A 43,250-nucleotide genomic window follows, 5' to 3' on the forward strand; every position below is an offset into this window, starting at 1 on the left:
ACCTGTGACTACTTTTGCCAAAAATTACATGAGGGGCCTCTCGAAAATAATCGGCCAGCATAGACCGGAACTAGAGTCCAATATCTAGGGCAACTGGATCTGCGCATGTGTTATGGCCAGAATGCTAAAATTATTCGACCAAAGGTCTCGGCGCTTGGTACCAATCGGAGATGTTCAAGGGAAAAGACAGCCTGTGAGCATCATGCTCTGCGGTCCCACCGTCTACGACAATCTTCACGTCGGGCACGCAAGAATGTTGCTGACGTACGATCTTGTTGCAAGAATATTGCGATATGCGGGTCATTCCGTTGAGGTGCTGCTCAATACAACAGATATTGACGCCAAAATCTTTCAAAAGTCTCTGCAGAGGAAGGTGCCACCCGCAGAAATCTCAGATTGGTATTTCAGGGAAATGCTGCGCGATCTGGCCAGATTGAACATTTCCGAATTTACCCTTGCCAAGGTTTCCAATTACATGGGTTACGCAGGCAAGCTGGTGCAGGAATTGCTTTCGGAAGGGCTTGCCTATTACTCGGCAGGCAGATATTATCTGAGGACAGGCCACGACCCGGGATGGGGCGGGATCTCGCACATGTCGCATGAAGAAATACAAGACTGTAGGCTGGACATCGCCGAGTCCAAGCATTCGGCTCATGACATTCTGATTTGGAGCGCCGCAGAAGACGCATTTGATATCTGCCTGAGAGGCCAGGAGAAGCCGCCGGGCATTCCTTGGTGGCACATGCAAGACACCTCAGTTGCAATGGCAAACTATGCAGGCGCGTACGACCTTCAGGGCGGAGCAGGGGAGCTTGCATATCCGCACCACGAATCGCAACGTGCCCAGTTAGCCGCAATAACAGGCCGCGACTCGCCCGTCAGGGCTTTTACGTATGTAGGGCTTGTGACAGGAACGGCAGGCACAAAGATGTCAAAGTCGCTGGGAAACACAGTCAGGCTGACTGATGCCGTTGCGGCAAGCAGCGCAAATGCATTGAGGCTATTCTGCTTTTCTTCGAGCTACTCAAAGCCTCTGAAATTCTCCTGGGAGGCCCTGCAGAAATTTGAAAAAAAGGACAGACGCGTTATGGGAAGCATTCTGAGCGTCGCGGAAGATACCTCAGGAGGCAGTCCAAACTCCAAGCTGATGGGCAGGTTCATAGAGAGTCTTTGTGAGGATCTTGACACTGTTTCGGCTCTGGAGATTCTTGACTTGGCGCTATCCGACGAAGATCCAAGCGCACTAGAAATGGCGAGGTTGCTTGGACTTCGATACTGAGCTGATGGAGGAGGGGGAGTGGGGCTTTTGCTCCATGTGGACAGAAGCGTTTGAACCTTTCTGCGGCCGGCTGCTTTTAAACAAGAGCCTGGCGCAGGACTATTTTTTCAATCGATGCTCCTTGAACGGATGTCGAGATCTGGACAGGGAAATTCAAAAACTCCGGTCGATTCGCAATGACCAGGGAATTGAATTCGCTGTCTATGAGCGCTCGGATTCACTTGCAAAAAAAGACCTTGCCCTGATCGATGTCATGTATACGCTAGTTAAGCCAGTCACCGAAGCAGCCGGCCCGCGTTTGAAAGGCATCGAGGATTTACACTATGAAGTCATTGAGGCAGGAGACGATGCGTTGCGCAGTGAATGGGGGAAAGTCTTTTGCAGGTCATTCGAGGTGCCCCATTGGTCAAGCGAAGTTTTGCGCATCACGAATCAGGACAGGTTTAGAGAAACTGTAAGCCTAAAGCTCGCAAGATCAGGTGAAAAATTTGTGGGCTGTTTAGCGGCTCATTCACACCGAGGCTTGGCCGGGCTCTATTGCCTCGGGACACTGCCTGAGTGGAGGCGCATGGGGGCCGCTACAGCCCTCCTGAGAAGCACCACCTGTGAAGGAGCTGGGCAAATCTACCTGCAGGCGCTCAGGAGTGAACAAAACGTAGCTTTCTACGAAAGAGAGGGATTTGTCGTGAAGTACTCAAAGTCGATATACTCTCTGAATTCGCATCCGACCCTGTAATATGATAAATAACGATTCACACACTCGTCGCGTAACCTATCATCTGGAAAAATTTTCGAATTTTTCGCCCAAATCATGCTTCGATACTAGATGAACGAACCTGTAAATATCATACTCGGGATTTGAGATCGAATCCTCCAGATGTCGCCATTTTTCGTACCAGAGACTGGCAGCAGGCGCCCCTCATGCCAAGTCTTGGGGTGCTTTGAGCCTGCGGCGGTCTACGTCGTCGTCGAGGAAACAGAGGCCGACGCGTGCAAACTCAGCGTCATCCCCGTTCTTGAAACCGATGCTCGAGATGACAGAGAGCTTAATGCCTTCAAACTGATACTGCATCTCTGCTCGCGACACGATTATGACTTCAAGTATCTGCTGAGAAGCAATGAACTCGAGATCGCTAGGCGCCGCCATCTTACGCTGCGCGAGATCCAATAGTTAGACCATGGAGTACAACAGTACTCGCCGTTCTTCCCCCCTGGTCGCCGGTTCCTGCATAGTAGGGTCTATGTAGGTCGGCGGGGGCGAACTTATAGTATATTAATGTCAATTGGATGGTCAGTTTCGTATGGGTAGAAAGGTCAAGGTAGCGGTTGCAGGCGTCGGAAACTGTGCATCTGCCCTGATTCAAGGCACAAAATTCTATGATCCGGCCGCAAAAGCCAAGCGACCCGAAGGCGACAGGATTGGCCTTACCGCCTTTAACTTGGGTGGCATAGAACCCCAAGACATCGAGTTCGTTGCTGCGTTTGACGTTGCGGATACCAAAGTTGGCAAGGACCTCTCTGAAGCAATGTTTGCGTCTCCAAATAACACCGTCAGGATAGTAAAGGACGTTGGTCGTTTCGATCTCAAGGTCCAGAAAGGAGAAGTGCTTGACGGCATCGGCAGGCATCTGTCGCAAAAGGTAAAGGTGTCAAGTGCTGCTCCGGTCAACGTCGCCAAAGTACTCAAAGAGTCGGGTGCAGAGGTCCTCTTGAACTACCTGCCGGTCGGGAGCAGGCGTGCGACCCAATACTACGCGGAGAGCTGTCTCGACGCGGGCTGTGCCTTTGTAAACGCAATCCCGGTTTTTATAGCGTCGACCCCCAAATGGCAGCAAGCGTTTGCCGGCAAAGGGCTGGTCTGCGCCGGAGATGACGTCATGAGCCAGCTTGGCGCGACGGTTGTTCACAAGACCTTGGTCAAATTATTCGTGGACAGAGGGGTCAAGATCGACCAGACATACCAGCTTAACATCGGAGGCGACATGGACTTTTACAATATGCTCGACGAAGACAGGCTTGAGGACAAGAGGATTAGCAAGACCAGCGCGGTGGCTGCAATGGCACCTTATGAGATTCCAATGCGGATCGGTCCTTCAGACTATGTCTCATTCTTGGAAAACGACAAAGTCTGCTACATTTCCCTAAAAGGCCAGTATTTTGGCGGCATACCAGTCGAACTTGACTTGAAACTAAAAGTTGTCGACGCCTACAACAGTGCGGGAGTTATGATAGACGCAGTGAGAGCTGTCAAAATAGCCCTTGACAGGGGCATATCCGGCCCCCTTGAGAGCATCTCGGCGTATTGTTTCAAGCATCCGCCAATTCAAATGCCCTATTCTGTGGCCAAGGCGAATTTTCTAGAGTTTGTTGAGGGAAAGAGAGAGCGTTAAAAATTCGACGCAAAAAGTATTCACCAAAAGGAGACTGACAGTCTGCTAGAAGGCATAATTAGGCGGGCCGGCTGAGAAGTATAAAAAGCAAGAATTGGTCCACATAAAGAAGCTCGAGGTCTACGGGTTCAAGTCGTTTGGGTTCAAGAATACAAGCGTCAGCTTTGAGAAGGGACTCGTAGCCGTGACGGGGCCCAATGGATCGGGGAAGAGCAACATCCTTGATGCAATCATGTTCGCGATTGGTGAAAACAGCCCCAAGGCCATGCGTGTGGACAGGTTTCAATCCCTCTTTCATGACAGCCAGAACAGCAACCATAAACTGGTCAGAGTCAACCTTACATTCGACAACTCTGACAGAGGCATCCCAATAGACGCTGATTCAGTCACACTTGCCCGGCAGATGGAGGGGCAGAACGGAGAGAGCCAATACATCCTAAATGGCAAGACTGTTTCAAAGGGCGCCATCATGGATCTGCTAGAGATTGTCCTTGCAGACCCCAATAAACTCAATATTGTCCAGCAAGGCATGATTACGCGAATATCTGAGCTTAACTCTGAAGACAGAAGGAAGATTATAGAAGACATTGTCGGACTGTCGTATTTTGACGAAAAAAAGGCGGAGGCAATGAAGCAGCTTGACGAGGCCGACAGGAGACTCGAGGTTGCCTTCGCCCGGATGGGAGAAATCCGAAAGAGAATTGACGAACTTGAAGTTGAGCGGAACAACCAACTGCGCTACGAATACCTCAACTCGGAGATAAGCAGGCTCAAAGCCGTTGACATCTCGAACCGCATAAGGCAGATAAAACAAAAGCTCGCGACTGGAAGAGCTGCTCTTCAGTCCAATATGCAAAAGTCTGACGAGCTTTCAAAACAGCTAGAACAGCTCAGGATTCAGATTGAGTCACTCACGAAGGAAAAGACTGAATTTATGCGCCAAGTCGACGCATCAAGCAGGGCAAAGGCCGCGGTCGCATCTAAAATCAGCCAGTTGGTGCACGAGGAGGAAAGGACGCGCGCCACAATCGCTGAAAACGAGAGAAGGATCTCCGACAGCGAGAGGAGGATTTCAATCATTTCACAACGGAAAGCATCACTGGAACAGAACACGTTGGCAGGTCAAGGAGAACTTGACAAACTGGAAATCGCTGTTGAGAACCAGCGTCGGACTCTTGAATCGCTCAACGGCAGCTTGGCAGGGATTAACCAGGCTATGGAGGAAATCTCTGCAAAAACATCGGCGCAGCTCCGAGAAAGGCAGAAAGTTGAAAAAAGGCTCTCTCGCCTCACTTCGCTTCGAAGTGCCCTGGAGCTTGACGCCGCCCGTATTGAAGAGAAGTTGAAAACTATTGGCTTCAAGCGTCTCTCAAGCGACAACGCTCTCAAGACCCTTGTAGCCGAGGCGGAGGCAGCCAAGGACAGGATATCTAGGCTGAGTACATCGACAGAAACTGACGCGCAAAAGCTGGAGCAGATTCTTGCAAAGATTGAAGAGCTTGCCGCTGCAAAAGCCAGCCTGCAAGCCGAGCTTGATGCCGCCGCCCCACTGATGGCAAGAGCCAGCAGTCTAGCAACAAAAATCGAAGAGCGAGTGAGCGTCGCAAAAAAAACGGTGAACGAGGACGTTGCAATTGCGGAGCTGACCAGGAACAAGGACGAGCATGGCATAATTGGAATCATGCACGACTTGCTGAGGTGGGACAGGCATTACGAGAGGTGTGTCCTTGCCGCCGGAACTGACTGGATGAAGGCGCTGGTCGTTCAGGATTTGAAAGCAATGATTAACCTCGCCGCGTATGCGAAGCAGAAGCGGCTTGCACGGGTAAGGATTGTACCCCTTGAAATCGTCCCCGACATTAACTCGGAGCAGCAGGCTTGTCCCCCCGAATACGAATCCATGATCGTGGGAAGGCTCTCGGAAATAGTAAGATCTGACTATGACCGACTTCCCGCTTTCCTGTTCTCCGATACCCTTGTTGTAAGGGATTCGCCTTCGGCTTTTTCCCTTGCCCAGCGCGGGTACAGAACAGTGACCATCGCCGGCGAGCTTTTTGAGCCGGCGGCCGGTGCAATGGCTCTTGACTACGGCAGCAAACTGTCCAAGCTTACCAAAGCAATCCTATTTGAGGGCTCGGTCGACGGCCTCCGGGTCCTTCTTGAAAGACTCGGCAAGGTGGTTGAGAAGAATTCCCACGTTTTGCGGGAAACGGAAAGCGCACTTTCCGCGGCTGAGACTGAAAAATACAGGCTAAACATGGCACTGGGCAATTCCAAAGCAAGGCTTGAAGAGGAGCTTGTAGGAGTCACTAGTAAGGAAAGGGCGGCGCTTCAGATCCAGTCTGAGATTCACAATATTGCACAAGAAGCATCGACCCTGGTAGTCGCTTTGGACAAGGCCAAGCGGCGGCTTTCACTTATCTCTCCTGCCGTAGCGAAAATTACTGGCAAACTGCAAGCAATACCATCCAAGGTGGAGCTCGAAATGCAGTCTGCATCCAAGAGTAGCGAGCGTAACAAGTTGGTCGCCTCGGCTGATGCTGCCAACCGCGAGCTCAATCGCCTGATGGTTATCAAGAACAGCATTCTGGGAAAAATTGCACAGGAACGCGTTCAGGCACAGGAGGCTGGTGAAGAATCATCGAGGCTTTTGCAGGACATCGGGCATGCAAGGAGCCGACTGGAGCAGTTGCAGGCAGAATTGCAATCTCAGAGTCCCCGTCTGCGCGAACTAAGAGACGAGGAGCAAAAGATCATAGACGCCTCGGGAAACGCGTACGCGGTGTTGCAGGAATACGAGTCAAAGCTGAAAGTCCTATCAGATTCTGATCGCCGGCTGTCGCGAGAGAATAACGCGCTTGAGAAGGATTCGGTGCTATTGAAAAAAGAGGTTTCAGACCTTGCAAGCGAGGAAACCAAACTTACGAACGACCTGCTTTTCATGGGTTACAAGGACTCACTGCAGGAGATGGAGGTAACAGGTGCAATCCGCGAGCTTGATGCCGAGCTGGAAGAGGTAAAAACCAAAATTAACGCTCGGGCAGACGAGACTTATGTTGAAGTCATCGACGGCTATCGCGGCATGTCTGACCGCCGAAACCAGCTCGAGACTGAACGCAACTCCATAGTATCATTCATCGAGAAAGTCGGCACTGAGAAAAAGGAAGTTTTCATGGGAGCTTTCGGCAGCGTTGATTCGGACATCCGATCAACCTTTGCCAAAATGACCGGGGGTTCGGCCTGGCTTCAGATTGAAAACCCGGAAGACGTTTTTTCCAGCGGCGTCATGCTTCTCGTTCAGTTCCCAAACAAGAATGTTCCTCGCGAGTCGACATCCCTTTCTGGCGGCGAAAAAACAATAGCCGCAATAGTCTTCCTCCTGGCCCTCCAGTCCCTGAAGCCATCGCCCTTCTATCTGATGGACGAGGTCGATGCACACCTTGACGCCCAGAACACCGAGAGGCTGTCAAAGATCCTTCTGGAAAGATCGAAGAACAACCAGATTATCATGGTAACGCTCAAGGATTCGACCGTGGCAAAGGCTTCGCTCATTTACGGAGTTTACGCCAGGGAAGGAGAATCTTACGTCGTAAAATACAGAAACCCGGAACAGGTCCCACTCGCCCAGATTGCCGCGTCCGAGTCAAAGCAGTAAAAAACTAAATAGTTTCGCGAGGTAGCAGAGTCTAATGCCAGCAGATGTGCAAGAGACAAAGAAGCGCCTGAAGGTCTCGCTTGCCCTTGCCATTGGAATAGGAGTCCTAGAGATCGCGGGTGGATTCTATTCCAACAGCATATCGCTGGTAAGCGACGCAGCTCATGTCTTTACCGATGCAATGTCGATAGGTCTGAGCCTTTTTGCCATCACCTTGGCCACACGAATGCATGTCGGCGTAATGACGTATGGTTACCACCGCGCCGAGGTGCTGGCCGCCCTGGCAAACGGACTGGTGCTTGCAGGCATATCTGTTTGGGTTATTCTTGAAGCAGTACACAGGGTAATCAATCCAGCCCCCATAAACGGCCCGGTTGTAATACTGACTGCCGCCGCCGGGCTTGCGGCCAACCTTGCGATAGTGTCTCTGCTCAAAAATGATGCTCATAAAAGCATCAACGTAAAGAGCGCGTTTACACACGTCCTTTACGACGCTGTTTCTTCCGTTGCTGTCCTGCTAGTCGGCCTCATCGTTATTGTAAGCGGAAACACGTACGCGGATGCGATAGTCGCTGTGTTTATTGCGGCCCTCATTGCAAGAAGCGCCTACTCCATAGTGAAGGAGAGCACACACATACTACTGGAGGGCGCCCCGAAGGACATGGACATGAACGATATCGTAAATTCCATCAAAGAGTTCCAGCCTGTAGTGGATGTGCATGACCTCCACGTCTGGACAATTTCAAGCGGCATGCATGCATTGAGCGGCCACGTAGTTGTCAAGGACCAGATGCTGAGCCAATACAGCAGCCTCGTGGACGATATAAGTCGGATGCTTTCGGCCAAATTTGACATCCAGCATACAACGATTCAGCTGGAGCACGACAGGGAAATATCCTTCAAAAGGACAAAGTTTCCCGTCACAAAGTGACGCCTCTGGTGAGCGCTAGAGTTCGTCGATGTGAAACTTGGACATGCACCCGGTGCATTCGTATATTTCGTCGCCGACTTGACCTGATACGTTAAACTTTACAATTGTCGTGCACTTGGGACAACGTCCGTCGACTCGCCGCGCGCGCCCCGATGGGCGTACAATAGTCTTACGTCTTCTGCTACCCATTCTGGTTGCTCGTTGTTGCTCTTCCTTACCGATTTATAAATCAAGTTTTGCTGGTTTTAATTGGTCTAAGAATGGGCACGCCTAAGAGCAAGTTTCCGGCGGCGCGGTTGAATGAGCAGGAGCTTAAAGTTGGGAGGCCCCGCATGGCGGTCATTTCATCACGTCGAACTGGTCCGTATTTCCGTATGACTATCGCCGTGCAGGCAATCAAGCCATAAGGCAGTTACCGGGGGGCCAGCGACCTGGCTGATGATTATTAGCGGCGTCGCCAAGCATGAGCATTTGCCGACATCTCGATATAGAGTTGACTCTCTGACGCGCAGCCGCGAACAAATGAGCTTCTCATAAGGAGAGATAAAGAAATTGTCCGTGCACGGTTTTGTGACTAATAAGAAAGGTAGGCTGTGAGATTTGAAAGCCGATAACCTGCTGTTTACTGGTGCAATAGCATCCTCAATCATGTTCTTAAGCCGAGTCCATAATTGAAAACTGCGTCCAAAAGTGTTTTATTCAATAGCTGCGTGCTTGGTCAAGATTTGTCAATGCCTGAGGAAAGAAACAGCAATAAGATAATCAGGGACATTCTAAGTGCAGCTGTTAAGGAGGTTGGCAGGCTCGAGCTTATGCACATAGCAGCTCTTTCACATGCTCAAGCCGCAGACTACATACAGTCGCTTGTACTAGACGGCCTTTTGGAATGCAGGCGAGGGGGAGTAATCTACAAGACTACTGCCAAAGGATTGCTGTGGCTTGATTCTGTTGCTTGAAGTGAGCGGCTGCGACGATGAAACTTGGCCTTCTTTCTGTCCATAACTGATTCAGCCTTGAGCAGCCGCTATTGATTAGCTGCAGGCACGTTAAACCTGTTGGTGTGGTGTTATGGTTTGGCTCGGCTTTGTGCTGCCATTTCCTAACCAAAACTTCTCCTTGTTAGCAGCGAGTATGAGCATTCAAGGTTGCAGCACTCACAATCAATTTCAACGCATGCTATTCGTGCCTCATGGTCACATTTGTTGCACGGGCATTTGGCGGCAAGGCCAAGGTCAGCAATGGCAAGGTTTGAGCGCAGTAAGCTCGATAACAGCCATTGATTGGAGAATGAGACCGTCAAATAACCTTCAGCCTGCGAGCTATTTTTCTAATAGCTGTTGCTTTTCAACTTCTCGATATTTTGTCCCATCTGGTCGAGAAGCACTTGATTTTGTTGGAGTAATGACTGATTCTGCTGCAAGACAGCCTTGATGTCGCCTAGTAATTGGTTGTTAACGGTAGAAAGTTTTATCATTTCTCTTTTGAACAACCTTGTAAGGGCATCTAGACCTGCTTCTTCTGACATGGTACACAATACGCGCCCGTCGCTTATAGGTCATTGGTTGCCAGGCCGAACTTGGAGTGCAGATCAACAAAGCCGGCACGTGGTCCTGAATTACAGAAGTCAAGCCGCCTCATGGCAAGTACCCTGCGATGGGACCTTTACCCACGCTAGCTATTCTCATGGCGAGATTAGCGTGTTGCAACAGTCAAGCATTCGATATAGCATTACTAACCGCGAAGTATGTCCTCAAGGGCGTAAATACCATGAGCCACAGAAGCTAACTACTGTTCGAAAGAACAGGGTTATGCAATGAAACCTGCTGCAGTCCGTGGTAGGCCAGTTAAAGCCATATGGCCGCGCGGCTGCAGTATTTTGCAAAAAGACCGGCTAATCCTTTTGCGCTACAAGCGGGCCAACAGTCAGGTCGTTGAGTTTTCCATACGCTTCTAGGAACTGCAGTCCCTTTGCAGTGGTTCGGTATTTGTTTTCAGGTTTTGAATGCTCTATCAGTCCATTTTCAGTGAGCATACTGAGATATTCTTTTAGCTGAGCGTATGACAAGTAAGCACTATACATAATGCGAGTTTTTGTCGTCCCACCATTTCCTGTCTGGAGTATTTGCGAAACGATATCTGTCCGACTACGATATTTCATATTCGCAGTAGGTGCCAGATTGTTCTATATATGATCAGTGAATTGATCCAATAGAACAAAACAGCGGAGGGACTCTCCAGTTCTAATCAGGTGGAAAGGGTTCGTTGGCCGACTGGGGCGCTGAATCCTAAAGTGAAAGTTAGACGCACCCAAGCTGCACCGCACAGCCTTGGCAGGATGTACAAGCCAATACCCACTATCGGCCCATCGCCCTACTATACTAGTCCTCCGTCCTCGTATTTCTCGCCGCACTTACTGTAGGCTTTGACAAAAGTTGGCCCTGAAGTCTGCCCCAAAGCCACCGAAATTAGCCCTTTTTGCGGAGTATCCGCGTAAAGAATCAAGTTTTATATTGCAAGCGGGAAAACGAGGATCGTGTCCCTGCCATATCGCTGCACCGCGTCGAACGGTTCTCAGAGGTGTCCACAAACGCCCTCATTTGCAGTCTCGATATCTGCAGATTCAGGGGAGTTCTTGGTAGGCGTGGTTTGCGCTGATCACCAGGCAGCCATCGCGGAGAGACTGGCTGAGTTGCAAAAAGCAGGCCAGATCCCGTCAGGCGAACTTAGATTTCAGAGTCTCACAATGGTCTCGACCGACTGCGTTACGGGCAACAACGAAGACTATGTGGACATCGAGCTAAAGAGGGGCTTGGATTCGGACAGAAGGGCGACAGACTGAAGCGACATACGCCGGGAAATTAATATGCCCGGGCAAAGAGAGCTGTCTTGCGGGCCTCGCCGTTGCACAAAATGCATTTACTCAGAGTGGCCGATTCTTGCACAAATGGTAGTACTCTGATATCCGCTCCCGTGTCTTCCTTGATTCGAACCTCGCAGTCCTGTCTGCCGCACCAGAAGACCCGCACAAATCCGCCCTGCTCTATGCTGCTCTTGAATCTGTCATACGATTCGGGGGAAAAGGTGTGTGCATCGCGAAAGCTCCTTGCCCGCTCTAGCATGCCAGCCTGAATGACCTCAAGGATTCGCTGCGCGTGGCCCGGGACTTGGCTGCGCTCGACCACGGTCTTTTCCCTGCTATCCCGTCTTACAAACTCGGCCTGATTCTTCTCAATGTCCCTGGGACCAATGTTGATTCTCAGGGGCACGCCCTTGAGCTCCCACTCGTTGAATTTCCATCCTGAAGTATACTCGTCGCGCTCGTCCACATGCGCGCGAAGTCCGTGAGCAGTGAGCTCTGCTGCTACTTGCCTTGCGTATTCTTTGACCTTTGCTGCATCTTTGTCGCGGTGGATTGGTACAATGACCACCTGGATAGGCGCTACACGAGGCGGAAGAATAAGACCTTTGTCGTCACCGTGGACCATCACGATTGCCCCGATTAGCCTCCAAGAAACGCCCCATGATGTCTGCCATGCAAAGTGTTCCTTTGTATCCTTGCCAAGATACTTTATCTCAAAAGGTCTAGAAAAGTTCTGGCCCAGAAGGTGCGAGGTACCCATCTGCAGGGCTTTTCCGTCAGGCATGAGGCCCTCTATCGTGGTGGTGTAGTCCGCCCCCACAAACTTTTCCCTGTCAGACTTGAATCCTGCGATCCCCGGCACGGCGAGAATGCCTTCGATCAGTTGCATATAGATTTCAAGTATGTCGCGAACCTCCTTTTCAGCCTGCTCCTTTGTTTCATGAACCGTATGGCCTTCCTGCCACAGAAATTCAGAGGTCCTTACGAAGGGTTTGGTAGCCTTTATTTCTGCACGAAGTGCCGTGTTCCAGAAGTTTATCTTTAGAGGAAGATCCCTGTAGCTTGTGATCCATTTGGCAAAAACGGAATAGGCCAGCGTCTCTGAGGTCGGCCTAAGGGCCAGCCTTTCGCTCAGTTGGTTATTTCCTGCCTGAGTGACCCAGAATACTTCCGGCGTAAAGCCGCTAAAATGATCCTCCTCCTTGGCCAAGAGACTTTCCGGGATTAAGACCGGAAGAAAGCCGTTCTGGTGTCCAGTCTCTTTGAATTTTCTGTCAAGCATGTCCCGAATTGTCTCCCAAATCGAATAACCATAAGGCCGGAGGATCACAAAGCCCTTGACAGGGGCGTAGTCAACAAGACCGGCCTTTAGAACGACCTGAGTATACCATTCGCTAAAATCTTCATCCTTTTTGACAGTGATGCCCACGTCGTGGGATTGAGATGTCAACAGAAACCCCCCTGGCAGTGCATATTATGAAGCTTGTTCTTTGACAGCCTAGAGAGGCTCGCCTTTGCAGAATACCTTTCCGACGGGTCTGCTGAAAAAATTGCGGCAAACATAGCACTGAAGAAACCCAATTTCTTTGCCCAGAACAGGGCAGTCGACTGCTTCTTCCTTCATCCTCTTCAGCATCTTTGGGCTCACGCCCTTGATCTTCAGTTTACCCTTGTCGTCCATCAGCCCCGATGCCTGAAGCTCTTTCTTTGCTTCATCGGTAACTTTGATTGGCTTGTCTACGTGTTTTATTATAACAAGGTGTTTCACACCGTCGGGCAACGTCTCGCTCATAATGCAAAAATTCGCTTGGCAGGTATATCACCCTTTTGTCGCTAAAAAATGCAGAGGCCGCTGCCTAGAGCTAGCCAAAGAAGCTGCTGATACGCGTCTGAGTTTTCAACTCTGAAAATAACTTGCTCAACATAGCAATTTCCTTGGCCGACATTGAATGACGGGATGTTGCGCTGGATATGGCTTCTTCAATAGACCCAAAGGTTTCCGGCGAAAATTTCAATGCCTGGCGAACTCCCTCCCTGACCTGCCAGACTCCCATCGGCATTACGTAGCCGGCATGAATTTCCCGCAAGACCAGTGCGGCTGACTTGCGACCTGTTCTGCCTAGATGCTCGGCCACGGCAAGTCTCGCAGCAAAGTATGCTCCCGCGGTGCTGGGGTAATGCTTGAGCCCGTTTGCAGACTCGAAGTCCGAGGCGGATACGGCTTTGCCGTCTGGGCCAAACCAAGATTCGACCAACTCGAATGACCAGACCTCGCTTGGAATTAGGATAACGGAATAAGTATTTTCGAGATGATTAAACGATGTAACTTCGTAGCAGTCTATCGACGGACTGTCGTGGATAGCCGCGATGAGTTCTTTAGAAATCATGTCATCGGTCGCTGTGATTGCCCACCTCGTCGGCACGAGCTTTCTTTTTTTTCGTGCCCCCAGCATGCCCATGCTAATTATGCGGGATATGCTGCTCACCTGTAATCCGCGACGGTAGAGGCGGACAACAGCGTCGGTCGCGTTCATGTCGCCGTCGTAATAGACTGACTCGATTCGGGAATCCGCAGGGGTCGGGGAGACTGTCAACTGCTTTAGTGGCGCGGAGGGCCCAAACGGAGCTGCCGCGGTATTGAGGACCGCGTCGCTCTCTTCGAGAGCCAGGAAAGTAGCGGGCTTTTTGTCAAGGACGACGTCACTATCTGCAGGCCTTTGACTCATAGCCAAGTCCTGCAATGTCTCAATGTACCGCCCTTCTGTCTCGTTGACCTTCACTTCCCGGGTCCCTCTGATGAGACTAAGCCTGTACGTTGCGATTTCGTCAATGGATTTGCCAGTCCACATTTCTGGAGTGTCAAGGAGCGATGTATCGCCGGACTCCGTAGGAAGCATGGGGCCGACTCGAACCTTCGGATAGCCAAACCGACCAACAAAAACAGAAGGAGGGCTTGAGCCCTGGACCGGCTCCGACGGAATTTTCAGGGCCTGCTCCGCCAATAGGCGGATCCAGTTCTGTTCCAAGCGCTTTCTTATTTCTGCAGGAGTCACGCTCACCAGGCCGAACCCACCATTATTGCTTATGGAGGCATTATCAAGTCTTCCGGACGGAGAAATCGAATGCTTTGCACATGCTAGGACAGGAGTGGATTTCCCGACAGTCTCAGCAACTCTTTTCTTGTACCTCACTGCATTAGCACAATAGATGCACAATCCATATGCGCAGACAACCAGGGAGGGTTTCATACGGTTTCTGGAGCACGATGCAAAGATCAGGATCGACAGCTTGATCAATGGTGCCATCGAGCTTGCCGAAGAAGTCCACGCCGGGCTGTTGCGCGAAGACGGCAGCTCCCCATTCTTGGAGTCGCATACTTGGCCAGTCGCAATTGATGTCGTTACACACTACCGGACAAACAACCGAACAATTACGAGTGTCGAGATAGTTGCAGCCATACTCCACGACATTATGGAGGACGATGAAAGAATTCTCGATTTATTCCATTCAAAGTCCTACGGCTTTGATGCATACATTTCATACAGGTTCGGTGGTAAAATCCAGGAAATTGCAAGCCGGCTAAAGATTCCATCGTTGGACAACTTTCAGGGCCAGACGACTTCCGAACAAGAAACCGCAAGGTTCCAGTCGTACGCCGAAATGCTATACGAGGCAGATTATGATATCAAGGTCATAAAGCTCGCGGACAGACTGAACAATATGGCATTTATCAGCAAGATTCCGGGGCATGCAAAAATCAGGCGCTATCTGCGCGAGGCAGAGGATTTTTACATCGCGTACACGATGCTTCCGCCCAAGATGACAGGATTCTACAATAGGATGCGGTCAGAATACGAAAAACTCAGGTCCCTTCAGCCGGTTGTTACAAAAGCCATTTAAAGGCATCACATGGCAGTAAAAGGTGAATTTCTTGGATCCCCTAAAGTTTGGAGTACTGGTGAAACTCGAGCCTGATTTTTCTGAGGGCAATGTCAGCTACAATGCAGACGGCACACTTAACCGTGCGGAAACCAAGAGCATTCTTGGACCTCATAGCGCAGTGGCATGTTCAGCCGCCTTTTACGGTAAGGTGAAATTCGGAGCCAAGGTAATGGTAGGTACTATGGGTCCTCCGATTGCAGACTCGGCGCTCCAGCAGGCCCAGATGATTTGCGATGCCGATGAATTGCACCTGTACAGCGATAGGCTTTTTGCGGGCGCAGACACCCTCGCCACAGCCGAGGTGTTAAAGACCGGGGTCGAGAAGGCCACTATAGGAAAGGCAGACATCGTTTTTTCCGGCCACAGGGCGTCAGACGGGGAAACAGGGCAGACCGGTCCCCAGACAGCATGGAAGCTGGGCTATTCATTTCTCGGCAACGTGATTGACTATGACCTTGATCCCGAAAAACGGCTTATCCGGGCCAAACGGCTTATTTCACTACAGGGCTTCCACGACGTAATCGAGGAGGTCGAATCACCCCTTCCTGCTTTCCTAGCGCTTGATCCCTCATACAAGCCATTTTTCCACAAGGTAAGCGAACGCCTTGCAGAGCAGAAGTACCTGAAAGAGGCGCGGGAGCGAGCGCGGGATTACAAGAAATACTTGACCGTTTTTAATGTGCAGCAGCTAGGCGTCGACCCAAAGAAGGTCGGCCTTCCCGGTTCCCCGACAATTGTATACAAAGTGGAAAAGATACCAAAGGCAATGGCCAGTCGCAAGGCGCAGGTCATTGACGGTTCTGACGCTGCGTCAATTCGCGGAGTCGCCGAAAAAATCTATCAAGTTCTCGGAGGCGATGTGAAATGACACAAGAAGGCGCGAAATACGAACACCTGTATGTGGTTATTGAGCATGAGGACGGCCAACCCGTACCCGTGAGCTTGGAGATGTTAGGCGAGGCAAGGCGCCTGATGGACGGCTTTAACTCCAAGTATTCTTCAGACGAAAAAGTGGTGGCAGTAGTCCTCGGGAACCAGATTCGTCCCCTTTGTGATGAATTGATCTTCTATGGAGCGGACGTGGTAATTTATGCTGACTCGCCGGAACTAACTCACGCGCAAAGCCTGATAGACACTAAAGTACTGAACCAGATTGCAACGGATGCGGCGCTCGTCAAGCAGTACTCCCCGGGCTCGGCCGATTTCCTGAAACCTCGGTACATGTTTTTTGCGGCTGACAGCATCGGAAGGCATCTTTCATCGACCGTTCTGGCTAGCCTCGACTCCGGCCTCGCTTCCGACATAAACAAACTCGTAATCGAGGATCTAGACATAAAGCACGAGCACAAGACCAAAGGCCTTAACCTAAAGTATGAAAAAACGCTTGAAATGTACAGGCCGGACTTTTCTGGTTTTCTTTGGACCACGATACTCTGCCTAGACAACCGGAACCCGGCAAATCCCCGAGAGTTTCACCCCCAGGCCTGCAGCATTATCCCCGGAGTGTTCGAGCCGCTTGAACGCAATGAAGGCAGAAAGGGGATGGTTATTGACTTTCAACCAAAGCTGGAGCCCGGCGACCTCAAGGTAAAGACCTTAAGCAGGCAGCTAATCCAAAGTGCAGTCCAGTTTGATGGCAAGAAATCAATTGTGAGCTTTGGCCGCGGGATAAAGGATGCACCCGAGGAAAACATCCAATTGATTGAGTCTCTTGCTCAAGTTATCGGCGCTGAAATCGGCGTCTCTCTCCCGATATCGAAAAAGCCGTTTCCGGTAAATGAAAGAGAATCGTCGACGTACATGATTGCTGACAGAGTTATCGGCACAAGCGGCAGAAAAGTTGCGCCTGCATTGTATATTGCGATTGGTATTAGTGGTGCAATGCAGCATATAGTCGGCATGAAAGAAGCGGGATTTGTGATAGCGATTAATCCTGACGAGGATTGTCCGATGAAGGACGAATGTGACATTTTCATAAAAGGCAGGATGGAAGACGTGCTTCCAGCTCTAATAGAGCAATTGCGTATCGTAAAGCCAGCTGCAGTCGAGGTGAAGAAGCGCTAATGGAGGATTTTGATGCGGCAATTATCGGAGGCGGAACTGCAGGTCTTGCTGCGCTAAAGCAGCTAGCCAATCTTGGCCGCCAGGCAGTTCTTATCGAAGCGGGGAAGGACACAGGGACAAAAAACGTATCGGGAGGCATCCTGTATTCAAAAAAGCCACGCCATGGCAAGGTCTTCAATGCAGAAGATGTATTTGGCAGTTCTTTTCTTGCGGAGGCTCCCTATGAGCGCAAGATCACCAAGTACATACTCCACGCCACCTCGGGCAACAAGGATTATTCAATCGATCTTACTCGAGCTCATGAGTATCAATCCAACTATGGTTGCTCGGTCCTGCTTAACAAATTGATTTCGTGGCTCTCAGTCGTTGCCGAAGAAAGCGCCCAAAAGTTTGGCGGGGGCATAGTCTCGGGAGTCCACGTAAGGTCAGTAAAACCAGAAGCTGCGGCAGAAGGCTCAAGAATGATTATAGAAACCGACGAGCTCGAACCCTTCAGGTGCAAGGCAGTGATTGCTGCCGACGGCGTTAATTCCGAGACGGCTGTAATGACTGGCGCCAGAGAAAAGTTTTCGCAGACAGAGCTGTATCAAGGGGTCAAGGTTATCGTCAAAATGCCAGAGCAGATAATCGAGGAGCGCTTCGGGATTGGACCTGAAGAAGGAGCCGCCCACCTGTTTGCAGGTGACGTTACGTTAAATCACATCGGCGGCGGTTTTGTATACACCAACCGAAGCACCCTATCTGTCGGTGCTGTTTACCATATGGATTCACTTATGGAAAATCCCGCCCAGCCGTCCGCGCTTGTTGACGCCCTAATAAGAAATCCCGTAGTGTCCGAGCTGCTTCGAGACGAGGTGCCTGTCAAGTCAGAAGTGGATAAGGACCTGCCAAAGGAGGAACAGCTGCGCACCCGGTTTGCAGTAAGCAAAATGGTCAAGAACTGGACCGAGCTGCGGGACGCTTACTACTCTCCGACAGGCTCGCAAAAGATGATAGAATCAGGAAAATACAAAACGAGAGAGGAGCTAAAGGCTAGGCTTGATTCGATAAGATCCGACCTCGAATCCAAGTATTCGACCAAATTTGTTAGCGATTACGTCGAGCTTGAATACTCGGCAAAACTGGTTCCTGATGGCAAGCGCTGTATGATGAAAAAGCCCTATCATGACAATGTTCTCTTTATCGGCGATGCCGCGGGAAGGGGCGTGTTTATCGGCCCACGCATTGAAGGTCTGAACGTCGGCATCGACGACGCAGTAAGAGCTGCTAATGCAATTTCTCGAGCTCTAGACAGGAACGATTTCGGCAAGTCAATGGGGGAGCACTATAGCCAGTCTATTGAGGAGAGCCCCTTTACACACGACATGAGAGAAATTGACAAGGACTATCTCAAGATCTTCCTTGAAGCCACGCGTGGGGTTCCCAAAGACATCGTAGGACAGAGGTACGGAATGATCTTCAGGCTAATGTCCTCAAGCACTCTGCGCGGGCTCGCGGTTGGTCTTGCCAACATTCTCGGCTACGACCGGCTGCTACCTCTTGTCGAGTCTGTGGACACATACGTCCAGGTGCCAATGGAAATCGCAGAGAAAATGGGCAGGAGTGTTGATGCGACGTATCAGCCTACTATACCCTCATTGGCGGACAGGATTGCGAGGCTATCGTACGACGATGACAGGAAATCTCATATTCTGGTAACCGACCCGCAGTCCGAATTTATCAAAAAGATGGTCGTCCTCTGCCCGACCGCTTGTTACAGCCAGGAGCCGGACGGCAAGGTTACCCTTCAACACGAAGCGTGTGTTGAATGCGGCACGTGTTCAAAGGGCACTGAATGGCATCATCCAAGAGGAGAGAAAGGCGTTATCTATCAGTACGGATAATTCCGCCTCTCGGTCCGTCCCTACTGCTCTTTCCACTTGATTGAACAGCCAATTGACGGGTCGAACTCCTTTTCGAGTCTTTCTCCCCGCAGTAGCTTCCTAACGTTATTTTCCATTACAGGGACCTTGGGCTTTGCCTCCGGCTCCAGGGCATCGTTAATCTTACCGTGAAACGCTAATTTGCCGTCGTAAAATAAGAATGGATCTGGCGTGCAAACCGCTCCGTAGGCCCGGGCAACAGACTGTGTATCATCAATAAGATACGGAAAGTTGAGGTTATACTGCTTTGAGAACTTTACCATGTTGTCAAACCCCTCATCCTTGTAGTTCGGATCGTTGCTGTTGATACCAATAACCTGCAACTCCGATGGTTTGAATTTCGACTGAAGAGTGACGAGATCGCCTATCCGAGCCTTGACATAGGGACAGTGATTGCAAATAAACACAACCAGACTAGTCTTGCTCTTAAATTCAGAAAGTGAATGCAAGGTGCCGTCAACGCCCTTTAGATTAAACGCCGGTGCTTTCATTCCAGGCGCAAGAACCTGAGGAGAGGACTCGGTTTTTACCATGTCTAGCAGGTGTTCGTTTGTAGATATATCAATTTTTGTCCTTCGCGCAGCTCCCATGGTTGTCCTCTGAAAAGCCGTTTTGTCTGACAATCAAATTTATAGTCAAAACAATGGGGAGGACGTGTTGGCAGTTGACTCAATTGAAACGATCCTGACGCTTTCACAGCGCAAGCTAGTTGTTGCGCGCCATGATGTGAACCTGTCCGGCAGGGGTTCGAATGACATCTTCGTCTTGATGGTGGAGGAATCAAGTGGATCGGCGGGGGGCAGGGCCGCCGGCTCAGGTAGCAGGAAGATAAACAGAGTCCTTGGTTTCAGGTGTATTGATGGAGTATGCTCAAAGTCCTTCGATTCAGAAGCGCCCGAGACTATTGAAAAATTCGACATCCCGTACAGCGCGGTCGCGATGGACATCCTGCTATCTGACAATAAGCCTTTTGTCGTCCAGGGAGTAGTCGATTCGGGTCTGGTTGATTCTTACGTTGCTGTCACTGGCTAGTTGGTCGGAGGGTCCGTAAACAGGTTCTTCCAGTACTCCCTCAAGGTTAGTATTTATTCGAAGTAAGAATCAGGTAACCAACCTTTGACCAATCCCAGCCTAAAACCTCTGCTCATTGAATCAATTCCAAGGCTGAGAGGTTCCAAACCGAAAATTTGGGTTGAAGGATATGGTTGTTCAGCCAGCACTGCAGATTTTGAAATGATAAAGGGCATTCTAAAGGAGGCCGGTTATGGAATGGCGGCTAATGTGTCCGAGTCAGCACTTAGCATTATCGTGACATGTTCAGTCAAGGACAGGACCGAACACCGTATGGTCCACAGGATAAAGCGGCTTGCAGGATTGCAGAAACCCCTGATAGTCGCGGGATGTTTGCCCAAGGCCGACGAGCGGCTCGTGGGGAGAATATCTCCTCAAGCCTCACTGATGGGTCCGGATTCGATTGAAAGAACAGCAGAAATAGTCGACCGGGCACTTGCGGGCTCAATAACTACTGCACTTGATGGCCCCGCGGGCGCCAAGCTCGGTCTGCCCAAAGTGAGGCTCAACGAGGCCGTCGCAATTGTCGAGATCGCAAGCGGATGCCTGAGTGAGTGCAGCTTTTGTCAGACGAAATTGGCAAAAGGGGAGCTGCGAAGCTACCGGCCCATTGATATATGCGACCAAATCGAGCGGGAGATTGCTGAGGGTTGCAGAGAGATATGGCTCACTTCCACGGATAACGGTTGCTATGGGCGAGACATTGGCACGGACCTTGCGGACCTTGTAGTCAGATGCTCTCGCATAAAGCCAGAGAGGCCAGCATCGGGCACTTCAGAGTTTATGGTGAGGGTGGGCATGCTAAATCCGATGTACCTTCCCCCCATCCAGAAAAGATTAATCGAGGCATTTAGAAATGACAGAATTTTCAAGTTTCTTCACGTTCCAGTCCAGAGCGGCAGCGATTCGGTTTTGAAGAAAATGAAGCGCGGGCATACTGCCGAGACCTTCCTAAAAACAGCAGCCGCGTTCCGATCAAGCATTCCGGAAACCACAATAGCAACAGACATTATTGTCGGGTTTCCCTCCGAAACCACCCGAGACTTTGAACTTACACTAGACTTGCTCCGACAAAGCGAACCGGACATAATCAACATCTCCCGCTTCAGTGCCAGGCCCGGCACTAGCGCCGCAAAGATGCGTCCCAGAGCAGATTCATCCGAGATAAAAAGGCGGACCGTAGAGGCCCATGCCCTCGCCAGAGAACTGATGACAAGAAGAAACTCAGGCTGGCTTGGGTGGGCAGGCAGGATAATAATTGACGAGATTGACGACCATCATGTCCAGGGCAGGAACTTGGCGTACAAGCCTGTAGTTCTAGAGAATCCACCATTGGGAATAAAGTTGGGAAAGTTTGTCGATGTGAGGATTAGCGACTACACGCCACTGGTTCTCCGGGGCAGAGTTACCTAGATCTGCTCAAAGTTATTACACCTGAGATGAGCGCCCCTTTAATCGCCAAAGCTTTTTAACTTGAAATTAATACAGGCTGACGGGGACGGGGCGTTGGCAGAGGAATTTGAAATTCGGGAACCGGCATTAATTCTTGGCATCGGACACGTGGGAGGTAAAATTGCGTCAGGCGTTGCTAGGTCTTGTGGCTGCGAGCACTTGGAGATGGTGTACGAAGCAGACCACCTGTCCGAGATAGAAAATTGCGTCCACATTGCACGCAGGGGATGGGCAAACCCGTCAGCCCCAAAACTTCGCTCCTTGGCATCGGCCCATCTCTCAGAGATTGCGACCAAGCTGAGAGAAGTCAAAACGGTCTTTATGGTCGCCAACCTCGCAGGCAGAGGAGGGGTCGGAATTGGGCCTCTTGTTTGCCGTGTGGCTAAGGAAAAAGGATGCAAGGTTGTTTCTATTGTTATCATGCCCTTTGGATTTGAGCATGACAAAATCTTTGCATCTGGCGTGGCCCTGCGTCGAATTCAGGACGCATCGGACTCGTTGATAATTGTTGACAACAATGCATATCTTCAGAACAACCCTCAACACTCGCTTGAGCAGTGTTATGCTGCTATAAACCAGGCCGTTCACGACAGTGCTGTACACGTTTTGCGAGGCGGTCGCTCAAGCGGCGGTATTGGCATAGTTACTACCGGTACAACACCCAACAACAACCTTGGATCATCCCTGGAAGCATCGTTAGCTGCCCTTTACCCCCAATTATCAGAACACGGTTCCGTTGGCAGGGCTGTTATTCATGTGACTCATGCCGGAAATTCAAAGTTGTCGCTTGACAATCTAAGTGTCCTGGTCGGCAGGGTCCGCGCTGCGCTTTCAGACTCTAGCAGTGCTTCAGTGTCGATGACTACCGCCGGCTCTTTGGGAGAGTCACAGGTTCACCTAGTTACCTCTGTACTAAACGGTACAGTTTTTGACTCGTACGACCCGCTAGCCCAGGTCATTCCGAAGGAAAAGTTCATCGATTGGGAAGAGCTCGACGCCTCTCCGGACTTGTCGCTTCCGGTCTTCGGAATAGAATAAACTCTTATTCTGTTGGCACGAAGCGGACGCCGTCAATGATAACCTGTGGCTGCAGGTGCATATCCTGCAAGTCTCAAGATTTGGATGCCAACAGCTTTACCGCGCCTGACGGATATCAAGACATCCACCACACGTGTCGCACTTGTGGTACGCACTTTGACCACCTGGACGGCCAGACGTTTAAGGTTTGCAATACGTGCAATTTTAATTCGGCCTCCTAAAATTAGACGAGTTCAGATGCCTAAGCGCTACCATGTTGGGCAGGGGCCATACGTGCCGCGACATTTACTCGACTATGCTGGCACCCATAGCAGTCACCGAATGATTTTTGCTGGCGTCCAACCATTCGAGCATGCGCTTGCATTCCAGCATTCGTCCCATGCGCTTGCCCCACTCGTAATCCGGCTTGCGGGAATGCAGGTTTGAAACGATGTCCCGGTCAAGTTCTGAAATCCTGGCCGCTAAATACAGTTCGATTCGCCTTCGGGTGTGATTATCAATAATCATGTGCGGGCTCTTGGAAGGGCGAGCCTGGTTAGAAGCACTCATCCTATTTTGCAGAGCGAAGTCTGTGTCGCTGTTTGCCATCCGCAAATGGGGGTAATTTTCTATCAACTTAAAGATCCGTCTGTCGTCAAGTTGACACACTAGGTCAGGATGTCGGTTATCGGCACGCCTTCGGAGTTCCGCGGGGCGTCAATTCCAAGCAAATGGCTTATCGTGGGCGCGATGTCTATCATTCTCAGTGGTCGTTCCCTCTGATAGCCTTTCTTTATGCAGGGACCATGTGCGATAAACATGGCATCAGTCGTACCTCGCTCGCCCAGGTTCACTGAAGGCAGCTGCGAGCCATGGATGCTGGCATCCCTGAACTTTACCTTCAGGTCCTCAAAAAGCTCATCCTTTGTGGTAACACGGTTGTCCAAGGCAAATGAGGGATAAGCTGCGACCACGACGTCGCCGCTCCTGCTTCCGTTAAGCCCAATGAATTCAGCATTCTTGTTGCTCAGGGCCAGCGCAATTGGTCTGATTCTCGAGACGGGGTCGCGGATATCATACAGCATGTCAATAAGCTGCTCTACCAGATCCTCGTATTCCTTTCCGGGAGATACGCATCCGTCTGGATCCCTGCCCTTCAGGTTGACGTAAACGTGGACCATTCCCTGCGCAAATGCCTTCGTCTTTGACCAGTCTATCGAGATCTTTCTCGTCGACTCGTCCCTCTTCAGGTGTATCAATCCCTTTTGGTAAAGATATCCGTTGATAAAGAACCTCCTTTTGCCCATTACATGCCCGTGGTCTGACATGACAATGGTGTAAACCTCATCCTTGCCATCCGTTTTTGAAGGTTTTTCGGCTGCCGAAGACTGGGCAGCCCTATGGATGTGCCCCACAAAATCATCCGCAAGCTGGTAAGTTCGCTTCATGACGGTATCGCAGGTCTCCGCTTCGCTCTGGGTGAGGACTGACTTGTCAAACCTCAGAAAGGCGTGCTGCGTGTTGTCTATTCCATGCCACTGCGTCATATACAGATGCCAGTCACGCTTTGACATGAGGTACGACGTGGCGGCTGCCATCCAGGTTGACTGGTACTTGGCGTCGGCAAGGTAAGTATCCTCGTCGATCCATCCGAATACGTACGGAAAGTGGCTGATCGACTCGAGAAACGGACCGAACCGCGGTACGAGTTCCTTTGCCAGCTCATGCGGGAACGTCCAGCCCTCGGTTGGAAATACCTGCGACACAAACAGACGCACGCTCGGCAGCTCGCCTGAACTCGCAATGTCAATTAGTGTGAACCTGAAGGCTCCCTGCACCTGTTTTCCTCCACTGATAAAATCAGCGACTATCCAGCCAGAGGTCTGACCCTTGGAGAGCACAAGGGCCGCGGGCGAGCTCATTCCTTGGGCGGATTCAAGCATCAAAAGTAACTTTTGGTCATTGCGGGAGTCTGCAGAACCGGCTATGCATTCGCACTTTATGCCCGGAGCGGGTCCTATCGTGAACTGGGTCTGAAAGCGCGCTTCGAAGCCGTCCGGAATTTGCATGCCGCGTGAACCAGAGTAGGGAGAAAAGGCGATGACGGTTCCATTTTCCAAAGGGGTAGTTGAGTAGCAGCTGCTGTTTGAGATTGCAAGCGGCGATGAGCCCCAAGGTCTCGAGCCAGGTCCGCCAGGAGCGCCAAACCCCTCAACCTGAAATCCGTCGGTGAGAGACGGAGGCCACGAGCCGATGTATTTCATGAGCAGAACCTTGAGGTGATGCCTTTCCGCGGTCTTCCATATCTGCTCTGCCTGGCATAGCGTCGAGTAAAATCCGCTAACTATTTCGGTGAGCGGCCGTCCAGGCATTTTGACGACCATGTCGGTAACGCCATGAGTTGACGGGTATGCCCCTGTGGAAACAGTATTCCAGTTAGCGGCAGTATGGGTGGGAAAAACGGGTGTAATTTCGGACCAAGCGCCCTCCTCTGCCAGCCGCCTCATATTAGGGAGAAGGCCTGCGGCCATGTAGTTTCGGACTATGCTAGGCACGGCGGCATCAAGGCCTATGAGAGCAACTCGATTCAAACTGCACGCTCTATGCTCGGAGGGTATTTTTGTTTATCCGTGCTATCGTTAACAGATAGCTTTTGTAGAACCCCTCGCTATTTGGAACATACTACTTATATAATCCGCGTCAGAATTATCGTCTGCAAAAATGATAGAGGTAAAGACTCAAGATTTTCAACAAGCCAAGGGTCAGAGCTTGTTTTCCATAAATGTTCCTGCAAATACCATCAGCTCTCTCGTAAGGGAATTCAGCCTGAAGGACAACGAAATTGAATCATTTATCACTTCTCTCTTGGAGAAATCCATAATGGAACACGCGTCAGCCGCCAACTCGGCAGTCTTTTCGGAATCTGAGACTAAAGAACTCGAAGAAGACCTGAGAGGGCTTGGCTACATCTGACCGAGCCAGTACGAGTCCTCTACGAACGTAAAAAGTGATGAACCGTTGGCTCGAAAAATTCTGCAAGACCTTGTTTCGCTGGCACTTGTGGGTTCCCTTTGCTTATCCGTTTTGTCAGCGTCTGCGGGCACGATTTTCAGGTGGTCAGCCAGCAACGAGTCCGGGGGAGCCGTTCCCAGGGCGTATGCTCAGGCCGCTTCGACCGGTGGCTCTTACATTTCAGATATCAGGATAGACCCCAATTTGACGCCCGGCAAGAACTTTACCATTGCCGCGGACGTGAGTGTCTTGCAGAGCAACGTTGGCGGCAACAACAGAATTCAGGTTGCGATCTCTGTGCCAGCCCAGCTAAGCATTTCCCCTTCCGTCATTTATGACCTAGGTACCACCTCTGGCGGATCGACCAAAACTGTCCAATGGATCGCAAGTGCGAGTACATCCGGATCCTTTCCGATAACATTTACAGTTTATTCGATTGACACTAGCACGGGCGTTCAAACTTCAAACTCGCTTACCATTACAGTAAGCGTTGGCTCTATCAAGAGCGTTTCCATCACTGAACTTAACATCCCCGGGAACCTGATACCAAACTCGAATTTCATCGTGAGCGCCAAAATTAGAAACTCCGGGCTCGGGCCTGCCGAAAACATTATCGCGCAAATCACCGTGCCTTTAGGACTGCAAGTAATCGGAAATGTTACGCAGAACCTTCCATCTGTGAAGCCTGGGGCGGACACCCTTGTGCAGTGGCACCTGACGGCGCTTACTGCCGGCTCAAATAGCATTTCTATCGTTTTTTCATCGACAAACGGTGGAAGCGATTCAATTACTGGTACGGTTACTGTTGGAAACAATCTCGTGGCAGACGTAAGTAGTGATTCGATTTACCTTGGAGATAACAAGACTTCACAGATTCAATTACGCCCAGGCGATACCGATGTACCGCTTCACGTCGTCCTGGCAAACACAGGCAATTTACCAGTCTACAATATTGATGCGGCCCTTAAGTTGATTGAACCATTTTACTCAAAATCAGGCCAAGTAACAGCGACTGCGGTCCTCCGATCATCGAAGATTGCAAGGCTGGATGTCGGCCAGACTACTGATGCGGTATTCTTTCTGAGCGTTCGACCTGACGCAACCGTTGGACCGTATAATCTAAACATGAATACCACTTTTACTGACAAGATTAACGTCTATTCAAAGGACATTTCTCTCCCGATAGTGATATCTCCCTCAAGCATAGTTTCAATCACGACTTCAGCATCGGCATTGAAGGCAGGTGTGGTGAGCCCGGTTGACATAGTAGTCACGAACACAGGCGATCTGGCCGTTCATGATTTGCTGATTACCCCCCAATCGTCGACTCAGTTCACACCTGTCTACAGCCCAATTTACGTGGGAACGCTTTCAGTTGACGAGACCAAGAAGGTCGAGATGCAGATATACACCTCGGCGCAAGCGACAGACGTCTCGCTTTTGAGCCTGGGCATAAGTTACACCGCCGGAGGGAACACCGTTCACCAGACGCAGCAGATAGGGCTAACCTTCAGTGGCAGCCCTGCGTTCACCCTGAAATCAGTTGCATTAGTGCCATCTGTGTCTTATGCAGGAGATACGACGGTCAAAATGGACGTTGACGTGACAAACTCGGGTTATGTTATTGCAAACGACGTTAGCTCTACCCTCGCGATCCCGGCAGGCTTTACTCCGTCCTGGGGCAACTCCACCAGCAGCTACCTTGGCAAGATTCTTCCGGGTTCAGACTCAGTGGCATCGTTCGTCTTTGACATTTCGGCCAACACCACCTCAAGAGCTTATCCCTTTACGGTCAACCTCAAGTATCCGGGAGGCACCGCCCAGCTGCCAGTCAATTTTGTGGTGTCGCCAAAAGCCGCTTTTGAAGTTCTGAGTCTTGATGATTCGGCGCTATACCCAGGCGCATCCAATGTTCCTATTAAAGTCTCCATAAAGAACGTAGGCGATGCAACGGCGGATTCGGTGACTGCCAAATTCCTCGGAGGCAACACGGTTTCAGGAGTCAAAAATAGCGATGTAGTTACAGTTGGGGACGTAGTCAATCCCGGCAACGTCGCGACCGGCCAGCAGATAGAAGCAGTCTTTATGGTTGATGTGGACCAATACGTGAACAAAGGCACTCAGCTGTCTACGCTAGAGTTCAGTTGGAACCAGAATAACAAGACCTTCGTCCAAGACATCAATCTTCCGTACAGCGTGGCACCCGGTCCAAACTATCTGTTGTATTATGGAGGCATCCCCTTCCTTTACGTCGCAATCGTCGCCGCGCTCGCGATTTTGGCTGCAATATTCTTTACGATTCGTCGCAAGAGAAACAGAGCAATACTTGCATCTATCGAAGAGTCAGAGCCGGCAGCTCTGCGCGAACAAAACAGACTCTCGCACAAAGCCGACCTGATAAAGAGAGAAGAAGACGAGTCTGGACGGTAGTGCTGTGCTATATGCAATGTGGCTTTTCCCAAATGCTTCTTAGAGATCCAACTCCTATCGCTCCAATTGGACATTCGTTGGATGCAATGGGACGGAGCTTTGCCTCCCCGGCCGGCCCTTCGAAATGCACATTCTGCTAACCGGATCCACCGGCTTTGTTGGCAGGCTGACTGCCGAAAGGTTGGCGGCTGCAGGACACACCATTACCGGTGTTTCACGATCCGGACCGCGTCCTGGATCCGTTCGGAACGACGGTACAAAAATAAATGCAATTGTATGCGACCTCGGGGACAGGAACCAGACTGCGAAGGTGTTTGATGCGGTTGAGAAGATAGACTGCGTCATCCATCTTGCGGGGCAGACGTTCAAAAAAGGCGCCGCTGACGCCCATATCTACTTTGACGGAAACCACAGTTCAACGCTGAACATCCTAGAGTGCTGCCGCACGCACAGGATCCCAAGGGTTGTATACAGCTCCACCATCGCGGTATATGGTCTGGCGCAGGGTCAAGCCTTGCCCGACTATCTGCCTGTCGACGAAAAGCACAGGATACGGCCTTACGATTTTTACGACCTAAGCAAAGCTCAGGCAGAATCGCTTGTAGAGTACTATTCAGGCAGGTACGGGATTGCGGGGACGATTCTAAGGTACTCAAGAATCTACGGCCCCGGAACTGAAAAGGCAATAGTCTACAGCGCAATTATGAACGCCAGGGAAAACAAGCCAATTCAGATAATGGGCGATATTACCAGCGATTTTGTCTATGTTGGCGACGCGGCTGATGCAAATGTTGCAGCAGCCACCCAGACTCAACCGTTTGGTGTCTTCAACATAGGAAGCGGTGAGGAAGTATCTCTCTATGATTTGTGCAGCAGCATAGTAAAGCTGTGCAACTCTGGTTCCGAACTTGTTTACATCAAGGAGCCGAGGGCGAGGTTTAGTCTCGACATCACCAGAGCAAGGAACTTGCTCCAGTACAGGCCAATTGGACTGCAGGAAGGCTTAAGTAAAACAATACGATCCATTAATGATTCATATGGAAGATACTAACAGAAAAATTAGCCAAAAATTGGATGGTATGGCTAGCCAGTCTCGGCCCGATACCAAGGTTCTAAAAAAGATCCCAAGTTCGGCCCCATTTTTCGACGATAAAGATATTGAAGAGATTCTCGGCGAAGTAAGAAAGATTCTAAAGAGCAAGCGGCTCGTTCTTGGCCCTTACAACAAAGAGTTTGAAGATTCCTTTAGCAGATATATCGGCACCAAATACTCCGTAGCCGTTAGCAGCGCGACTGCAGCGCTTGAAATCGTGTTAAGATACATTGACATACGAGACGCAGAAGTTATTGTTCCAACGAACACTTTCATTGCCTGTCCCAACTCAGTCCTTGCGGCCGGAGGCAAGCCGGTCTTTGGCGACGTCGACCCGCAGAGTTTTTGCATGGATATTGAGGACGTCAAGAGAAAGATAGGGTCAAAAACAAAGGCCATCATGCTTGTCCATCTCGCCGGACTTCCTCAGCCGGGCATTGACGAACTAAAAGAAATCTGCTCTGATAACAACATCCAACTTTTCGAAGACGCTTCCCACGCCCATGGAGCAAGCTATGGATCACGCAAAGTCGGCTCGGTCGGGATGGCAGGATGCTTCAGCCTGTTTGCCACCAAAATCCTAAGCACTGGGACAGGAGGGATTCTTACAACGGACGACGAAAAATTGCGAAATTTTGCCGAGGCACTTAGGCACCAGGGCGGAATTGGCGGAGAGGGCCAGATAGAGGTATTCGACAAGTACGGCTACGACTGGATGATGAGCGAAGTTACGGCGGCAATCGGGATCTCGCAACTGAACAAACTCGACAGGCAGCTTGAACAGAGGAGATTGATTGCTGAATCATACCGAAAGCATCTGCGTCCCATCGCAGGCGTCAAACCACTGAAGCCCTTTGATGGGCTCAACAGCTCGCATTGGAAGTTTATAGTTGTCCTGGACGACAAGATGGACAGAAACAAGGTGCGGGCTACAATGCGCCAAAAGTTCATGACAGACGCAGGAATTCTGTATCCCACCCTGTGTCATCTGCAGCCGCTTTATGCGGAGCTTGGCTACAAGCCAGGCTTGTGCCCGGTCGGAGAGGAGGTTATGAAGCATCAGCTCACCCTTCCAATAAACCCCTACATGACAGACGATGACGTTCAGATTGTCTGCAACTCACTTGCAGAGACCATCAACAACTGACCCCTGAACAAAAAAGTGAGCGACGGTTTTGATAGCCACAATACATCAGCCTGATTTTCTGCCCTGGCTTGGTTTCTTCAACAAAGCCGCGCTGTGCGACGTATTTGTTATAGCCGACCACGTCCAGTACCGGGACAACGGCTTTCAGAACAGGAACAGGATCAAGACTCCTCACGGGGCCCAATGGCTCACCGTTCCAGTCGCAAGGCAGTTCGGCGAACCTATTTTTAAAGTAAGGGTATCCACCCATCGGCAGGGCTCAAAATCCTGGGCCGACCTCCATATTCTAAACATCAGGAGAAATTATTCTAGGTCGCCTCACTTTGACAAATATTTTGGAATTTTTGAAGAGATTTACCGCAGAGGCTACGAGCACCTCTACGAGTACAATGTTGCTTTCATACAGGCGATTTTCCAGATGCTTGGAATCCATTCAAAGATCGCAGTCACTCATGACTGGGGACTTAAGGAGTCAAAGACGCAATCGGTGGTCGAGATATGCAAGCACGTTGGGGCCGACTCGTATATTTCAGGTATTCGGGGGGTAAGATATCTTGACGCTGGACTATTGTCTAGTAACGGCATTCGGTTGTTGTATAACAAATACGAGCACCCCGTCTACACCCAACTTTACATGAAGCTGGGATTCGCATCAAATATGTCGGTCATCGACCTGATATTCAACCATGGGCCCCAGTCGCTTGAAATAATAAAGTCGGGATTTAGAGGCTTTGAACTCACCGCAGAAGAAATCCAGAAACTTCAGGAGGAGGACATTAACAGGAAATCCGCATCGGCAGAGTTTGACGATAGCGCTGCTGAAGGCAATCTCGCCGAGGAGCCCAAGGCAGGGGCGTAATGCCAGACATGGTCCCGCTTTTGGAACCTTCTACACAATTAGGTTTTAATACGATAGCGCCAGGAGTGTTATTCCTCTCAAGTTGTCAGGAGTGCATTTGTTATTGAACTGTAATCTTCTGCTTAAGGATGGAGCCGTCTTAGCAAGGGAGTCAGCCAAGTATTGAGCGCCCAGCGCAAGATGCTCGTGATCGGCCTTGATTCGGTCCCCGCCGAGCTGTTCCTGTCACTTGCAAAGAACCTGCCGAACCTAGGCAAAATGTTAGACCGGGGCCTTTTCGCAGTCCTTGAAAGCTGCCACCCCCCGATTACAGTTCCGGCCTGGATGGTCATGATGTCAAGCAAGACACCGGGCAGGCTGGGCATTTACGGCTTTCGCCACCGCAAGGGCTCGTCATACAGCGACGGATGGATTGCAAACTCCCAGTCAGTCAAAGAAAACAGAGTGTGGGACATACTTGCGAAGTATGGCAAGAAGGCTTGTCTTGTGGGCGTGCCTCCAACATATCCCCCTATTGCCGTCAACGGAAACCTTGTTTCATGCTTCCTCACTCCTCGCGATGCCACAGAATTTACTTACCCCCCGTCGCTTTCGCAGGAGATACGGGATCTGATGAATGGCTCAGGTAATTACCTGTTTGACGTTCAGTTCAGGACGGACGACAGGGACAGCATTCTGAAGAAATTATACGAAATGACCGACAAGCGCATAGAGGTTATCAAGTACCTGATGAAGTCCAAGGACTGGGATTACACGATGTTTGTCGAGATTGGAGTCGACAGGCTGCATCACATGTTCTGGAAGTACTATGACAAGCAACATCCAAAGTACGTTCAAGGGAACAAGTATGAAAGCGTAATTCCAGATTATTACAAGCATCTTGACCAGAAGATTGGGGAGCTTGTCTCCTTAGTCGATGACGATACTTACGTTCTTGTCGTTTCTGACCACGGGACAGCCGCTATGCAGGGCGCGTTCTGCATTAACGAGTGGCTCATAAAGGAAGGATATCTGGTCCTCAAAGAATATCCAAAGACAGTTACAGACATCGAAAAGGTAGACATCGTAGACTGGGAAAAGACTGTCGCCTGGGGTTGGGGAGGCTATTACGCGAGGATCTTTCTCAACCTCAAAGGCCGCGAGCCCAAAGGCATCGTTTCAATGAATGATTATGCCAAGATACGCGAGGAACTTAAGGAAAAGCTTCTCCGCATTTCAGGGCCGGGGGGCGAAAAATTTGACAATAGAGTGTTTTATCCCGAGCAATTGTATGACCAGTGTAACGGCCAAAAGCCCGATCTCATGATTTATTTCGACAACCTGTTTTGGCGCTCCGCAGGAACAATAGGCCACAATAGCCTTTATCTATCTGAAAATGACACGGGTCCGGATGACTCGGTTCACTGGATGGACGGCATTTTCCTTTTGTATGACAAGAGAGCCGAGAAGAGAATCCAAAGCCAGCAGAGTTCGGTCCGAAACGCGCAAGAGTCAAACAGCAACGCCCCAGGCGAGAGTATTTCCGGCTACGACTCGCTTCGCAGGTTTAGTATCTATGACGTTGCGCCAATTATTCTTCACAGTATGGGAATAAAAGACACCCCTTCCGATATGAAAGGTAAGGTTCCAAAAGAGGTATTGGCATGGACAAAGCAGTCGACCGAACAGGCGCTGTAGTTATCTGGCTCACCGGCATTCCGGGAGCCGGTAAGACTACTATTGCCAAAGCGCTGCATCCAAAGCTGCTTGAAGCGGGCTACAGAGTTGAGCTCCTTGACGGGGACGTGGTAAGAAGCCAGCTGAGCCCGGATCTAGGATTTACGAAGCAGGACAGGGAGCTTCACGGGCGACGGGTTGTTTATTTGTGCAAACTTCTTTCAAGAAACGGCATCGCGTGTATCGTGTCTTTGATATCCCCCTACAGGGACCTGCGAGATTTCGCCAGGCGCGAGATTGGAAATAATTTCTTTGAGGTGCACGTTCAAGCGTCGCTTGAAACGTGCATCAAACGCGACCCGAAAGGCCTCTACAAGAAGGCGCTTGCTGGCGAAATCAAGGATTTAACAGGCCTTCAAGATAAGTATGAGCCGCCACTAAACCCTGAATTGACGGTAAATACGGAAACCGAGAGCCTTGAGTCGATAATAACCAAGATTGCCTCGAGGCTTGCCGAGTCCAACTACCTCAAGAACCAATCCCGCACCCACTGACAAGAGCACAACATGTCTGTCGGCTCCCTCAAGAGGTTAATCGCTGACTGTCCATCAGGAGCCTCGGAGGGATGACCAGCCGCAATGTTGTTGTAGTATTTTGCGCCCCGAAGGATGTGGAGTCATGCAAGAGAACGCTTGCAAGACTTTCCGAGGCCGGAAACTCTGTTACGATGGTCTTTATCGGGGCTCCTTCTCAAAGGCAGAGGTTCCTCGAGACAGCAGAATTAATGGCCCTGCGGCCTGGCTCCTTAACCGTTTCAATTGCTGGCAACTTTGATTACCGGGCTGTTACGCAGCAAAACGTCAAGACACTGGAGTCAGCCGCATCTGCTTCTTCTGGCGCTGGTCAATCAGGCAATAAAGCCACTGAATTTGATTTGGCGATAATACCTTCAGCGGTCCATGCTGACCGACGCCATCTGGTCGCAGCCAAGAGCTCTCTGCTGGCATTTAGAAAGGTTCCGAACGTGCTGCATTACCCGCCCGCCGCGAAGTCGCCTTCCAGACAGGTAATCCCCGTGCGAGGTCCTGAAAAGAATGTAATCTGCCTCAATTTCGAGCGACTGTCAGCTGGAACCCACCGCGGGCATGACGCATTGTACTTTCGTCGACTATACGAGGGAAGACCTGCTCCGCAGCACGCCGAGAGGGAGGTGTTTCAGAGCCAGCGCTTGGTGCTCAATGGCAACTCCTTCGAAGAATCATTTCAGACGGCCGCGATTTCTGACATGAAGAATTCCGCAGGGAAAATGAAGATTCTGGCCGTGGGTGCACACCCGGACGATATCGAAATCGGCTGCGGCGGTACTATGTCCATGCATAAGCAGAGGGGCGATAGCACCCATGGTTTGTTATGCACGCTTGGAGGAGTGAGAGGGGACCCGCAGGTGCGGAGGGATGAAGCATACAAGGCGGCCGAAACTATCGGATTCCAGCTGGAGATTTTGGACATTCCTGTAGAAAAGCTGAATCAACCCGGCGCTGAAGTAACGAAGATCTTCGGCAGGATTCTCGCCAGATTAAGGCCTGACAGGATTTATGTCCACTCCATCAACGACAATCATCAGGTGCACGTCAGCATCTCAAGTTGCGTCACCGATGCTGCGCTTTCCATGGATGCGTTACCGCAAATCATGCATTACGAGACCATTTCATCTACCACGACCGAATTCAGGCCAAACGCGTTCACCGAAATTTCTGCTTTCATAGACGTCAAGACAGAAAGCATTAACGCCCACGTGACTCAGGCTGACAGGTTCTACTTGCAGCCTGGTGTAATCCGTTCTCTGGCAAACACGCGATATGTGTGGGGAAAGGTTGGACCGAATCCCGATGGCTTGGCTGAAGCATTCTCAATAGTTGCCCTTCCGCTTTAGTCAAAAGCGACAAAATTCACAGAGGCATGAACGAGTAATAGCTGATCCTTTACCGTGAATGATTTTTGTTCAGATCCATTTGCAAGCACAAGTCGGATAGAAAAGTCGGTCTTTCGGCTGCTGTTAATTTTGCGGAGGAGGCTAGATGTCCAAATATTTAAGAGCCGCCACAAACCTGACGGTGTCGCAACCTAAAAGTCTCATTCTATCAATAAAAGGGGGAGGAGAGCATTTCCAAGCCTCTTTGCGATAAATGCTCATCTTTGGCTGAATCGGAAGTGCCTACGGCTCAGTTAAAGTGTGCTGGCGGCGGAGTCTGACCTGTATAATCTCCAACTATGTATGCGGTGTACGGTCCGAAGAGCTGGTTAGGTCCATTTCCGGCGATGTTGGTCATTCCGTATTGGAATACTAGGTGCTTTTGGGAATTGACCACGAGCACCCTATCGTTGTTCTGGTCTGAAATTACGGTATTGCCGGTTACTGTTCTAACGGCGTTAGTTGGAAGAGGATTCGGGTTGCTCCCTGCGCTCTTGTTGGTAAAGACCTGAAATACAACATGCTTGCTAGTATTGATTTCAACGATCCTGCTGTGCCCCGAGTCCGTGATAAGCGTGTCCCCATTAGGGAGCCTGCTCGCAAATGCGGCAGCACTTATGTCCTTACTGTATGACCATACGATTTGCCCGGCCTTTGTAATTTCAATTACCCTGTTGTTATTCTCATCAGCGATAAGTACATGTCCGTTTGCTAGCAGCTCAGCGCTATTTGGATTGTTCAATGCTCCAGGACCCCTCTTGGGCCCGTATTCCCAGACGATATGCTTGGTACTGTTGACCTCAATTACCCTGTTATTTCCCTGGTCTGTTATCATTATGTCGTGGTTCGGCAGCTGGATTGCAAATACGGGCACGTTGAGAAGGTCAAAGCCTGAACCTGTTTTTCCTGCTTGGCCGTATTGCCATACGATGTCGCCAGCTTGATTTACGACAATTACCCTGTTATCGACGCAAGGAGCCGTACCGTTCACTCCAGGAGGGATACCAGTCCCTGCCATCAGGGTAAGCCCGTCGCCTATTCTTTCTGCATCGTTTGATCCAATTATTGCACCAGGGCCGGGGTTGCATAATGTTGAATTTCCTGAACCAAAGCTCCAGACAATTTGCTTGGTTGCAGGATCAATTTCGACTACTCTATTGTTAAATTGGTCTGTAATGAGCACGTTTCCGGGACTGTTGAACATACCAGACTTCGCTGGATTCGTCGGTGCTACCGCGGCGTAGACAGTCCTTGATTGCGCTGTTAGAATGGAGGATAGAAACAAAACGGCGATCGCTGCTATTGCAGCTGCGGCGATCGGTTTCCTCCGCAAGCGCCTTCCCTTTGAGTATATGACTTGAGTCATGCAGTCAAGTAATCATGAAGCGAATTCTTAAGATCGCAGACAAATCCCGCATGTGGAACCCAAGTTTGGAAACCAACGCTGGAATTTGTAGTATGATGTAATGTGTGAGAATGTCGTGGTTCTTGCTCATGTTGAAAAAATACAGCAACGTGATCTTGGTCGGGGCAGTTGGGACGGCACTTGCCATGACCGTCGCGCTACTGGCAGGTTTTTCTTTAAGCACCTATCAGTCTGCCGACGCGTTGAAATACAAAGGCCAGGATCGAGAGTTCTACATCACAAATATGGACAATGCAAAAGTAAACGAAACCGTAAACCACATTCCTCCAGATGTCTTCAATCCCACGTACATTTCGGTTAAAAAAGGCGACCATGTCACCATCCACTTTTACAATGTAGAGCAGTCCGCAGACGACAAACACTCCTTTACCATACTTGAGGGACCATACAAGACAAACGTAATTCTAGGCGGGGGTCAAAGCCAATCCTGGAGCTTCGTCGCAAATCAGACAGGCATCTACACGTACTTTTGCTCATTTCACCAGCCGAGCATGAGAGGGGAGCTGGCAGTAGAGCCCCCAACTTACGATGAGTTCAGGGCGCTGCACTAGGCCACCACTCTTTTTTTTGTACGGCGCACGTGTTTTCAGACTCATGTCGCCACTTTAAGTCGATTTGATTGACCCGACCTCATAAACAAGAGATGTGCATTAGCCACAAAGAAGTTGCACGCTTCATTTTATAGCAGACGAAGGTCGCTCGGATAATTCGAGGTCAAGTACCTGCCGTCAGGTATTCGCAACCGAAACAATTAGGCCCATACTGCCAACTCTCAGCTACCGCTGGAATATAACGTGGATATTTGCCGGATTTCCCTGGCGCATCAGCACACCAGGACATTGTCATTGCCAATCGCTTGGGTTTTTCCACTTATGTTTGCTCATCTCGCGTAGCAGGTGTCAGAGTGGCCGCTAAGGGCATATCCTAACCGAAACAGTCCTGCAGAAAACCTTGGCATTAACAGCCAAGCAATTTCTAGCGGGGCTTGTACGTTAGCGTAAGAATAAAAACGTTCGACGGATTTTGTTACTAAGTGCCTGCTCAAGCAAACCGCTTGTGTGCTTATGGATTTCTGTTTGCGTCTGAAATACCTGAAACTGGAACCCAGCCGCGATTGGCACCATCACCACGATAATATTATTATCGCCGGAAACCTTTGGTGATTGCCTTCAGAAATGCGTGATTGCTTTCTGTCCAGAAAAGCAGGACGGCGTTTTTAGCGCTCGATGCTAGACCCAATGGCTTTGCATTTCGTCGGGGCGGTTGCGATACTGGTTGCTGCTGCCGTGCCGGCATACCTTGCGTCGAAGCTCGGAGGAATGCTGAGGTGGCTCACCCTTGCGCTTGCGGGTTTTTGCGTCGTGCACAGTTTTTACCACCTTGCCAAGTTCGTGGGCAACGATTACTTGGGGGATTCGGTATTTGAACCGCTGTCCGTAGGAGCGCTTCTTGTTTTCGGACTGATTTTTGCGCTTGACATAACGCGCAGAAAACGCCAGCAGAGTGATCAAAGCGAGGTGCGGCAAAAGTGACGGGGGACGCGGCCTCCATTGCGAGCCTCATTACAGGCAACTATACCTTGATACTACTGCTGATAGCATTGCCGCTGTTCGGCTGGCTTGCAGCCAGTGCGAGAAAGGTAACAACATTTCAATTCCAGATATCCATATTCATACTCATATGGATTATTGGGGAACTCGCAGATGTTGCTCATGATGCAGGAATTGTATCCATACAGCTGGGCCTTGAAATCCACATTTCCTCGATGTTGTTTTTTGCAGTCATGTTATGGGTGCGGTTCTTGCGTGCAAGGAAGTTTGGCAGGTCGATGATTGAGACTGGAGAAGAAAACCTGAGCTAGTCCAGCGAGAAAAAGCGTTCAGCGGTTCTTGCAAACTGGTTAAAGTTCCTTTCAGCGTCTACTAGAATCTCGCCGTTTTCGTATCTGACCGTGACGCTCTTCAGAGTACTCCTAAAAAGCGAGAACCTCTTGCCTTCAGGGGTAATCACAATCCGGTCTACGGCGAGCAACCCTGACTCTACGAGCCACTTCACCTTTCGGTATGCGGTAGTATGCGGGATGTTCGCCTCTCTAATGATGTCATTTACCGACTTCAAGGAATACTTTGCCAGGTTCATTATCTTGACCATTTCGTCGTCTGCCAGCGCCGTCAGTATGGACTGCTTCAGTGCGCCGGAGACCGAGACCAAGGCACGTATGGAAAATTAGCCTTACGTAATATTTAACAACAGCAGTTAGCGCCTGCTGATTTTGCCGCTTTGGCACGCGCCAATTCCATATCTAGATTCCAGGAGGGCAATGACTGCATTTGACGCGAAGATGAGACGGGGCCCAAGACTTGCTCTTGATTTGTCTGCATCAGCCCGTCGCCAAATATCCACAGTCGAGGGGTCAAGTCTCGATGTCTCTATCGCAGACTGTTGCGATCGGTTAATTTCTTGTGATACATACTCTTGCAAACTTTATCCTCGCCTTCTGCGATCAATACGATCTCCTTCATTTTCTTCTTGTCGCCAAGCGACTGAAAAAACCTAAAGCAAGCAGGACAGACTTCGATCATAAAGACCTAGGCACTGCCAGGTGCAGTTTCAGCGGTCGGGGTAGTTGATGCGGGTGTCTCCTTCGGCTCGGCAGCTGCTTCCTTTGCAGGCGGAGGAGTTGAAGCAACGGATGCAACCGGCTCGGTGGGCGCCTCTTCATAGAGCGAAACCGTCACAACATCGTCCTCATCTCTTACCATTTTGACGCGCACCTTGCGCGGCGGATTGGTCTTTCCCCGGCTCCAGATCTGGCGGTTGAGGTCCTGGTCGAGTTTGATGTCATCGCTCTTCATGTGCTTGACCGCAAACTCACGAATCATGTTGATTACTCTATCAGTACGCTTGTGCTGTGGCGTTATCCAAGCTCTTCCCAGATTAATGGTGTAAACGCGTGTTAAATTCTCTTCAGCTGTTGACATTTATTATTACATACTCCTATCCAACATTTGCATCCGATCGGCGCCATAGCCGGCGCTTTGGATTTGTTCTAACCTTTCGACTCGTTCGAATGACAACCCAGGCAGGAACGGGCTTGTTCTGTTTTGTACGCTTCATTAGCCTCCTCTTGCGTGACGTATTTTTCCTGGCAGCCATCCAGCAGTCTCTCCTACGGATGTTTATTTCCGCTTTTTAAGTGTTGGTTTGCAACGGCCGTTCTTCCACCGCGATGATAAAATCTAGGCGTTTTTTACCGCCGGCTTTAGCGAGCGTGCAAACGACCTGCTAGCCTCGAGAAGTTTCCAGAGGTCCGTTTGGTCATGGGCAAACGAAAATGCGCCCAGTTTTCCGGGCAGGAAGAAAATGTTGTTGAGCGACATCAGAGCCATATGGTATGAAAGTAAAGTACTTCTGTTAGAAAGCGCAACATCCGTAGCGTTTACGATGTCCTGCTGGCCCGCTGCCAAAAAGTGCGGCATGAATAGAGAGCCGGCACCTGTGACCCTGCATGCGATTCCAGAATCATCAAAAATCTTCTGTATACCCAATCGCGCGGCCTCACCCAGCCTCTCCAGTTTTGAATATACCCGGAGCTTGTTCTTCTTCAGAAATTCCAGAGTGGCTGCGCCTGCGACCATGGTCATTGGATTTGCGGAAAAAGTTCCGCCGCCTATGGCGCATCGTACCTGCTTTTCCTTCCTCTGCACGGGGTCTGCCAAGGACATGATTTCTTTTTTACCGCATACCACACCGATGGGCATGCCGCCGCCGACTATCTTGCCCAGCGTGAACAGGTCCGGCTGAAGACCATACAACCCTGCAGCGGTTCCAAGCGTAAGCCTGAAACCGGTGACAATCTCGTCAAGTATGAATAGGCTGCCGTTTTTGTTTGCAAATTCTTGGAGGCCCTTCAAATAATCGTCATTGGAAGGAATGCAGCCCGCGCCGGCCAACAGAGGCTCGATTATTATGCATGCGAGATCGTCTTTTATCGTCTCCAAGATTTTGAGCGAGGACTCGAGGTCGTTGAATGGTATAGATTCTACGAACTGCCCTTCGTCCTGGAGCAGGCCGGGACCCTCGTCTGCCTCAAATGGGTAGTTTACGGTCTGTAGCAGAGCGTCGTTAAAGCCGTGCCAGCCCCCGATAGCCTTTGCAATAACCCTCCTTCCGGTTTTCGCCCTGGCAAGGCGGGTCGCATACATTGTGGCCTCAGAGCCTGTGCTTGAAAACCTCATCAGTTCTGCGCCTGGCGCCAGCTTTTGTATGAGGTCCGCAAGCTCGATGCTCGCAGTGTTTGCCGTTCCAACAAGCGTCCCGTTCTTTGCCTGGCGGGCAAGAGCAGAGGACACCTCGGGAGGAGAATGGCCAAGTATCAGTGCCCAGTGACCCATCCAGTAGTCAGTATAAGAGTTGCCGTCAGAGTCGTAGAGTTTCTTTCCTTTCGATCTCGTCACAAAGAACGGGTGCGGCTCAAAATACCGAATGTTGTGGTTTATTCCACCCGGAAAAAGCCGGGCTGCCTTGGCGTAGAGAGCCCTCGACTTGCGCGTACGCGATGCATAAATCGAGCCGACGTCGCTAGCGGACATTTGATGAAAAGCCGGTCAATGTGTTCATCTATAAGCCTTTGCGCCCCGTTTGAGCGTAGACGTTCGGAGCGTTAATACGCAGGGAGAGCGAATTTGCGTCCGAATAAATAATGAACTGTGCGGGCTGCAACCACACTCATTCCGCTCACTTGAGCAGCTCCGGGTCAGATTCGATAATGAAACTGGGTTTGTGCACTGTACCGGACTGCAGCTGCGTCCAATATGTCGACAAGATCGAGAGAATTGATGAAGAGCTCATGTAATAAGCCGCGCCAATTCGTTTCGGCGTGAACAGTTTTAATGTCAGCCCTTCGCTCACAGGTTTGTGCCCCAGATTGACCAAGTTCTAGCTCGTCACGGAGTTGTCCTACCGATTCCCCCCGCACCAGCTGGCTCTTATGTCCCGGTCGTCATTTCGGGCTCTACGGCATATGTTTCAGGCCAGATTCCGATGGAGAGCGGAAAAATAGTCTCAAAGGGAAAACTCGGAAGAGATGTCTCGCTGGAGGCTGGCCAGCAAGCGGCAAGACTTTGCTGCATCAACGCACTTGCGCAGCTAAAAGCGGCCACAGGCTCGCTTGACCGGATTGCAAGGGTTGTCAAGGTTACAGGTTATGTCAATTCCGATCCCCAGTTTACCGATCAGCCAAAGGTAGTTAACGGCGCCTCAGATTTTCTCGTAGAGATTTTTGGCGACAAGGGAAGGCATGCGAGGTCCGCTGTCGGCGTTAGCTCCCTGCCCTTTGACAGTTCGGTAGAGTTGGAACTTGTGGTAGAGCTTGGAGCCTGAAGGGTGCTTCCGCAAGAGCGGAAGCTGCCGCGCTGAAGCTAATCCTCCGACTGATCGATAGAAATCTCCAGGATTCCGCTGTGGCCGGAGACTCTCTCATGCTCCCGAAGCTCAAACTCGTATAGAAAAATCCGCTTACAGCAGTCACATGCGTATTTGCGTAAGGCCAACCTGCCCATTTCCGCAGTCAGGTGCCGCCCTCGGCATAAGATTTCAGGCATTTGCAACATTTGACACGCAAGCTCGCTTCCCTCCCGTCGATGATTGGATTAATTAGAGTCGATCTTTGAATCAATGGCTCGCACGAACTCCTCAAGTTTGTCCTTTGGCACTACTGCACCGCATGCCCTGTCGTGTCCGCCGCCGCTCCCCCCCAAACCTGTCGCGATTTCGTTGACAAGCCTTCCGAGGTGCACCTTGCAATTCGATGCGCCCCTGATCGAGAACACATACGAGTTGATGTCATCCTTCAGTTTGTACACCATCGCCGCCGGCTTTTCAGAGGCGCCGAGAACAAAGTTTACCACCATGCTCGCAGACAGTTCGACGGTGCTTGGAGCATACGCTAGGTTCTCAAGCGGCACGATCTGGTCCCTTATGGTCTCGACGGCGTGGGCCACCTTCTTTGCATAGCGCTCGGCAATCTCAAAACCGTCTCGCACGTCATGCGGGAACTTCATCTTGGACAGCGTGTCGACGAGCTTGACGAGGAATTCATCATGATGCTGGTTTGCGGAAATCATGTAGGAGAGGCTTGTTGCTTCTAGCATTAAGAACTGCCTGTCGAACTTTTGGACGAGGCGTGCAGCCGTCGGCCGGTCTTCCATATAGTCCGTCAGGGCACCCATTGCAGCAAGAAAGGCCGCGTTCGCAGGCAGTTCGTTCTTGAACAAGCCGTACGCTTGGACGCTAGTACATTCGTCCACGGTGTGGACAAGGTTCACCCCACCCTTTCTCAGCGAAGAAGAAGTCTCCTTATTCAGGTCATGGTGGTCGATATAGAAAACCTGTTTGCCGTCCGACACGCAGCCGGTCAGGACCTCGGCAAACTGCTTTTCGTTCTTCTTTGACAGTCCAAGGTCGCAAACAACGATGCGGTCGTGTTTGCCCGCAGAAACGGCCTTTTCAAGTCTAGCCATAAGGTTAGCGTAATCGACAAGCACCACCTTTGATGCCTGCAGTGCCGACTTGACTATCGCCGCTGAGCATATGCCATCGGCGTCCTCCTTGTGCGACACGCACATCGTGGAAATCGGCGATGCCCCAGATTCAGTTTGCAGAGAACCCTTCATGAAAGAATGCCGGCTTTATGACAAGCCAGCCTGATTTAATGGTTGATAGGCTGAAAAACTGACAGTCGAGGTCAATTGGATTAGAAAAAAGGCAGTATGATCGTCGTGCACAGGATCACAGACTTACGAAAATCTTCTTTACGTGTTTCCGAGGAGCATGCATGCAGATACTACGTGCAAGCACATACACATTACCACCGCACAAGTGGCCTACCACCAGTAGGAGGTAGACCGGTAAAGTGCGTCGGGCTATTGGGAATGGCAGGCTGAGCACCTCGCCGAAGCTTGGTGCGTACACCTCCATCCCATCAACGCCATCTTCTATGGCCGCCCTTCTCCTTACGGAAGGCTGTCTTTTCTCGGGAAAGGCTTCGTCCTTAGATGCTTTCAGGACTTAT

At 50.6% G+C, this 43,250-nt stretch carries 42 protein-coding genes and 1 rRNA gene (1 of these 43 cut by a window edge); 27 read left to right on the plus strand and 16 right to left on the minus strand.

The window, feature by feature from the left end:
• The 3 genes from ABI361_02385 to ABI361_02395 form a co-directional block, all read left to right on the plus strand.
• On the plus strand, window positions 1-88 hold the 3' end of the coding sequence (locus ABI361_02385) for a radical SAM protein (protein MEO9319499.1). It extends 986 nt beyond the left edge of the window; only the last 88 of its 1,074 coding nucleotides appear in the window; its start codon lies off the left edge, out of view; it ends in the stop codon at window positions 86-88.
• 66 nt (window positions 89-154) lie between these two features.
• Window positions 155-1,279 carry a class I tRNA ligase family protein gene (locus tag ABI361_02390; protein MEO9319500.1) on the plus strand — a complete coding sequence of 375 codons (1,125 nt, stop codon included), beginning with the start codon at window positions 155-157 and terminating at the stop codon, window positions 1,277-1,279.
• Complete coding sequence (locus tag ABI361_02395; protein MEO9319501.1) at window positions 1,263-2,015, plus strand: GNAT family N-acetyltransferase; 753 nt, start codon at window positions 1,263-1,265, stop codon at window positions 2,013-2,015. The genes ABI361_02390 and ABI361_02395 overlap by 17 nt, the downstream gene beginning before the upstream one ends.
• A gap of 183 nt (window positions 2,016-2,198) precedes the next feature.
• On the opposite strand, the gene ABI361_02400 is transcribed toward ABI361_02395, so the two are convergent.
• Window positions 2,199-2,426 (minus strand): hypothetical protein, encoded by a 228-nt coding sequence (locus ABI361_02400; GenBank protein ID MEO9319502.1) that lies wholly within the window; start codon window positions 2,424-2,426, stop codon window positions 2,199-2,201.
• A 154-nt stretch (window positions 2,427-2,580) separates the two neighbouring features.
• On the opposite strand from ABI361_02400, the gene ABI361_02405 reads away from it, so the two are divergent.
• From ABI361_02405 to ABI361_02420, 4 genes are all read left to right on the plus strand, one after another.
• The gene (locus ABI361_02405) at window positions 2,581-3,669 is read left to right on the plus strand and encodes an inositol-3-phosphate synthase (GenBank protein MEO9319503.1); all 1,089 of its coding nucleotides are present in this window, start codon (window positions 2,581-2,583) and stop codon (window positions 3,667-3,669) included.
• Between the two features lie 94 nt (window positions 3,670-3,763).
• Entirely contained in the window at window positions 3,764-7,324 is a 3,561-nt protein-coding gene (locus tag ABI361_02410; GenBank protein ID MEO9319504.1) for a chromosome segregation SMC family protein, read from the plus strand.
• 34 nt (window positions 7,325-7,358) lie between these two features.
• Entirely contained in the window at window positions 7,359-8,255 is an 897-nt protein-coding gene (locus ABI361_02415) for a cation diffusion facilitator family transporter (protein MEO9319505.1), read from the plus strand.
• Between the two features lie 731 nt (window positions 8,256-8,986).
• Entirely contained in the window at window positions 8,987-9,211 is a 225-nt protein-coding gene (locus tag ABI361_02420; GenBank protein ID MEO9319506.1) for a winged helix-turn-helix domain-containing protein, read from the plus strand.
• A gap of 371 nt (window positions 9,212-9,582) precedes the next feature.
• Here ABI361_02420 and ABI361_02425 read toward each other — a convergent pair whose 3' ends face one another.
• Window positions 9,583-9,780: a hypothetical protein gene (locus ABI361_02425; protein MEO9319507.1), complete on the minus strand. Its 198-nt coding sequence runs from the start codon at window positions 9,778-9,780 to the stop codon at window positions 9,583-9,585.
• Window positions 9,781-10,146: 366 nt separating this feature from the next.
• Complete coding sequence (locus ABI361_02430) at window positions 10,147-10,413, minus strand: winged helix-turn-helix domain-containing protein (GenBank protein MEO9319508.1); 267 nt, start codon at window positions 10,411-10,413, stop codon at window positions 10,147-10,149.
• 375 nt (window positions 10,414-10,788) lie between these two features.
• On the opposite strand from ABI361_02430, the gene ABI361_02435 reads away from it, so the two are divergent.
• Window positions 10,789-11,094, plus strand: coding sequence for a hypothetical protein (locus ABI361_02435; GenBank protein MEO9319509.1), 306 nt, complete (start codon window positions 10,789-10,791; stop codon window positions 11,092-11,094).
• A 19-nt stretch (window positions 11,095-11,113) separates the two neighbouring features.
• Here ABI361_02435 and proS read toward each other — a convergent pair whose 3' ends face one another.
• From proS to ABI361_02450, 3 genes are all read right to left on the minus strand, one after another.
• Window positions 11,114-12,565 (minus strand): proline--tRNA ligase, encoded by a 1,452-nt coding sequence (gene proS / locus ABI361_02440; GenBank protein MEO9319510.1) that lies wholly within the window; start codon window positions 12,563-12,565, stop codon window positions 11,114-11,116.
• A gap of 48 nt (window positions 12,566-12,613) precedes the next feature.
• The gene (locus tag ABI361_02445; GenBank protein MEO9319511.1) at window positions 12,614-12,907 is read right to left on the minus strand and encodes a hypothetical protein; all 294 of its coding nucleotides are present in this window, start codon (window positions 12,905-12,907) and stop codon (window positions 12,614-12,616) included.
• 70 nt (window positions 12,908-12,977) lie between these two features.
• Window positions 12,978-14,306 (minus strand): hypothetical protein, encoded by a 1,329-nt coding sequence (locus ABI361_02450; protein MEO9319512.1) that lies wholly within the window; start codon window positions 14,304-14,306, stop codon window positions 12,978-12,980.
• Between the two features lie 16 nt (window positions 14,307-14,322).
• Here ABI361_02450 and ABI361_02455 point away from each other — a divergent pair, with 16 nt between their 5' ends.
• The 4 genes from ABI361_02455 to ABI361_02470 are packed head-to-tail and all read left to right on the plus strand — an operon-like array spanning window position 14,323 to window position 19,004.
• Window positions 14,323-15,015 (plus strand): HD domain-containing protein, encoded by a 693-nt coding sequence (locus tag ABI361_02455; protein ID MEO9319513.1) that lies wholly within the window; start codon window positions 14,323-14,325, stop codon window positions 15,013-15,015.
• Between the two features lie 31 nt (window positions 15,016-15,046).
• Window positions 15,047-15,925 carry an electron transfer flavoprotein subunit beta gene (locus tag ABI361_02460; protein MEO9319514.1) on the plus strand — a complete coding sequence of 293 codons (879 nt, stop codon included), beginning with the start codon at window positions 15,047-15,049 and terminating at the stop codon, window positions 15,923-15,925.
• Window positions 15,922-17,121, plus strand: coding sequence for an electron transfer flavoprotein subunit alpha/FixB family protein (locus tag ABI361_02465; GenBank protein MEO9319515.1), 1,200 nt, complete (start codon window positions 15,922-15,924; stop codon window positions 17,119-17,121). The genes ABI361_02460 and ABI361_02465 overlap by 4 nt, the downstream gene beginning before the upstream one ends.
• On the plus strand, window positions 17,121-19,004 hold the full coding sequence (locus ABI361_02470; GenBank protein ID MEO9319516.1) for an electron transfer flavoprotein: 1,884 nt from the start codon (window positions 17,121-17,123) through the stop codon (window positions 19,002-19,004). The genes ABI361_02465 and ABI361_02470 overlap by 1 nt, the downstream gene beginning before the upstream one ends.
• A 20-nt stretch (window positions 19,005-19,024) precedes the next feature.
• On the opposite strand, the gene ABI361_02475 is transcribed toward ABI361_02470, so the two are convergent.
• Window positions 19,025-19,633, minus strand: coding sequence for a thioredoxin family protein (locus ABI361_02475; GenBank protein MEO9319517.1), 609 nt, complete (start codon window positions 19,631-19,633; stop codon window positions 19,025-19,027).
• 67 nt (window positions 19,634-19,700) lie between these two features.
• Here ABI361_02475 and ABI361_02480 point away from each other — a divergent pair, with 67 nt between their 5' ends.
• The 3 genes from ABI361_02480 (at window position 19,701) to ABI361_02490 (ending at window position 22,604) form a co-directional block, all read left to right on the plus strand.
• The gene (locus tag ABI361_02480; protein MEO9319518.1) at window positions 19,701-20,075 is read left to right on the plus strand and encodes a hypothetical protein; all 375 of its coding nucleotides are present in this window, start codon (window positions 19,701-19,703) and stop codon (window positions 20,073-20,075) included.
• A gap of 84 nt (window positions 20,076-20,159) precedes the next feature.
• Window positions 20,160-21,527 (plus strand): tRNA (N(6)-L-threonylcarbamoyladenosine(37)-C(2))-methylthiotransferase, encoded by a 1,368-nt coding sequence (locus tag ABI361_02485; protein MEO9319519.1) that lies wholly within the window; start codon window positions 20,160-20,162, stop codon window positions 21,525-21,527.
• A 60-nt stretch (window positions 21,528-21,587) separates the two neighbouring features.
• On the plus strand, window positions 21,588-22,604 hold the full coding sequence (locus ABI361_02490) for a hypothetical protein (protein MEO9319520.1): 1,017 nt from the start codon (window positions 21,588-21,590) through the stop codon (window positions 22,602-22,604).
• Window positions 22,605-22,889: 285 nt separating this feature from the next.
• Here ABI361_02490 and ABI361_02495 read toward each other — a convergent pair whose 3' ends face one another.
• Both ABI361_02495 and ABI361_02500 read right to left on the minus strand, forming a co-directional pair.
• Window positions 22,890-23,192 carry a hypothetical protein gene (locus ABI361_02495; protein MEO9319521.1) on the minus strand — a complete coding sequence of 101 codons (303 nt, stop codon included), beginning with the start codon at window positions 23,190-23,192 and terminating at the stop codon, window positions 22,890-22,892.
• 59 nt (window positions 23,193-23,251) lie between these two features.
• Entirely contained in the window at window positions 23,252-25,174 is a 1,923-nt protein-coding gene (locus ABI361_02500) for an alkaline phosphatase family protein (protein ID MEO9319522.1), read from the minus strand.
• A gap of 130 nt (window positions 25,175-25,304) precedes the next feature.
• Between ABI361_02500 and ABI361_02505 the strand changes: the two genes are divergently transcribed.
• The 8 genes from ABI361_02505 to ABI361_02540 all read left to right on the plus strand — a co-directional run bounded on the left by ABI361_02505 (window position 25,305) and on the right by ABI361_02540 (window position 34,713).
• On the plus strand, window positions 25,305-25,556 hold the full coding sequence (locus ABI361_02505) for a hypothetical protein (protein MEO9319523.1): 252 nt from the start codon (window positions 25,305-25,307) through the stop codon (window positions 25,554-25,556).
• A 45-nt stretch (window positions 25,557-25,601) separates the two neighbouring features.
• On the plus strand, window positions 25,602-28,025 hold the full coding sequence (locus ABI361_02510; protein ID MEO9319524.1) for a hypothetical protein: 2,424 nt from the start codon (window positions 25,602-25,604) through the stop codon (window positions 28,023-28,025).
• A gap of 124 nt (window positions 28,026-28,149) precedes the next feature.
• Window positions 28,150-29,076: an NAD(P)-dependent oxidoreductase gene (locus ABI361_02515; protein ID MEO9319525.1), complete on the plus strand. Its 927-nt coding sequence runs from the start codon at window positions 28,150-28,152 to the stop codon at window positions 29,074-29,076.
• Between the two features lie 28 nt (window positions 29,077-29,104).
• Window positions 29,105-30,265, plus strand: coding sequence for a DegT/DnrJ/EryC1/StrS family aminotransferase (locus tag ABI361_02520; protein ID MEO9319526.1), 1,161 nt, complete (start codon window positions 29,105-29,107; stop codon window positions 30,263-30,265).
• Window positions 30,266-30,293: 28 nt separating this feature from the next.
• Window positions 30,294-31,124: a WbqC family protein gene (locus ABI361_02525; GenBank protein ID MEO9319527.1), complete on the plus strand. Its 831-nt coding sequence runs from the start codon at window positions 30,294-30,296 to the stop codon at window positions 31,122-31,124.
• 162 nt (window positions 31,125-31,286) lie between these two features.
• Window positions 31,287-32,801, plus strand: a complete 1,515-nt coding sequence (locus ABI361_02530) for an alkaline phosphatase family protein (protein ID MEO9319528.1) — start codon at window positions 31,287-31,289, stop codon at window positions 32,799-32,801.
• Window positions 32,768-33,334: an adenylyl-sulfate kinase gene (gene cysC, locus ABI361_02535; protein MEO9319529.1), complete on the plus strand. Its 567-nt coding sequence runs from the start codon at window positions 32,768-32,770 to the stop codon at window positions 33,332-33,334. Before ABI361_02530 ends, cysC begins: the two co-directional genes overlap by 34 nt.
• A 71-nt stretch (window positions 33,335-33,405) precedes the next feature.
• The gene (locus tag ABI361_02540) at window positions 33,406-34,713 is read left to right on the plus strand and encodes a PIG-L deacetylase family protein (protein MEO9319530.1); all 1,308 of its coding nucleotides are present in this window, start codon (window positions 33,406-33,408) and stop codon (window positions 34,711-34,713) included.
• A gap of 289 nt (window positions 34,714-35,002) precedes the next feature.
• Here the strand turns inward: ABI361_02540 and ABI361_02545 are convergent, their stop codons facing one another.
• Window positions 35,003-36,118: a PQQ-binding-like beta-propeller repeat protein gene (locus ABI361_02545; protein ID MEO9319531.1), complete on the minus strand. Its 1,116-nt coding sequence runs from the start codon at window positions 36,116-36,118 to the stop codon at window positions 35,003-35,005.
• A 131-nt stretch (window positions 36,119-36,249) separates the two neighbouring features.
• Here ABI361_02545 and ABI361_02550 point away from each other — a divergent pair, with 131 nt between their 5' ends.
• From ABI361_02550 to ABI361_02560, 3 genes are all read left to right on the plus strand, one after another.
• Window positions 36,250-36,729 carry a cupredoxin domain-containing protein gene (locus ABI361_02550; GenBank protein ID MEO9319532.1) on the plus strand — a complete coding sequence of 160 codons (480 nt, stop codon included), beginning with the start codon at window positions 36,250-36,252 and terminating at the stop codon, window positions 36,727-36,729.
• Window positions 36,730-37,404: 675 nt separating this feature from the next.
• On the plus strand, window positions 37,405-37,710 hold the full coding sequence (locus ABI361_02555; protein ID MEO9319533.1) for a hypothetical protein: 306 nt from the start codon (window positions 37,405-37,407) through the stop codon (window positions 37,708-37,710).
• Window positions 37,707-38,039: a hypothetical protein gene (locus tag ABI361_02560; GenBank protein ID MEO9319534.1), complete on the plus strand. Its 333-nt coding sequence runs from the start codon at window positions 37,707-37,709 to the stop codon at window positions 38,037-38,039. Before ABI361_02555 ends, ABI361_02560 begins: the two co-directional genes overlap by 4 nt.
• Here ABI361_02560 and ABI361_02565 read toward each other — a convergent pair.
• From ABI361_02565 to ABI361_02580, 4 genes are all read right to left on the minus strand, one after another.
• Entirely contained in the window at window positions 38,036-38,389 is a 354-nt protein-coding gene (locus ABI361_02565; protein ID MEO9319535.1) for a hypothetical protein, read from the minus strand. The genes ABI361_02560 and ABI361_02565 overlap by 4 nt on opposite strands.
• A gap of 377 nt (window positions 38,390-38,766) precedes the next feature.
• Complete coding sequence (locus tag ABI361_02570) at window positions 38,767-39,159, minus strand: 50S ribosomal protein L31e (protein ID MEO9319536.1); 393 nt, start codon at window positions 39,157-39,159, stop codon at window positions 38,767-38,769.
• 16 nt (window positions 39,160-39,175) lie between these two features.
• Entirely contained in the window at window positions 39,176-39,334 is a 159-nt protein-coding gene (locus ABI361_02575; GenBank protein MEO9319537.1) for a 50S ribosomal protein L39e, read from the minus strand.
• An 83-nt stretch (window positions 39,335-39,417) separates the two neighbouring features.
• Window positions 39,418-40,770, minus strand: coding sequence for an aspartate aminotransferase family protein (locus ABI361_02580; GenBank protein ID MEO9319538.1), 1,353 nt, complete (start codon window positions 40,768-40,770; stop codon window positions 39,418-39,420).
• Between the two features lie 325 nt (window positions 40,771-41,095).
• Here ABI361_02580 and ABI361_02585 point away from each other — a divergent pair, with 325 nt between their 5' ends.
• A complete protein-coding gene (locus ABI361_02585) occupies window positions 41,096-41,560 on the plus strand; it encodes a RidA family protein (GenBank protein ID MEO9319539.1) in 465 nt (154 codons plus the stop codon).
• Between the two features lie 269 nt (window positions 41,561-41,829).
• Here the strand turns inward: ABI361_02585 and ABI361_02590 are convergent, their stop codons facing one another.
• Entirely contained in the window at window positions 41,830-42,852 is a 1,023-nt protein-coding gene (locus ABI361_02590) for a DHHA1 domain-containing protein (protein ID MEO9319540.1), read from the minus strand.
• A 232-nt stretch (window positions 42,853-43,084) separates the two neighbouring features.
• Window positions 43,085-43,250 (minus strand): 23S ribosomal RNA (locus ABI361_02595); the annotation flags it as partial.

Source organism: Nitrososphaera sp., from assembly GCA_039938515.1.
GTDB lineage: Archaea > Thermoproteota > Nitrososphaeria > Nitrososphaerales > Nitrososphaeraceae > Nitrososphaera.

Bases quoted from the DNA above. Each gene is read 5' to 3' on its own strand.
- ABI361_02400 (MEO9319502.1), bottom strand. From the start codon at position 2,426: ATGGCGGCGCCTAGCGATCTCGAGTTCATTGCTTCTCAGCAGATACTT.
- ABI361_02405 (MEO9319503.1), top strand. From the start codon at position 2,581: ATGGGTAGAAAGGTCAAGGTAGCGGTTGCAGGCGTCGGAAACTGTGCA.
- ABI361_02415 (MEO9319505.1), top strand. From the start codon at position 7,359: ATGCCAGCAGATGTGCAAGAGACAAAGAAGCGCCTGAAGGTCTCGCTT.
- ABI361_02420 (MEO9319506.1), top strand. From the start codon at position 8,987: ATGCCTGAGGAAAGAAACAGCAATAAGATAATCAGGGACATTCTAAGT.
- ABI361_02425 (MEO9319507.1), bottom strand. From the start codon at position 9,780: ATGTCAGAAGAAGCAGGTCTAGATGCCCTTACAAGGTTGTTCAAAAGA.
- ABI361_02430 (MEO9319508.1), bottom strand. From the start codon at position 10,413: ATGAAATATCGTAGTCGGACAGATATCGTTTCGCAAATACTCCAGACA.
- ABI361_02445 (MEO9319511.1), bottom strand. From the start codon at position 12,907: ATGAGCGAGACGTTGCCCGACGGTGTGAAACACCTTGTTATAATAAAA.
- ABI361_02455 (MEO9319513.1), top strand. From the start codon at position 14,323: ATGCACAATCCATATGCGCAGACAACCAGGGAGGGTTTCATACGGTTT.
- ABI361_02465 (MEO9319515.1), top strand. From the start codon at position 15,922: ATGACACAAGAAGGCGCGAAATACGAACACCTGTATGTGGTTATTGAG.
- ABI361_02470 (MEO9319516.1), top strand. From the start codon at position 17,121: ATGGAGGATTTTGATGCGGCAATTATCGGAGGCGGAACTGCAGGTCTT.
- ABI361_02475 (MEO9319517.1), bottom strand. From the start codon at position 19,633: ATGGGAGCTGCGCGAAGGACAAAAATTGATATATCTACAAACGAACAC.
- ABI361_02495 (MEO9319521.1), bottom strand. From the start codon at position 23,192: ATGGCAAACAGCGACACAGACTTCGCTCTGCAAAATAGGATGAGTGCT.
- ABI361_02505 (MEO9319523.1), top strand. From the start codon at position 25,305: ATGATAGAGGTAAAGACTCAAGATTTTCAACAAGCCAAGGGTCAGAGC.
- ABI361_02515 (MEO9319525.1), top strand. From the start codon at position 28,150: ATGCACATTCTGCTAACCGGATCCACCGGCTTTGTTGGCAGGCTGACT.
- ABI361_02520 (MEO9319526.1), top strand. From the start codon at position 29,105: ATGGCTAGCCAGTCTCGGCCCGATACCAAGGTTCTAAAAAAGATCCCA.
- cysC (MEO9319529.1), top strand. From the start codon at position 32,768: ATGGACAAAGCAGTCGACCGAACAGGCGCTGTAGTTATCTGGCTCACC.
- ABI361_02540 (MEO9319530.1), top strand. From the start codon at position 33,406: ATGACCAGCCGCAATGTTGTTGTAGTATTTTGCGCCCCGAAGGATGTG.
- ABI361_02545 (MEO9319531.1), bottom strand. From the start codon at position 36,118: ATGACTCAAGTCATATACTCAAAGGGAAGGCGCTTGCGGAGGAAACCG.
- ABI361_02555 (MEO9319533.1), top strand. From the start codon at position 37,405: ATGCTAGACCCAATGGCTTTGCATTTCGTCGGGGCGGTTGCGATACTG.
- ABI361_02570 (MEO9319536.1), bottom strand. From the start codon at position 39,159: ATGTCAACAGCTGAAGAGAATTTAACACGCGTTTACACCATTAATCTG.
- ABI361_02575 (MEO9319537.1), bottom strand. From the start codon at position 39,334: ATGGCTGCCAGGAAAAATACGTCACGCAAGAGGAGGCTAATGAAGCGT.
- ABI361_02580 (MEO9319538.1), bottom strand. From the start codon at position 40,770: ATGTCCGCTAGCGACGTCGGCTCGATTTATGCATCGCGTACGCGCAAG.
- ABI361_02590 (MEO9319540.1), bottom strand. From the start codon at position 42,852: ATGAAGGGTTCTCTGCAAACTGAATCTGGGGCATCGCCGATTTCCACG.